This window comes from Arthrobacter nitrophenolicus, from assembly GCF_045833485.1.
Taxonomy (GTDB): domain Bacteria; phylum Actinomycetota; class Actinomycetes; order Actinomycetales; family Micrococcaceae; genus Arthrobacter; species Arthrobacter nitrophenolicus.
In genome coordinates this window covers 1,074,858-1,131,841 of the sequence record NZ_CP174504.1, presented here as the reverse complement: position 1 = coordinate 1,131,841, position 56,984 = coordinate 1,074,858, and the positions used below count along the sequence as shown (strand labels likewise).

The 56,984-nt window shown below is 67.5% G+C and carries 47 protein-coding genes and 4 pseudogenes (2 of these 51 cut by a window edge); 27 read left to right on the top strand and 24 right to left on the bottom strand.

Features of this window, described 5'->3' with window-relative positions:
- The 3 genes from ACJJV6_RS05320 to ACJJV6_RS05310 all read left to right on the top strand — a co-directional run.
- Positions 1–1,086, top strand: the 3' portion of a protein-coding gene (locus ACJJV6_RS05320; protein ID WP_009356772.1) for a TIR domain-containing protein. Its footprint begins 462 nt before the window's first position; only the last 1,086 of its 1,548 coding nucleotides appear in the window; its start codon lies off the left edge, out of view; its stop codon occupies positions 1,084–1,086.
- A gap of 346 nt (positions 1,087–1,432) precedes the next feature.
- Positions 1,433–5,074, top strand: a complete 3,642-nt coding sequence (gene metH, locus ACJJV6_RS05315) for a methionine synthase (protein WP_407710096.1) — start codon at positions 1,433–1,435, stop codon at positions 5,072–5,074.
- Between the two features lie 29 nt (positions 5,075–5,103).
- Positions 5,104–6,336, top strand: coding sequence for a trans-acting enoyl reductase family protein (locus ACJJV6_RS05310; protein WP_009356774.1), 1,233 nt, complete (start codon positions 5,104–5,106; stop codon positions 6,334–6,336).
- Between the two features lie 16 nt (positions 6,337–6,352).
- On the opposite strand, the gene ACJJV6_RS05305 is transcribed toward ACJJV6_RS05310, so the two are convergent.
- From ACJJV6_RS05305 to ACJJV6_RS05295, 3 genes are all read right to left on the bottom strand, one after another.
- Positions 6,353–7,177, bottom strand: coding sequence for an alpha/beta hydrolase (locus ACJJV6_RS05305; RefSeq protein ID WP_354175621.1), 825 nt, complete (start codon positions 7,175–7,177; stop codon positions 6,353–6,355).
- Between the two features lie 129 nt (positions 7,178–7,306).
- On the bottom strand, positions 7,307–10,174 hold the full coding sequence (locus ACJJV6_RS05300) for an ATP-binding cassette domain-containing protein (protein WP_354175619.1): 2,868 nt from the start codon (positions 10,172–10,174) through the stop codon (positions 7,307–7,309).
- Positions 10,171–10,719, bottom strand: coding sequence for a hypothetical protein (locus ACJJV6_RS05295; protein ID WP_009356775.1), 549 nt, complete (start codon positions 10,717–10,719; stop codon positions 10,171–10,173). The genes ACJJV6_RS05300 and ACJJV6_RS05295 overlap by 4 nt, the downstream gene beginning before the upstream one ends.
- 119 nt (positions 10,720–10,838) lie before the next feature.
- On the opposite strand from ACJJV6_RS05295, the gene ACJJV6_RS05290 reads away from it, so the two are divergent.
- Positions 10,839–12,134, top strand: a complete 1,296-nt coding sequence (locus ACJJV6_RS05290) for a wax ester/triacylglycerol synthase domain-containing protein (RefSeq protein ID WP_235046767.1) — start codon at positions 10,839–10,841, stop codon at positions 12,132–12,134.
- Positions 12,135–12,227: 93 nt separating this feature from the next.
- Here the strand turns inward: ACJJV6_RS05290 and ACJJV6_RS05285 are convergent, their stop codons facing one another.
- On the bottom strand, positions 12,228–13,823 hold the full coding sequence (locus ACJJV6_RS05285; protein ID WP_009356777.1) for a phospholipase D-like domain-containing protein: 1,596 nt from the start codon (positions 13,821–13,823) through the stop codon (positions 12,228–12,230).
- Positions 13,824–14,083: 260 nt separating this feature from the next.
- Here ACJJV6_RS05285 and ACJJV6_RS05280 point away from each other — a divergent pair, with 260 nt between their 5' ends.
- The 3 genes from ACJJV6_RS05280 (at position 14,084) to ACJJV6_RS05270 (ending at position 16,664) form a co-directional block, all read left to right on the top strand.
- A complete protein-coding gene (locus ACJJV6_RS05280; RefSeq protein WP_009356778.1) occupies positions 14,084–14,944 on the top strand; it encodes a phosphatidylinositol-specific phospholipase C/glycerophosphodiester phosphodiesterase family protein in 861 nt (286 codons plus the stop codon).
- A 27-nt stretch (positions 14,945–14,971) separates the two neighbouring features.
- Complete coding sequence (locus ACJJV6_RS05275) at positions 14,972–16,021, top strand: hypothetical protein (protein WP_009356779.1); 1,050 nt, start codon at positions 14,972–14,974, stop codon at positions 16,019–16,021.
- Between the two features lie 169 nt (positions 16,022–16,190).
- Positions 16,191–16,664, top strand: a complete 474-nt coding sequence (locus ACJJV6_RS05270; protein WP_009356780.1) for an SRPBCC family protein — start codon at positions 16,191–16,193, stop codon at positions 16,662–16,664.
- Positions 16,665–16,735: 71 nt separating this feature from the next.
- On the opposite strand, the gene ACJJV6_RS05265 is transcribed toward ACJJV6_RS05270, so the two are convergent.
- The gene (locus tag ACJJV6_RS05265; protein WP_035751966.1) at positions 16,736–17,722 is read right to left on the bottom strand and encodes an aldo/keto reductase; all 987 of its coding nucleotides are present in this window, start codon (positions 17,720–17,722) and stop codon (positions 16,736–16,738) included.
- Between the two features lie 338 nt (positions 17,723–18,060).
- Here ACJJV6_RS05265 and ACJJV6_RS05260 point away from each other — a divergent pair, with 338 nt between their 5' ends.
- Positions 18,061–18,855: a response regulator gene (locus ACJJV6_RS05260; RefSeq protein WP_407710095.1), complete on the top strand. Its 795-nt coding sequence runs from the start codon at positions 18,061–18,063 to the stop codon at positions 18,853–18,855.
- 12 nt (positions 18,856–18,867) lie between these two features.
- A pseudogene (locus ACJJV6_RS05255) lies at positions 18,868–19,149 on the top strand (ATP-binding protein); the annotation flags it as partial.
- 75 nt (positions 19,150–19,224) lie between these two features.
- On the opposite strand, the gene ACJJV6_RS05250 reads toward ACJJV6_RS05255, so the two are convergent.
- Both ACJJV6_RS05250 and ACJJV6_RS05245 read right to left on the bottom strand, forming a co-directional pair.
- Positions 19,225–21,117, bottom strand: a complete 1,893-nt coding sequence (locus tag ACJJV6_RS05250) for a pectinesterase family protein (protein WP_009356783.1) — start codon at positions 21,115–21,117, stop codon at positions 19,225–19,227.
- Complete coding sequence (locus tag ACJJV6_RS05245) at positions 21,117–22,484, bottom strand: polysaccharide lyase family 1 protein (RefSeq protein WP_009356784.1); 1,368 nt, start codon at positions 22,482–22,484, stop codon at positions 21,117–21,119. The genes ACJJV6_RS05250 and ACJJV6_RS05245 overlap by 1 nt, the downstream gene beginning before the upstream one ends.
- Positions 22,485–22,729: 245 nt before the next feature.
- Between ACJJV6_RS05245 and ACJJV6_RS05240 the strand changes: the two genes are divergently transcribed.
- Positions 22,730–22,927: a hypothetical protein gene (locus ACJJV6_RS05240; protein WP_009356785.1), complete on the top strand. Its 198-nt coding sequence runs from the start codon at positions 22,730–22,732 to the stop codon at positions 22,925–22,927.
- A 27-nt stretch (positions 22,928–22,954) separates the two neighbouring features.
- Here ACJJV6_RS05240 and ACJJV6_RS05235 read toward each other — a convergent pair whose 3' ends face one another.
- Together ACJJV6_RS05235 and ACJJV6_RS05230 are read right to left on the bottom strand one after the other, a co-directional pair.
- Positions 22,955–23,428 carry a GNAT family N-acetyltransferase gene (locus ACJJV6_RS05235; protein ID WP_009356786.1) on the bottom strand — a complete coding sequence of 158 codons (474 nt, stop codon included), beginning with the start codon at positions 23,426–23,428 and terminating at the stop codon, positions 22,955–22,957.
- A gap of 32 nt (positions 23,429–23,460) precedes the next feature.
- A complete protein-coding gene (locus tag ACJJV6_RS05230) occupies positions 23,461–23,820 on the bottom strand; it encodes a VOC family protein (RefSeq protein WP_009356787.1) in 360 nt (119 codons plus the stop codon).
- A gap of 77 nt (positions 23,821–23,897) precedes the next feature.
- Between ACJJV6_RS05230 and ACJJV6_RS05225 the strand changes: the two genes are divergently transcribed.
- Positions 23,898–24,647 (top strand): GPP34 family phosphoprotein, encoded by a 750-nt coding sequence (locus ACJJV6_RS05225; RefSeq protein WP_009356788.1) that lies wholly within the window; start codon positions 23,898–23,900, stop codon positions 24,645–24,647.
- 3 nt (positions 24,648–24,650) lie between these two features.
- Here the strand turns inward: ACJJV6_RS05225 and ACJJV6_RS05220 are convergent, their stop codons facing one another.
- The 3 genes from ACJJV6_RS05220 to ACJJV6_RS05210 form a co-directional block, all read right to left on the bottom strand.
- Positions 24,651–26,336, bottom strand: a complete 1,686-nt coding sequence (locus ACJJV6_RS05220) for a DUF5671 domain-containing protein (RefSeq protein ID WP_354175612.1) — start codon at positions 26,334–26,336, stop codon at positions 24,651–24,653.
- On the bottom strand, positions 26,333–26,797 hold the full coding sequence (locus tag ACJJV6_RS05215; RefSeq protein ID WP_354175610.1) for a hypothetical protein: 465 nt from the start codon (positions 26,795–26,797) through the stop codon (positions 26,333–26,335). Before ACJJV6_RS05215 ends, ACJJV6_RS05220 begins: the two co-directional genes overlap by 4 nt.
- A gap of 99 nt (positions 26,798–26,896) precedes the next feature.
- Positions 26,897–28,339: a hypothetical protein gene (locus ACJJV6_RS05210; RefSeq protein WP_235046769.1), complete on the bottom strand. Its 1,443-nt coding sequence runs from the start codon at positions 28,337–28,339 to the stop codon at positions 26,897–26,899.
- A gap of 279 nt (positions 28,340–28,618) precedes the next feature.
- On the opposite strand from ACJJV6_RS05210, the gene ACJJV6_RS05205 reads away from it, so the two are divergent.
- The 4 genes from ACJJV6_RS05205 to ACJJV6_RS05190 all read left to right on the top strand — a co-directional run bounded on the left by ACJJV6_RS05205 (position 28,619) and on the right by ACJJV6_RS05190 (position 32,879).
- Positions 28,619–29,974, top strand: a complete 1,356-nt coding sequence (locus ACJJV6_RS05205; RefSeq protein ID WP_009356791.1) for an MFS transporter — start codon at positions 28,619–28,621, stop codon at positions 29,972–29,974.
- A gap of 51 nt (positions 29,975–30,025) precedes the next feature.
- Positions 30,026–31,279, top strand: a complete 1,254-nt coding sequence (locus ACJJV6_RS05200; protein ID WP_009356792.1) for a M24 family metallopeptidase — start codon at positions 30,026–30,028, stop codon at positions 31,277–31,279.
- 83 nt (positions 31,280–31,362) lie between these two features.
- Positions 31,363–32,187, top strand: a complete 825-nt coding sequence (locus ACJJV6_RS05195; protein ID WP_009356793.1) for an IclR family transcriptional regulator — start codon at positions 31,363–31,365, stop codon at positions 32,185–32,187.
- Positions 32,188–32,420: 233 nt separating this feature from the next.
- Positions 32,421–32,879 (top strand): hypothetical protein, encoded by a 459-nt coding sequence (locus ACJJV6_RS05190; protein ID WP_009356794.1) that lies wholly within the window; start codon positions 32,421–32,423, stop codon positions 32,877–32,879.
- A gap of 12 nt (positions 32,880–32,891) precedes the next feature.
- Here ACJJV6_RS05190 and ACJJV6_RS05185 read toward each other — a convergent pair whose 3' ends face one another.
- The gene (locus ACJJV6_RS05185) at positions 32,892–34,463 is read right to left on the bottom strand and encodes a PucR family transcriptional regulator (protein ID WP_009356795.1); all 1,572 of its coding nucleotides are present in this window, start codon (positions 34,461–34,463) and stop codon (positions 32,892–32,894) included.
- Between the two features lie 106 nt (positions 34,464–34,569).
- Here ACJJV6_RS05185 and ACJJV6_RS05180 point away from each other — a divergent pair, with 106 nt between their 5' ends.
- The 4 genes from ACJJV6_RS05180 (at position 34,570) to ACJJV6_RS05165 (ending at position 37,601) form a co-directional block, all read left to right on the top strand.
- Positions 34,570–36,108: a cytosine permease gene (locus ACJJV6_RS05180; RefSeq protein ID WP_009356796.1), complete on the top strand. Its 1,539-nt coding sequence runs from the start codon at positions 34,570–34,572 to the stop codon at positions 36,106–36,108.
- Positions 36,109–36,164: 56 nt separating this feature from the next.
- Complete coding sequence (locus tag ACJJV6_RS05175; RefSeq protein WP_009356797.1) at positions 36,165–37,112, top strand: polysaccharide deacetylase; 948 nt, start codon at positions 36,165–36,167, stop codon at positions 37,110–37,112.
- A 97-nt stretch (positions 37,113–37,209) separates the two neighbouring features.
- The gene (locus tag ACJJV6_RS05170; RefSeq protein WP_009356798.1) at positions 37,210–37,404 is read left to right on the top strand and encodes a hypothetical protein; all 195 of its coding nucleotides are present in this window, start codon (positions 37,210–37,212) and stop codon (positions 37,402–37,404) included.
- A complete protein-coding gene (locus tag ACJJV6_RS05165) occupies positions 37,401–37,601 on the top strand; it encodes a hypothetical protein (RefSeq protein WP_009356799.1) in 201 nt (66 codons plus the stop codon). Before ACJJV6_RS05170 ends, ACJJV6_RS05165 begins: the two co-directional genes overlap by 4 nt.
- A 227-nt stretch (positions 37,602–37,828) precedes the next feature.
- Here the strand turns inward: ACJJV6_RS05165 and ACJJV6_RS05160 are convergent, their stop codons facing one another.
- Genes ACJJV6_RS05160 through ACJJV6_RS05140 form a run of 5 tightly spaced genes read right to left on the bottom strand, consistent with a single transcriptional unit; the run spans position 37,829 to position 43,885 of the window.
- Entirely contained in the window at positions 37,829–39,202 is a 1,374-nt protein-coding gene (locus tag ACJJV6_RS05160; protein ID WP_009356800.1) for a DUF3100 domain-containing protein, read from the bottom strand.
- Positions 39,199–40,425: a M20 family metallopeptidase gene (locus tag ACJJV6_RS05155; protein ID WP_009356801.1), complete on the bottom strand. Its 1,227-nt coding sequence runs from the start codon at positions 40,423–40,425 to the stop codon at positions 39,199–39,201. Before ACJJV6_RS05155 ends, ACJJV6_RS05160 begins: the two co-directional genes overlap by 4 nt.
- Positions 40,426–40,455: 30 nt before the next feature.
- Positions 40,456–42,003, bottom strand: coding sequence for an aldehyde dehydrogenase (locus tag ACJJV6_RS05150; protein WP_009356802.1), 1,548 nt, complete (start codon positions 42,001–42,003; stop codon positions 40,456–40,458).
- Positions 42,004–42,030: 27 nt separating this feature from the next.
- A complete protein-coding gene (locus ACJJV6_RS05145; RefSeq protein ID WP_354175604.1) occupies positions 42,031–42,948 on the bottom strand; it encodes an NAD(P)-dependent oxidoreductase in 918 nt (305 codons plus the stop codon).
- A 31-nt stretch (positions 42,949–42,979) separates the two neighbouring features.
- Positions 42,980–43,885: a MurR/RpiR family transcriptional regulator gene (locus ACJJV6_RS05140; RefSeq protein ID WP_009356804.1), complete on the bottom strand. Its 906-nt coding sequence runs from the start codon at positions 43,883–43,885 to the stop codon at positions 42,980–42,982.
- Positions 43,886–44,033: 148 nt separating this feature from the next.
- Between ACJJV6_RS05140 and ACJJV6_RS05135 the strand changes: the two genes are divergently transcribed.
- Positions 44,034–44,672 (top strand): GPP34 family phosphoprotein, encoded by a 639-nt coding sequence (locus ACJJV6_RS05135; protein WP_009356805.1) that lies wholly within the window; start codon positions 44,034–44,036, stop codon positions 44,670–44,672.
- A gap of 109 nt (positions 44,673–44,781) precedes the next feature.
- On the opposite strand, the gene ACJJV6_RS05130 is transcribed toward ACJJV6_RS05135, so the two are convergent.
- The 4 genes and pseudogenes from ACJJV6_RS05130 to ACJJV6_RS05115 all read right to left on the bottom strand — a co-directional run bounded on the left by ACJJV6_RS05130 (position 44,782) and on the right by ACJJV6_RS05115 (position 48,122).
- A complete protein-coding gene (locus tag ACJJV6_RS05130; protein WP_009356806.1) occupies positions 44,782–45,204 on the bottom strand; it encodes a universal stress protein in 423 nt (140 codons plus the stop codon).
- A gap of 116 nt (positions 45,205–45,320) precedes the next feature.
- Positions 45,321–46,319 (bottom strand): annotated as a pseudogene (locus ACJJV6_RS05125) (HNH endonuclease); the annotation flags it as partial.
- Positions 46,320–46,349: 30 nt separating this feature from the next.
- Positions 46,350–47,656, bottom strand: a pseudogene (locus ACJJV6_RS05120) (IS256 family transposase).
- Between the two features lie 82 nt (positions 47,657–47,738).
- A complete protein-coding gene (locus tag ACJJV6_RS05115; RefSeq protein WP_407710094.1) occupies positions 47,739–48,122 on the bottom strand; it encodes a hypothetical protein in 384 nt (127 codons plus the stop codon).
- A 197-nt stretch (positions 48,123–48,319) separates the two neighbouring features.
- Between ACJJV6_RS05115 and ACJJV6_RS05110 the strand changes: the two genes are divergently transcribed.
- The 4 genes and pseudogenes from ACJJV6_RS05110 (at position 48,320) to ACJJV6_RS05095 (ending at position 51,770) form a co-directional block, all read left to right on the top strand.
- Positions 48,320–49,138 carry an oxygenase MpaB family protein gene (locus tag ACJJV6_RS05110; protein WP_035753013.1) on the top strand — a complete coding sequence of 273 codons (819 nt, stop codon included), beginning with the start codon at positions 48,320–48,322 and terminating at the stop codon, positions 49,136–49,138.
- The gene (locus tag ACJJV6_RS05105) at positions 49,131–50,030 is read left to right on the top strand and encodes a DUF817 domain-containing protein (RefSeq protein WP_009358372.1); all 900 of its coding nucleotides are present in this window, start codon (positions 49,131–49,133) and stop codon (positions 50,028–50,030) included. Before ACJJV6_RS05110 ends, ACJJV6_RS05105 begins: the two co-directional genes overlap by 8 nt.
- 69 nt (positions 50,031–50,099) lie before the next feature.
- Entirely contained in the window at positions 50,100–51,329 is a 1,230-nt protein-coding gene (locus ACJJV6_RS05100; RefSeq protein ID WP_009358371.1) for an MFS transporter, read from the top strand.
- 46 nt (positions 51,330–51,375) lie between these two features.
- Positions 51,376–51,770, top strand: a pseudogene (locus ACJJV6_RS05095) (cupin domain-containing protein).
- A 22-nt stretch (positions 51,771–51,792) separates the two neighbouring features.
- On the opposite strand, the gene ACJJV6_RS05090 reads toward ACJJV6_RS05095, so the two are convergent.
- Complete coding sequence (locus ACJJV6_RS05090; protein ID WP_354177031.1) at positions 51,793–53,172, bottom strand: LLM class flavin-dependent oxidoreductase; 1,380 nt, start codon at positions 53,170–53,172, stop codon at positions 51,793–51,795.
- Positions 53,173–53,493: 321 nt separating this feature from the next.
- On the opposite strand from ACJJV6_RS05090, the gene ACJJV6_RS05085 reads away from it, so the two are divergent.
- Positions 53,494–54,639: a PQQ-dependent sugar dehydrogenase gene (locus tag ACJJV6_RS05085; protein WP_354177029.1), complete on the top strand. Its 1,146-nt coding sequence runs from the start codon at positions 53,494–53,496 to the stop codon at positions 54,637–54,639.
- A gap of 12 nt (positions 54,640–54,651) precedes the next feature.
- Here ACJJV6_RS05085 and ACJJV6_RS05080 read toward each other — a convergent pair whose 3' ends face one another.
- Complete coding sequence (locus ACJJV6_RS05080) at positions 54,652–55,536, bottom strand: helix-turn-helix transcriptional regulator (RefSeq protein ID WP_009358370.1); 885 nt, start codon at positions 55,534–55,536, stop codon at positions 54,652–54,654.
- Between the two features lie 151 nt (positions 55,537–55,687).
- Here ACJJV6_RS05080 and ACJJV6_RS05075 point away from each other — a divergent pair, with 151 nt between their 5' ends.
- A complete protein-coding gene (locus ACJJV6_RS05075; protein WP_354177027.1) occupies positions 55,688–56,728 on the top strand; it encodes an NAD(P)-dependent alcohol dehydrogenase in 1,041 nt (346 codons plus the stop codon).
- A gap of 181 nt (positions 56,729–56,909) precedes the next feature.
- Positions 56,910–56,984, top strand: the 5' end (the start) of a protein-coding gene (locus ACJJV6_RS05070; RefSeq protein ID WP_407710093.1) for a hypothetical protein. The gene runs 666 nt beyond the window's last position; only the first 75 of its 741 coding nucleotides appear in the window; the start codon lies at positions 56,910–56,912; its stop codon lies off the right edge, out of view.

The window sequence follows — 56,984 nt, the reverse complement described above, 5'->3', positions numbered from 1 at the left end:
CCTGAACTGGCGATACGGAACGACACGTGGCACTTGGAGTCTCAGTCGACCGAGTTTATGGAGAAACTGCTTAAGAAGGGCGAAGCAGCTTTGAATATTCGGCTGGACGACGAGAGTAGGAGCACCGCGATAGCGGCGGCACAAGGTTCTCCGTCCATTTTTCAAGCCATATGTCGAATCGCCTGTGTCGAAGCGGATGTCTTTTGGACAGGCGAAACCCTGGTGGATGTCCGAGTCGAGCTACCACTCATCAGGAACGCGGTGGTCAAACAGTATGATGGCCGCTATCTTACGAAGATCGTCAGTCTGGCTCGTGGGCGACGTCAAGCCCGCTCGGTTTATGACACCTACTACGAAATCGTTCACTTTGTAGCACGGAGTGGCAAGCAACAGATTTCGCAGGACGAGCTGTATCACAACGTTGTCGGCAGCGCTGAGGCTAGCGCTAAGGATGGTCTCAGGAACAGCTTTTATCGCGCGATGAAAGCACTGCCCGAAGTCATTCGAGAACATGAGCTCTCAGACATTCTTATTTTCGAGAACGGCACTCTCACTATTGATGACCCCGTCTTCAGGTTTTACCTCGACCACCTTGATTTTTCGAGGGTTCGTTCGCAGGTTAACATCCGGCGTCTTGGTTATGAGTACGACGTGGCCGTCTCATTCGCCGGAAGTGACCGCGCCACGGTGAAGAAGCTCGTTGACACTTTGAAGGAACGAGGCATGGAGGTGTTCTACGACTTCGACTCGCAGGCGATCCTCTGGGGCAAGGATCTGCGCGTCGAACTCGGACGCGTCTACAGTGAAGATGCTCAATTTATGGTGGTGTGTCTTTCGGATGCTTATCCCGAAAGCGACTGGCCTGCTTTTGAATTCGAAATTGGGAAGAACGCCGCCCACAAGCGCACAGGTGACTATCTCCTCCCCCTCATCGTCGGACCGACGCGACCAGCCATCATCGGTCTACCAGCTTCGACGGGCCATATAGACCTCGCCCACAGAAGCATTGAAGAAGTAGCAGACCTGCTGCAGGAAAAACTTGCCACTCTACCCCCGCTGCGGTCCGAGGTGTCGGCATCAGTCTGAGCTTTTCACAGACCCTGTAGTCCGCTGGCTAGAAAGTAAGGGAGCCCCTCCAGGCCTGCTGAGTATTTCTGGCTTCGGAGAGGGGCCTTTGCTAGTTTGCAATTACATTTCCGCGCTAACCCAAACTCCTGCCCCCAATACGGCGCACAGGGGCAGGAGTTTGGTGAGGAGGGATTCGCGATGATGCCGTGAGGCGGATTCGGTATTTGACCAGACATACGCTTACCCGTGCGCCAGATGCACTCTTCGGTTCGTGCCGTGAGGGCCTCTCGGACAGCCCCCCACCCCGCCGTAGTACACAGAAACACTAAGCAATGTACTTGGCCCCGCCGCGTAACCTTGTTTGATGCCCCGTTTTGCGCTCGACATCGAATCCGTGCCCCGCCCTGCCCGCGCGCAGGAGCTCCTTGACGCCGTGAACCACAGCGTGGTCATCGCCGACGGCGCCATGGGCACCATGCTGCAGGGCCGGGACCTCACCCTCGAAACAGACTTCCAAGGCCTCGAAGGCTGCAACGAGATCCTCAACGACACCCGGCCGGACGTCATCGCCGACATCCACGACGCCTACTTCGCCACCGGCATCGACGCCGTGGAAACCAACACCTTCGGCGCCAACTGGTCCAACCTCTCCGACTACGGCATCGATGACCGCATCGCCGAGCTCGCCCTGAAGGGCGCGAAGATCGCCCGCGAACGTGCCGAAGCGGCAGAAGCAACGGACGGCCGCATGCGCTGGGTCCTCGGTTCGATGGGCCCGGGCACCAAGCTCCCCAGCCTCGGCCACACCAGCTACGACTACCTCAAGCAGACCTTCGCCCTGCAGGCCGAGGGCCTCATCGACGGCGGCGCCGACGCGTTCCTCATCGAGACCAGCCAGGACCTCCTGCAGACCAAAGCCGCGGTCAACGGCTGCAAGCAGGCCATCGTCTCCAAGGGAGTCCGCCTTCCCATCTTCGTCGAGGTCACCGTCGAGACCACCGGCACCATGCTCATGGGCTCCGAAATCGGCGCCGCGCTCACCGCGCTGGAGCCGCTCGGCGTCGACGCCATCGGCCTGAACTGCGCCACCGGCCCGGACGAGATGAGCGAGCACCTCCGCCACCTCTCCAAGCAGTCCTCCGTCGCCATCGCCTGCATGCCCAACGCCGGCCTGCCCGTCCTCGGCGCCAACGGCGCGCACTACCCGCTCTCACCCACCGAGCTCGCCACCGCGCACGAGCAGTTCGTCCGCGAATTCGGCCTGGGCCTGGTGGGCGGCTGCTGCGGTACGACGCCGGAGCACATGGCCGCCGTCGTCGAACGCCTTGCCCCCTTCCGCGCCCAGGCGACGAAGGCCGACAAGACCCAGCCCGCCCGCGTCCCCACCGAGCGCGAAGCCGGCATCGCCTCCCTCTACCAGCACGTGAACTTCGACCAGGAGTCCGCCTACCTGGCCATCGGTGAGCGCACCAACGCCAACGGCTCCAAGGCCTTCCGCCAGGCCATGCTCGAAGAGCGCTGGGACGACTGCGTGGACATCGCCCGCGAACAGATCCGCGTCGGCGCGCACCTGCTGGACGTCTGCGTGGACTACGTGGGGCGCGACGGCGTCGCGGACGTCAAGGAGATCGTCTCCCGTTTCGCGTCGGCCTCCACCCTCCCGCTCGTCATCGACTCCACTGAGCCGCCCGTCCTGCAGGCCGGCCTGGAACTCATCGGCGGCCGCCCGGTGGTCAACTCCGTCAACTACGAGGACGGCGACGGCCCCAACAGCCGCTTCGCCCGCATCATGCCGCTGGTCAAGGAACACGGCACCGCCGTCATCGCCCTGACCATCGACGAGCAGGGCCAGGCCCGCACCACCGACGGCAAGGTGGCCATCGCCTCCCGCCTCGTCGACGCCCTGGTGGGCGAATGGGGCATGCGCGTCGAGGACATCATCGTTGACGCCCTGACCTTCCCCGTCGCCACCGGCCAGGAGGAGACCCGCCGGGACGGCATCGAAACCATTGAGGCCATCCGGCAGATCACCGCCAAATACCCCGGTATCAACACCACCCTTGGTGTCTCCAACGTCTCCTTCGGCCTGAACCCGGCCGCGCGCATCGTCCTGAACTCCGTCTTCCTCCACGAGGCTACCGAAGCGGGCCTGACCAGCGGCATCATCGACGCCGCCAAGATCGTCCCGCTCGCCTCGATCCCGGAAGACCAGCGCAAGGTGGCCCTGGACCTGGTCTGGGACCGCCGCGAATACGACGCCGACGGCAACACTACTTACGATCCGCTGGCCATCATGCTCGACATGTTCGCCGGCGTCGACACCGCAGCCCTCAAGGACCAGCGCGCCGCCGAACTCGCCGCGCTGCCCACGGGCGCGCGGCTGGAGCGGCGCATCATCGACGGCGAAGGCAAGGGCCTCGAGGAGGACCTGGACCTGGCCCGCAGCGAGGGGCTGACCCCGCTCGGCATCATCAACGACCACCTGCTCGAGGGCATGAAGGTGGTGGGCGAACGCTTCGGCGCCGGTGAGATGCAGCTGCCGTTCGTGCTGCAGTCCGCCGAGGTGATGAAGAACGCCGTCGCCCTGCTCGAGCCGCACATGGAGAAGTCCGACTCCTCCGGCAAGGGCACCACGGTGATCGCCACCGTCCGCGGCGACGTGCACGATATCGGCAAGAACCTGGTGGACATCATCCTCACCAACAACGGCTACAAGGTAGTCAACATCGGCATCAAGCAGGGCATCGCCGAGATCATCGCCGCGGCCGAGGAACACAACGCGGACGTGATCGGCATGTCCGGGCTGCTGGTGAAGTCCACCGTGGTGATGAAGGAGAACCTCGCCGAGCTGCAGTCCCGCGGCATGGCCAAGAAGTGGCCGGTGATCCTCGGCGGCGCCGCCCTGACCCGCGCCTACGTGGAGCAGGACCTGGCGGAGCAGTTCGACGGCGTGGTCCGGTACGCCAAGGACGCCTTCGAGGGCCTGGCCCTCATGGAGCCGCTGGTGCGCGTGGCCCGCGGCGAATCCCCGGACGACGTCGGCCTGCCGCCGCTGAAGAAGCGCATCCACAAGGGCGGCGCCAAGTTCACCGTCACCGAGCCGGAGGCAATGCCCGGCCGGTCCGACGTCGCCGCCGACAACCCCGTGCCCGCCCCGCCGTTCTGGGGCACCCGCATTGTGCGCGGCGTCGCCCTCCACGATTTCGCCGCGTTCCTTGACGAGCGCGCCACCTTCATGGGCCAGTGGGGCCTCAAGCCCGGCCGCGGCGAGGACGGCGCCTCCTACGAGGAACTGGTGGAACGCGAGGGCCGGCCGCGCCTGCGCTACTGGCTGGACCGCATCCTCGCCGAAGGCATGCTCGACGCGTCCGTCGCCTACGGCTACTTCCCCGTCGTCTCCGAAGGGGAGCAGGTGGTGGTCCTCCACCACGGTGAGGACCGCGACGGCGTCCTCGGCACCGCGGGCCTGCTCGCACCCGACGGCGGTTCAGGCGGCCCGATCGGCACCGACCGGCTCCGCTTCGACTTCCCGCGCCAGCGCCGCGACCGGCACCTGTGCCTCGCAGACTTCGTGAAGTCCCGCGAGTCCGGCCAGATCGACGTGCTGCCGGTGCAGCTGGTCACCGCCGGTTCGAAGATCGACGAGTTCACGGCCAAGATGTTCGAGGCCAACCAGTACCGCGACTACTACGAGCTCAACGGCCTGGTCATGCAGCTCACCGAGGCGCTGGCCGAGTTCTGGCATGCGCGTATCCGCAAGGAACTGGGCTTCGCCGCCGAGGAACCCAAGGACACGGCAGGGTACTTCAAGCTCGACTACCGCGGTGCCCGGTTCTCGCTCGGCTACCCCGCGTGCCCGGACATGGAGGACCGCCGCAAGGTCACCGAGCTCCTGAAGCCGGAGCGGATGGGCGTCATCCTCAGCGACGAACTGATGCTGCACCCCGAGCAGTCCACCGACGCGTTCGTGTTCCACCACCCGGAGGCGAAGTACTTCAAGGTGTGAGTGCCATGCCGCTGTGAAAGGCTGCAGTCATGGACACCACATCTCGGGAACATGACCTCGTTCTCTACGGAGCAACCGGTTTCGTTGGCCGACTGATCGCCGGCTACGTTGCGGAGCATGCACCGGCCGGGCTGCGGGTTGGACTCGCGGGCCGGTCCACGTCCAGGCTCGAGGCGGTTCGGTCGGAGTTGCCGGCCGCGGCGCGCGGATGGGCCCTCATCGAGGCCGACTCGGAGGACGCGGACTCAATCGCCGCCCTGGCTGCGGGCACACGCGTGCTCTTCTCCACCGTCGGCCCGTACGCGAAACACGGACTGCCCGTCGTCGAGGCCTGCGCACGGGCGGGTACCCACTACGCCGACCTCGCCGGTGAGGTGTCATTCATCCGGGAGGCGATCGACCGCTACGACGTTCTGGCCAGGACGAGCGGGGCCAGGATCGTGCACTCCTGCGGCTATGACTCCGTCCCGTCCGACCTTGCCGTACTGCTGCTTCATCAGGCTGCAGAGGCCGATGGCGCCGGCGGTTTGGCCGAGGTCCAACTCGTTGCCAGGGCCAAGGGCGGCATCAGCGGAGGCACGCTCGAATCGATGCGCGGACAGCTCGATGCGATGCGGTCGAGCACTGCCCTGAGGTCCTTAACCGCGGACCCCTATGCCCTAAGCCCCGACCGCACGCGGGAGCCGACAACGCCACAGCCTCCTGACGCCGGTCCTGTGCGCCGTTCCGCTGACGGCACCTGGACCGCGCCTTTCATCATGGCGCAGTTCAACACCCGGATAGTGCGCCGCAGCAACGCCTTGCAGGGCTGGGCTTACGGCCGCTCCCTTCAGTACGGCGAGGTGTTGGGGGTGGCCCCCGGAGCGGCAGGAGCGGTCGCCGCCAGGGCAATGGCAGCCGGGCTCCGGGCATTCACGGCCGCGATGGCATTCCCGCCAACCCGGAGGGTGCTCGACCGCTGTCTTCCGGCACCGGGTACGGGTCCGAGCATCAGCACGCAGCGCGCGGGCTGGTTCCACTCCCAGGTAACCGCCTGCACCGAGGACGGCCAGCGTTACCAGGCGATTGCTGCCGGCCCCGGTGATCCCGGCTATGCCGCCACCGCCGTGATGGCAGGGGAGACTGCACTCGCTCTTGCCCTCGACGGTGACCGGCTGCCGACCGCCAAAGGGTCACTGACACCGGCCACTGCACTGGGCAACGTGCTCATAGAGCGACTCCGTGCGGCCGGCCACACCTACCAGGTAACCAAAGTCGCCTGAACGATGCTGGCGCCCGTCACGAGCGGGTATCAAGGTAGTGCAGAATGGCCCGGGCCGTCTCCTCCGGGGCGCTGACGTGGGGGCAGTGGCCGGTGGCCTGAAGCTGCACCAGGGTGCTGTGTTCCAGATTCTTGTGCAGGTAGGCGCCCACTTCCGGCGGGGCAAGCCGATCGTCGGAACACTGCAGAATCAGGCAGCTGGTCCGCACCTTTTTCAGTTCAGGGCGGGTGTCGGAAAAGAACGTTACCCCGGCGAAGTGCCGTGCGATGGCCGGATTTGTCCGGCAGAAACTGGCACGCAGATCCTCTGCCAATTCCGGCTCCTGGGGGTTGCCCATAACCATGGGCGCCAAGGCCGCGGCCCAGGCGAAATAGTTGCTGTCCAGGGATGCGAGCAGGCCTTCGATGTCTTCCCGCGAAAACCCGCCCACGTAGCCGTCGTACGGGTCATCCGTATGGCGGGGTGAAGGAGCGAGCAGGACCAGCTGGGAGAAACGGTTGGGGTCCCGCACCGCGGCGATCACGCCGATCATCGTGCTGACGCTGTGGCCCACCAGGATGACGTCCTCAAGTTCAAGGGCGGCGCAAATCTCCAGCAGGTCTGAGGCGTAACCATTCAGGGACCCGTACTTCTCCCAGTCATACGCGCTGATATCGGAGTGTCCCGCACCAACATGGTCAAAAAGCACCAGCCGGTAATTATCAGCGAAGTAAGGCAGCAGCTTCCGCCACATTGCCTGGTCGCAGCCAAAACCGTGGGCAAACATCATCACGGGTCCGTCATCCCGGCCCGTTATGGTGACATTGTTCCGGCCGATGACGGCAGCAGCTGCTTCGATCACGTTCTCCCTGACCCTCCGTAGGGTGGCATCCTGTCCAAGACTATCCACGGGAAATAGCGAGTCCTAGGGAACAGCACACTATGACGTTCACCAGGGACTGTTCTTGCATACACAGCCCAGCTACTGTTTTCACGCCCCGAGTTGAAGCGGGTCCCTGTCCTGGACGTGTTGGGCCTTCACAGCCTGTGCGCCCAAGTTCGAGACCGGCTTCACCCGCCGGAACGCGGCCAGCACGGCCCGCCCGATCACGGTGATGCCGATGATCGTGGTGACCGCGCGCAGGGTGTCCCAGCCTGCCGTCGACGTCACTAGCGAGTACAGCAGGAAGCTGGAAAGGTTGGTGCTGAGCGGCGCCCCGGGCTGGTAGGAGATGCCGGTTCCGGCACCGACGGCGAACGGCCAGAACCACAGGTTGGTCAGCAGACCGAACAGGTAGGACGCCACTGCCCCGTAACCGCACAGCATCCACAACTCCGCCTTCCCGCGCACCCGGCGGGGGAGCAGGCCGGCCCCGGCACCCACCCACGCGCACGCGAAGATCTGGAACGGCGTCCACGGCCCGATCCCGCCCCACAGCACGCTTGAGACGGCGATGGTCGCGGCGCCCAGCAGCAGGCCGAACCGGGCACCGAACGCGCGCCCGGCCAGGATCAGCAGGATAAAGACCGCCTCCACGCCCCCGACACCGGTGCTCGCCACGCGCACCGCCGAGCCGACGGCAGCCAGGACGCCGAGCAGCGCAACCATGTGTGCCGACCGCACCGAGCCGTCCAGGGAAACGACGACGGCGACGGCGGCCAGGGGTGCGATCGCCAGCGCCGCGTACGGGACGGCCGCGGCGGCATCCTGCGGAAGGGCCGTGGCAAGCAGCGGCCAGCAGAAGGCGCCGAGCGCCAGCAGGTTGGCCGCAGCGAGGACCGGAAGCTCGACGGCGCGCGGCAGCCGGATGCGGCGCGGTTTCACGGCGCCGGGGAGATCGGTCCGCCGGTCTGTGAACTGTGGTGCCGCGATCGGTGCCGGGGCGGCGCTGGCTGCAACGGCCGGGGCCGCTTCGGCGGCGGGTACGACGCCGTCGCGCATTGGCAGGATCCGGGCGCCGAGACGCTGCGCGAAATCGTGGTCGTGGGTGGCAATCAGGACGGCTGCACCCGCGTCGGCTGCAGCCCGCAGTGCTGCGGCGACCGCCGTGCGCGCCGCAGGGTCCAGCCCGCGGGTGGGTTCGTCGATCAGGAGCACCTGCGGATCGTCCATTGTCTGCAGCGTGATGGCGAGGATCCGGCGTTCACCGGCGGAAAGGTCCCGGGGGTGCTCGTGCCCGATGGGGATGGTCACGTCGCCCCGCAGCCGGGCCAGGCGGGACGCCGCAAAGCCAGGCGCGGGCTTGCCGCCGTTCTTCCGGCGCGCAAGGCGGCGCTCAGCAGCGCGGAGCTCGCCGGCGACGGTGTCCCGGGTGAAAAGGTCGTCCGAGGCGTCCGGCACCAGGGCCACCCGGCCGCCGTCGGACGTGATGTTCCCGCTGATCCCGTCACCTGCCTTGCCGTCGCGCGCCTTGTTATAACGCAGGGCAAGCGCCACCAGCAGGGACGACTTTCCGGCACCGTTCGGCCCCACCAGGGCCACCACTTCGCCGCGGTGCAGGGTGAGGAATGCGTCGCGCACCAGCGGCTGGCCCTTGCGGTGCACCGCGAGGTCCGCCGCCGTCAGCACGGGTGCGTCCTGCGCCGGCTCGGCCGGGGACGGGCGGACATCAGCCGCCCGCGGCGAAGCGGACGGCGCGGCGCCGGGGACCCCTGCAGTTGGAACCAATGCGCCGTCGTCGATGGTCCACCACGAGTCGGCGACGGGGAGGAGCGGCTCCGCACGGTGCTCCGCGACGATGACGCAGACGCCGGCGTCACGGGCGAGGGCGTGGAGCACGGCGGTGACGCATGCGCGGGCTGTCGTGTCCAGGTCGGCCAGTGGCTCGTCCGCCAGGAGCAGGGCGGGATGTTCGACGACGGCGGCGGCAATGGCCACGAGCGTCGCCTCACCCGCCGAGAGGGTGCTGAGGTTCCGGTCCAGCAGCGCGGTCACCCCGACGCTCTCCGCGACCTCCCGCACCCGCGCCTTGGACGCGTCGGAGGGCACGCCGCGCAGTTCAAGGGCGAGGGAGATCTCGTCCCGGACCCGGGTGCTGGCGAACGCGGCGCGCGGGTTTTGCAGGACGACGCCGACCAGGCGTGCGGTATCGCGCGGGGGAGTGGCGGCGCGGTCGGCCCCGGCCACGCGCACGGTGCCGGCGACAGCGCCGCCGTCGGCATGGGAAAGGAGACCGGCGATGCCGCGGAGGATGGTCGACTTGCCGGAGCCCGTCGGCCCGGTGATGACATTGATGGACCCGGGCGCTGGCGCGAACCCGGCCACGTCCACCTGCGCGTCACCGATGCGGAAATGCGCGTCCCGGATCAGGACGGGTTCTGCGGTGCCGCGTGCGGGCTGGTGGGACGCCCGGCTGCCGAAGCCGCGCAGCTCCAGGGCGGCGGCGACCCGGCCGGCGTGCTCGAGGGTGCGTTCAAGGATGGGGACGAGGGCGCGGGGCCCGAAGCGTTCGCCCCGCAACCGGAAGGCCAGGCGGACGGAGTGCACGGCGTCGGCGAGGGCGGGGAGCGCAGCCCAGGCCACCACTAGCATCCGGGCGATGCCCTGCATCGGGCCGCCGCGGGCCAGGTGGACGAAGCCGCGGGCAACGTCCACGAAGGAGTTGAGGATGCCGAAGCCCAGGATGATGCCGGCGATCGGCAGGGCGGAGAGGACCGCCTCCCACAGGCCGGATCCGGTGACCGGGCCGAAGAGCACCACATGCGCGTACGGCGCGGGCAGCCGCACCGGCGGCAGGTCGAGCAGGACCGGAGTGCCCCTGCTGGCGCCGTTGAAGAGGACGCGGTAGATGACCCGCGCCGCGATGAAGATGGCGGCCAAGGCCACCCCAGCACGTAGCGGCGCGGGTCGGAAGGTCATGCCTTGGGTGCGGCCGGTTCGCCGTCCACCGTGTAGAGCAGTTCCAGGCTCTCGCCCGGGTTGAGCTTGAGGCTGTCCAGGCCTTCTTGCGCGTAACCCCACGTGCCGGCGGCGGGCTTCACCCAGAGGGCCCAATAAGAGACAGTGTTTTTGTCATCGCACGCTTCGCGGAGAGTGCCACCCTTGTGCTTGATGTCGAAGTCCTCAGCAGGCACACCGTTGACACGGCACGCGAAGCTCGTGGGGTACTTAGCGGTGCCCTCGGTCTTGATGTCGGCCTCGTCGAGAATCTCGGAAGCGACGGTGGGCTCGGTGACGTCCACGCAGGTGGAGGTGTTGGCGGCATCCTGCTTCAGGGCGCCGGAATCAACGATGACCTGCACGCCGTCGCAGTTCTCAGAGGCTGCGGCGGACGACGCTGCGGCCGTGGTGGCCGGTGCGGAGGCGGCGGGCTGCTCGGCGGCCGGCGCGGAACAGGCGGCGAGGGAAAACAGGAGACCTGCGGCGGCGAGGGAGCTCGCGGCGGCGGTGCGGATATTAGTCAAAGTCACCTGTCAAGGGTAGGCCGTTGCCCCACAGGATCCGGAGGCCGTCTCTTTGTGTGACGCCAGGTTTTCGCGGAAACCACCTGACAGGCCGGGTACTCCAACGTTAGCGTCGAGGCATGCATTCAGCGACGCAAAGACTGGCTCCTGCTGATGAGGCGAACCTGGTGCTCGACCACGCCGGCCAGGTCAACGTGTTCCTCGTCGCCGGCCTGCTTGCGCCGGGCGGGTTCTTGGCTCCGGACGGGACGCTGGATTTGGCGGGGCTCAGGGCGGTCCTTCGTGAACGGATCGCAGAGTTGCCGGCGCTCAGCAAGAAAGTAGCCAAGGTGGGCCGCCGGCACCACTGGGTCGATTGCACACCCGACGTCGAGCATCACGTCCGCCTTGTGGAGCCCGTGGACGGTCTTGCAGGGCTTCAGGACAGATGCGCCGAGCTCATGGGCCAGCCGCTCGCAGCGGACCGTCCGATGTGGGAGATCCTGGTGGTGCCCGGAGCTGCTGAGAGGGGACTCGGCGTCGTGCTGCGAATCCATCACGCCGTGGCTGACGGGATGACGGCGGCGGTCATCGTGCAGCGGCTCTTCGATCCCGGCGAACCGCGGGAGAGAGCAGGGAATGAGCAGCATAACAGCGGGCCAGCGGAGATACCGCGGGACCCTCTGCTGCGGGATCCACGCCGTGCACTGCGTCGGCTGAGGACGGGTCTGCGCCGAATCCGCAAGACCTTGTGGGGCAACGGCGTGGGCCGCACGGTGCTGCTCGGTGAGCGCAGCGCGCACCACGGCGTCGCTTTTCTGCAGGCAGACATCGAAGCTCTGGAGACGGCAGTGCGTCCACGGGGTGCCACGATAAACGACGCACTGCTCTCAGCGTCCGCTTCCGGCTTCCGAGCGCTCTTGATGGCTGCCGAAGAGCCGATTCCCGCGTGGCTGCCGGTGTCAGAGCCGGTGGCGCTGCGCCGCCGCGGGACTGCCGGGAACCAAGTGGGAATCATGCTTGTGCGGCTGCCGCTCGGCGAGCCCGACCCGGACGAACGCTTGCGACTCATCTCAGCGCAGACCCGCGAGGAGAAGCCGCGGGCAAGGGACCAAGGCACCCTGGAGTTCATGCGCGGTCCGGTGGGCGCTCGCATCATGGACCGCCTCGCGCGGCGGCAGCATCTGGTGGGCGGGTTCGTCACCAACGTGCCAGGTCCGGAAGGCACTTTCCGGCTCGCTGGCGCTCCGGTCGCAGCGCTCTGGCCGGTTGCGGTCCTCGCTGGCAACGTGCGGCTCGGCGTCGCGGCGGTCTCCTACGGCGGCAATCTCTGTTGTGGAATCCACTTCGACGCATCTAACGTGCCGGGCGACGTTTTTGTGTCTGCCATGGGCGAGGAGCTGGCGCGTCTTGGGAGGGCGCCGTCAGGTCCCTGATCGTTGAACCATGACAGATGGAAGATGAACGACGGCGGGAGGCCCGCCGTCGTTCATCTTTCCTCGCCGCGGACGAGCGAACGCCGACGGACCCTAGAACTTGGTGGTGCCGCGCAGTTTCCGGGGCCGGCCGTCCGGATCCACCAGGAAGCGGTTGGCAGGAGCTGCCCAGAGGCGCTGCAGGCTTGACACGGGATCTGTGGTGTGGTGCCGCGCATGTCCGGCGGGCCGCGGCGTCCGGCTGCCGGCCTGGTGCCAGCCGTCCAGGGCATCGGCGGCGGCCTTCCACAGGGCGAGTCCGTCCGCCGGGTCCTGGAACCGGGGGTCATCCTCGTCGAGGCCCAGGTGCTCGGCCCAGAGCTGGCGCCTTACCCTGTGGGCCAGCGAAGCGGATGCGTCCGGCGTTTCCTGCCGGCCGGCGCTGGTGTCGATGACCGCGCAGGTCAGCTCGCTGTCTGTGGTCCAGGACCGGCGGTTGAAGTTGTCCGAGCCGCAGGTGAACCAGGTGTCGTCGATGATGCAGATCTTGGCATGGACGTAAATGGGTGTCCCGGCCCTGTTTTCGAGGTTGAAGACGCCGAACCTGTCGGGGGCCGCGCGACGGATGGTTTCGATGGCATGCAGCTGCCCCAGCCGCTTGGGCGGACCTCCCAGCGGGCCGTCGGAGTCCGGGTAGCGCGGCACCACGGCGATCACGTTGAGCCCGGGGTTCTGCTTGAGGGCGCCTGCGATTCCCGCCGCGACCTCCGCCGACCACAGGTACTGGTCCTCGATATAGATCAGCGAACGGGCCAGGGAAAATGCCTTCGTGTAGGCCTGGGCCACGCTGCGCTCGCCGCCCGGGGCGAACGGGAACGGCGGATGCTTCACCCCGTAGGTGCGCAGCAGCTGCACGGCATGCGGGCCGGCCGGTGGCGGCGGCGGCGCGGTGTCCGGCAGCGGCTGCGGGTGCCGGGGCATGTCGGCCAGGCGCTGCAGCAGCATCCGGTACGGCGTGCGCCGGTCCAGGGGATGGGGGTCGTTCCACCGTTCCGCGAACAGTTCCAGCACATCAGCCACCACCGGGCCGCGGAGTTCGACGGCGGCGTCGTGCCAGGGCGGTTGCTTCCCGTACCGGGGGTCCATGTCCACCGCCTGCGGATCGCCCATGTGGTCGGCGTCGTCCCGGCGGCTGTGGGACAGGTCGATGCCGCCCACGAACGCCACGTCGCGTGAAGGGTCCGTCCGGCTGCGGATCACGAACAGTTTCTGGTGGTGGCAGCCGAAGACGCGGACCCGCTGGTCCAGCAGGACCTCGCCGCCGGCGTCGTTGATCTGGCGGCTGAGGAGCTCGTTGGACCGGTTGCTCATCGGGGCCTGGATACGTTCCCCATGGGACCGCCACACCAGGCCGCGCACTTCCACTCCGATCCGGGCCAGCCGGGTCAGCAGCTCACCGATGGCGGGCCCGTCCGCCTTGAGCCGCTCGTCGCCGTCCCCGCGCCAGTCGGTAAACCAGACACGGTCGCCCGCCTGGAGCGCGGACAGCTCCTCGTACAGCCGGGCGAAGTAGGTGGCCCCGTGAATCAGGGGCCGCACCAGGTTGCCCTCTGACCACGCCGGTGTCTCGGCAGGGCCGGCATGCACACCGGTGGCCGAATGCTCCCGCTCAGCGCCACTCAAGAACCAGTAACCGGCTGTACTGTCCACCCGATGCTCCCTCCGGGGCCCGAGGCGCCCCCGTTGTCCGCCCTCATTAGTAGCCTACGACGGTGCGGATCAATGTCACCGGGGCCGGGCGATTCTTCTGGGCCAGGCTGCCATGGGCACAGATAAGGACGCTTGGTGTTCACGGCGGCGAAACCCTTGCGACCCTGCCTGTTCTTTCACCAGCGGAATTCTCATAAGGCACCCCGGCGCCATCCCCTTGCCGGGCTGCGGACAATCCACGCTGCCACCAGGAGTACCCCGTGTTCGTGAAAAGCACCCTCGCCGCCGTCGCCTTCCTTGCCTCCCTGGCGGGAACCGCCGTGGCACCCGCCCAAGCCGAGGCAACCAAGCCCGCTCCCGTCGTCGTCGGCCAGCCCCTGGCCCAGGCGCACGCCCACAATGACTATGAGCATGACCGCCCGCTGATGGACGCTCTGGAGCATGGCTTCACCAGTGTCGAGGCGGACGTGTGGCTGGTGGACGGCGAACTGCTGGTGGCCCACGACCTGGAGGACGTGAAGCCCGGCGTCACGCTCGAGAGCCTCTACCTGGAACCGCTCCAGGACCTGGTCCGCAGCCAGCCCGGGCACAGCGTGTACCGGCACTGGGACGGCAGCCTGCAGCTCCTGATCGACATCAAGAGCGAGGGCGAGGCCACCTACGCCGCCATCGAGGAAGAGCTCGCCGAGCACCGCGACATCATGAGCCGCTACACGAACGGCACCACCAAGACCGGCCCGGTCACCGCGGTCATCAGCGGCAACCGCCCGCTGGCCACCATGCAGGCGCAGGACAAGCGCTTCAGCTTCTACGACGGCCGCTCCGCGGACCTCACGTCCGGCAAGCCCGCGGATCTGATGCCGCTCGTCAGCGACAACTGGACCCGGCTCTTCACCTGGCAGGGCGTCGGACCGATGCCCGAGGTTGAGCGCGCCAGGCTGCACGCCTACGTGGCCGAGGCGCACGCCAACGGTTACCGCGTCCGCTTCTGGGCCACCCCGGACCAGCCTGGCACTGCCCGCGAAGCGCTCTGGAGCGAGCTCGCCGACGCCGGCGTGGACCACATCAACACCGATGACCTCGCAGGGCTCCAGCAGTTCCTCACCGCCCGCGCCGCCTAACCCCACCCCAGAACCAGGACCATCCCCATGCCTTCAAAGACCATAAAAACCACGACGGCGGCACTCGCCCTGGCGTTCGGCCTCCTTGCCGCCCAGCCGGCCACTGCCGCGGACGACACCCCCACTGACAACAGCAAGGACGCCTTCACCTTCGGCGTCATCGGCGACATCCCCTACGGCGACGCCGAGATCGCCAAATTCCCCTCCCGTATCCAGGACATCAACGCCGACCGCGACCTGGGGTTCGTAGCACACGTGGGCGATATCAAGAACGGCTCATCCGTCTGCTCGGACGGGTACTTCTCCTACATCCGCGCCCAGTTCGACACGTTTGAGCACCCGCTGGTCTTCACCCCCGGCGACAACGAATGGGTGGACTGCCACCGCACCAACAACGGCGCCTACAACCCGCTGGAGCGGCTGGACAAGCTGCGGGAAGTCTTCTTCGACGAGCCCGGAAAGACCCTCGGCGCCACCATGCCGGTCAAGACCCAGGAGGACCTCGGGCTCCCCGAGAACGTCCGGTTTACCCAGAACCGCGTGGCCTTCTCGGTGCTCAACATCCAGGGCAGCAACAACTCCCTGCAGCCCTGGACCGGCCTGGGCGAAACCGCTGCCACGCCCGAGCAGCTGGCCGAGGTGGAGCACCGGACCGATGCCGTCCTGGTCCAGATCCGCGAAACGTTCGCCGACGCCGAGCGCCGCAATGACCGCGCCGTGGTCCTGATGACCCAGGCGGACATGTTCGATCCGTCGCTGCTCGCCGCGGCCACCGCCAGCCCGGAAATCATGTCCGGCTTCCGCGACATCGTGGCCGCCATCGTGGAGGAGACCAACAACTTCGACGCCCCGGTCTACCTGATCAACGGCGACAGCCACGTCTTCGCTGAGAACCAGCCGCTGGCCGGGGGCTCGCCCTGGCTGGAGGTGTATGGCCAGCCCGTCGCGGATGACCTGCAGCGGGTCACCGTGGACGGCTCCGCCAACGCCACCAACTACGTCCGGTTCAGCGTCGCCGGCAACAGCGCGGCCGGTTCCGGGGTCCTGAGCTGGGAAAAGATCCCCTTCAGCTCGTGAGGCCTGGCACCTAGGTAGGGTACGACGGCGGGTGCCCACCCGCCGTCGTCTGGGGTCTGGACACTGGCGGCGGCCGGATTTATGGTGCAAATGTGGCGGCTGCCTGACTGGCAGGAAGGCACATGCTGCCAGTCCGCTGTTGCTGCCGCCCGTCAAAAGGAGGAAGCAGATGGAACACGTCGAAGAGACAGTGGAAGTCGATGTCCCGGTGCGGACCGCGTACAACCAGTGGACCCAGTTCGAATCCTTTCCGCAGTTCATGTCCGGGGTGGAATCCGTAACCCAGCTGACCGACAGGACGAACCACTGGGTGACCAAGGTGGGTGGTGTCAAGCGGGAATTCGATACCGAAATCGTCGACCAGGAACCTGACGACCGCATCGCCTGGCGCAGCACGGACGGCAAGTCCCATGCCGGCATCATCAGGTTCACGCCGGTGGACGCCAACCACACGAAAGTCAGGGTCCACTTCGAATGGGCGCCGGAGACGGTCACTGAAAAAGCAGGCGCGGCGCTGAAGATCGACGAGATGCAGGTAAAGGCCGACATGCGCAAGTTCAAGGCCTTCATTGAATCGCGCGGCACCGAAACCGGCGGCTGGCGCGGCGAAGTCAAGGACACCGGGCCCATGGGGCAGCCCTAGAAGCCGGCAATCAACCCAAAGGAAGCGGACGACGGCGGGTGCCCACCCGCCGTCGTCCGCTTCCTGGAGCGTCACCGTCCGACGAGCCCCATGTGCAGGTCGTTGTAGCGGTTGCCCTGCACACCGATCCGGCTGGCGACGGCATCGAGATCTGCCACTTCATCGGCGGACAGCGCAACGGCGGTGGCCGCTGCGTTCTCCTCGACGCGTTCGCGGCGGCGCGTACCGGGGATCGGCACAATCCAGGGCTGCTGGGCCAGGAGCCACGCCAGCGCGATCTGTCCCGGCGTGGCGTTCTTGGCCGCCGCGAGGCCCGCGACATGCTCAACCAGTGCCAGGTTGGCGGCGCGGTTTTCAGCGGTGAAGCGGGGGATGGTGCTGCGGATGTCGCCGTCGGCAAACGGTGTGGACGTGTCCACGGTTCCGGTGAGGAAGCCCTTGCCAAGGGGGCTGAACGGAACGAACCCGATCCCGAGTTCGGCCAGGGTGGGCAGCACTTCCGGCTCCGGATCCCGCGTCCACAGCGAGTACTCGCTCTGCACGGCGGTCACCGGGAAGACGGCGTGGGCCGCCCGGATGGTCGCGGCCGATGCCTCGGACAGCCCGAAGTGGCGGACCTTGCCGGCCTGGACGAGTTCTCCCACCGTGCCGGCCACTTCCTCAATGGGCACGTTGGGGTCCACCCGGTGCTGGTAGAAGAGATCCAGGGTGTCCACCCGAAGCCGGCGGAGTGACTCGTCCGCCACCCGCCTGATCCGCTCGGGCGAACTGTCCAGCCCCACGGATTTCCCGTCCTCGATCCGCCACCCGAACTTGGTGGCAATGACCACCTCGTCGCGGACCGGGGCGAGCGCTTCGCCCACCAGTTCCTCATTGACGAAGGGCCCGTACACCTCGGCTGTGTCAAAGAAGTTGATGCCCATCGTGACGGCGTCGCGGAGTACGCCGATCATGGCCTGCCGGTCTGCGGGGTTCGGGCCGTAGCTCTGGGACATCCCCATGCAGCCCAAACCAATAGCGGAAACCTGCAGTCCTTGCCCCAGTGTCCGTGTATGCATGACTTCTCCCTTGCTGATGGCTGTCCGTGCCGGCACAGGCCTGCCCGGCCTTCTACCAGTCAACGGGTTCCGGCGCGGGTTAGGGAGTGTCTGTTGAAACCTGTTTTGGCAGGGCCACCCTTGGCAAGCAATCCGTGACCGCCGGATCCGTGGAAACCTGCCCGTCTTTGCCCGTCTTTGCCCGTCCGGGTAAGCCTTTCCCGTGGGACTATAGGTCCAGCGGGCCGCCGGGTGGCCCGTCATGACGATGTATGGCCGGGGGCATCATGGCGGTTAATTCGAGCTGGAGTGCGACGGGACGTCTGTCGCCCGACGCGGCAGCCGGGAAGAATCCCGGCGTGCCGGACGATTCCCGGGACGCCATGACGGTGCTGGTGGCCGACGACGACGCAGGATCGCTGCTGGTGGCGAAGGCCGCCGTCGAGAAATACGGGCACCAGTGCATCGTGGCCGCGGATGGCGAGACGGCGTGGCAGCTGTTCCAGGAGCGGCGCCCCCAGGTGGTAGTCAGCGACCTGGTGATGCCGGGGCTCAACGGGTTTGACCTGTGCCGCGCCATCCGGGCCTCGGAAGCAAGTTCCTACACGTACGTGGTGCTGCTGACCTCCCATGGCGCCCAGGAAGACGTGCTGGAAGGCATGCGGGCCGGAGCGGACGACTACATCAGCAAGCCGCTGGACCCCTTTGTCCTCCACACGCGCCTGCTGGCCGCCCGGCGTGTCACGGCAGTCCACCACGCCCTGGACGCGGCCAGGGGAAGCAACGAACGGCTCGCCGAATTCACCGGGCGGGTCAGCCACGACCTCCGGAATCCGCTCACATCCATCCTGGGCTACGTGGAGCTGGGTGCCACGGACGCGGAATCGGGCCACCCGGAGGAAGCAGCCGAGTACCTGGAAATCGTGGGCGGCAGCGCGCGGCGGATGCTGTCCATGGTGGAGGAGCTGCTGGGATACGCGTCCATCGGCGGTTCGCTGTCCAGGGAACGGCTTTCATTGGCAAACCTCGTGCAGAAGGTCACGCAGGACCTGCGGCTGGGCCTGGAGGACGCCGGCGCAGTGGTGCACTGTGAGGACTTCGTTTTCCACGCTGACGAAAACCAGTTGCGCGTGGCCCTGCAGAACCTGATCTAGAACGCCGTCGCCTACCGCCGTCCAGCGGTGCCCCCGGTCATCACCGTCTCCGGACAGGGTGCCGGAGCGGGCGCCGTCGTCCGGGTGCAGGACAACGGCAAGGGCATCGACGCCGGCGACCGGCGCAAGGTGGTTGAACCGCTGGTCCGCCTGCACCGCGACGGCGATCCCGCCGGCACGGGGCTTGGCTTGGCCACCTGCGCCCGGATCGCCGCCGCGCACGGGGGAAGGCTGGAGGTTGCACCCGGCCCCGGCGGCGGGACCACCGTCAGCATCTACCTCGGATCACCGTAGGGCGCACCTTTTCAGCCGGCCAGGCTCACGGGGGAACGGACGACGGCGGGAGGTCCCGCCGTCGTCCGCCCCGGCTTAGGCGGGTGCCCCGGACGGCACCCCGGTCGGCGCTGTTGTGGTGTCCGCCGCGGTGCCGGCGAGCTGCGGTGCCCAGCCGTCCGTGCCCTGCAGGTAGGCCCGGACCGTGTAGTTGTCCGCCTCCGCCGCGGGGAGCTGCGGGCGGTCCGCTGTCACCTGCGCGCCGGGGCCACGGTTGGTGAGTTCGTGGAACCGGGCCTCCCGCCAGGAGAAGCCGCTCATGTCCGTCCACGGCGTCCCCGAGACATGGGCCCCCAGCCAGGAGTCCCTGATCAGGACCTGCGCAACCGCCCGGGGGTCGCCGCCCGGGTGCCACGGCCTGCCCAGGTGGACGCTGCTGGCGGCGGCATCCGAGACGAGCCGGCACTGGTCAAAGAGGTAGCCGTACTTGATGGACAGGTCCTGGCTTCCGGCCGTGACATACCCGTTGTTCGTCGCCGAGCCGCGGTCCAGGGACTTGATCTCGCAACCGCTGAAAACGCCTGTGCCGCGTCCGAAGATGAAGTCCACGTCCCCTTCCACGTAGCACTTGTCGAAGTAGAAGCGCGCCGGGACGCCCGTGCCCGGCGAGTTGACCAGCAGGGTGTCCTGGTTGCCCAGCATCCTGACGTTGGACAGCACCGACCGGTCGGCCGTGATGTGCAGCGCCACCGCCTGCCGGTCCTTCATCCCCATGTTGGCGGCCTCGTCGAAGTCGTTGCTGATGGTCAGGTTCCTGGCCTCGAAGTCGGGGCCGTCGATCCGGACTGAGGCACTGCCGGAGGTGCCGTAGTTTCCGGTGCCGTCCGGCTTGGGGGTGCCGGAGGCGTTGTTGAAGACCAGCACCACGTCCTCCGGCCTGCCGCCCTGGCCGATGAACGAAATCCGCGGCTTGCTGCTGGGCACCCGGACCATCTCCCGGTAGTTGCCCGGCTGGATCCGGATCACCGTCCGCTGGGTGCTGTTGGACGGAACGGAGTCGACGGCGGCCTGTACGGTCGCGAACGTCCGGCCCCGCCCGACGTCGAGCATCACCGGGAGGTCAACCGGGCGTTCGGCGGGCCAGTACATGCCCAGCAGAGGATCGGTGCCGGCGTCGATGTTCAGGAAGTAGCCCGGCGGGACGATCTCCTTCGCCTGGAGTTCGCGGGCCACCAGCTTGGCCACGGCCAGGGCACCGGCGGCCTGGAAGTGCGTGTTGTCCTCCGAACCCTGCGGATACTGCGGGTGCTCGCCCGGCGCCAGGAAGAGGAAGTGTTCCTTGGTGCCCTCCGGTCCCAGCCGCTGCCACAGCTGCTTGGACGACGCCGTCAGGTCCACCAGCGGGGTGCCGGTGGAGGCCGCAAGGTCCCGCACCGCCTGCGGGTAGGCGCCGTGCGAATCCTGGGCGGTCCCGAAGGAATCGAACCGGCGGCGTTCCACGCTGGTGACCAGCACGGGCTTGCCTCCGCGCGCCCTGGCGCCGTCGACATACCGGGTCAGGTACTCCTTGTAGGTGCTGTCCGGGAGCGTGCCCCGGGCCGGGTCCGCCACCTTCTCGTCGTTGTGGCCGAAGGAAATCAGCAGGTAGTCGCCCGGCTGCATCAGCGCCAGCACCCGGTCCAGCAGGCCGGCGTCGGCAAAGCTCTTTGAGGAGGCGCCGGACCAGGCATAGTCGAAGACGGTGGCCTGCGGCCCCAGCAGAAGCGGCAGCGCCTGTCCCCAGCCCGCGCGGGGGCGCTCGGACTGCTGGTACGCCGACGACGTCGAGTCCCCGACGACGAAGATCACCGGCTGTGTCCGCGGCCTGGCAGGGTCGGGGCTGGTGCGGGGGATCGCGTTGGCTATGCCAGTGCCGGAGAGGGCCATGGCCCCCGCTGTCAGTGCCAGGGATGTGAGGATGGTGCGGCGGGTGGGCACAATGGCGGCCATCAGTGTCCGCCTCCTGCCGTGAAGACCGGTCCGGTGGAGTCTTGGAGCAGGGCCGGCACGGCCTGCGCCGGGTGGACCTGGGTGCGCAGCGTCGGGGTCCAGGACGTGTCCTCGGCCAGTTGGTCCACGGGTGCCGCAGCGGCGTTGTAGGCGGCGCGAAGGTCGGTGATCTTCCCGTTGACGGCGTTCCCGATAGTGGTGATCGCCGTGCCCTTGAAGCGGGTGATGATGTCCGCGGCGTCGATCCCGGCCGGCAGCGTGAAGGCGTTCGCCTCGGCGTGGAGGTGCGAATCGAAGCCTGCGCCCAGCGTGTAGCCGTAGGTCACGGTGCTGTCCGCGTTCACCTTGAAGTGGTTGTTGTACACGTCCACCTGGCCGAACCGGACCCGCGGGGCGCGCTGGCCCACGTTCTCGAAGACGTTGTGGTGGATGGTGACGCGCAGCTTGCCCGGGTCCCCGCGGCCCGGTGAATCGGTGGAGCCGATCAGGAGCAGCTTGTCATGGTCCGCGAAGCGGTTGAAGGACATGGTCACCAGGTCCGAGCCGTTGGTGACGTCCACGGCGCCGTCGTGCACCTGGTAAGGGCGGCCGAAGTAGAGCGGCTGGGAACTGTCCAGGTTGGGGGCATCGGTGAATTCGGAGTGGTCGATCCAGACGTTGGTGGCCCGGTTGATGACCTGGAGCATGTCGTACTCGCTGTTCCAGTTGCCGTCCGCCCCGTCGGTTGGATCCCAGGCCGGGAAGCAGTCGTGCGCATCCCGCACCGTGAGGTTGCGGACGATCACGTTGCTGGCACCGTTGATGCGGAGGGCGGCGCCGGTGATGGTGCTGTCCGGCGTGGCACCCACGATCGTGGTGTTGCTGGGAATGTCCACCCGGATGTTCAAGGCTTGCTTGCCGGCGGCTGCCCGCCTGGCACTCTCCTGCGTCCCTTCGGGTTCCTGGCTGCGGCCGTAGGTTGCCGGGTCGTAGTCCTGGAGGTACTGCTGCAGGCTGTAGCCGGTGCCTTCGGCGTAGTTTTCGCACGTCACCGCTGAACCATCCGCAGCGGTGTTGGCATCGATGGTTCCATGGATCCGCACAATCTTCGGCGCGGTTCCGGCCGCCGCGAAGGCCGCCAGCAGCTCAGCCTTGGTGGAAACGTCGTAGACGTGGGCGTCCGTTGCCGCGGAACCTCCGGTGGTGCCCGCCCCGGCCGAGGCCCAGCCGTTTCCCGCGGCAAGAACCTGGCGCTCCAGCGGCGTCTGGGCCGTCTGGGCTGCAGGATCCGCCAGGGGGTTGGGCGAAGCGCCTGCCGGCGCTGACACCAGCAGCGCTCCGGCCACTGCCACGGCTGCGGACATGGATAAGGTGGTGCGTTTTTGCATGTTCTCTCTTCCGTCATTGGAATGAACTTCGCGCCCCTGCCGGCGGCTGCTATGACGCCGGTGCTTGTTAGCGCTGACAAGGACCCTATCGAGAAACCGCTTTCTCGGCAATGGTCAACTTACCTTCTTGTGACGAAATGGGAAGATCGATGTCCGGATTCTCCGGGCGGTGCTCCATAATCGGGGCAGTGCCGGTCCGTCTGCCGGCTTCCCTACCCCCACCTCACAACGCAGGACACCGCCCTATGGACAGTTCAGGTTTCATCGCACTCTTCCTCGCCGGAAAGGACGGCACGGCCCAGAGCGCCCTGCCGCACGCCCCACGGCAGCGCCGGACGCCCAAGCCTGAATTGTCACGCTGGGAGGCCACCCGCGGTCACGCCGCCAGTGCACTCCACCGCCTTGCCTGGGCCATCGAGCCCGATACGGACCGCATCTCCTGACCGGTCCCCGGCCATCAGTGGGCTCCGCTAGAGCCGGAGCTCCATGAACACGCTGTTGGGATCCAGCGAGTAGTCCGCAAAAGGCGGGCATTCCGTGAAGCCGTGCCGCTCATACAGGCGCCGCGCGGGAGCGAAGTAGTCCTCGGTTCCGGTCTCGAGGCAGACGCGTCCAAGGTTCCGGTTCCGGGCGTCCTCGAGGATGTGCCGGAGCATCAGGGTGGCCACGCCCCGTCCGCGTGCGCCCGCGGCGGTGCGCATGGACTTGATCTCGCCGTGCCGGACCGCGCCGGGTGCGGCTCCCAGGAGCTTGAGGGCACCGCACCCCAGCAGGGTGCCGTCCTCGCGCGCTGTCCAGAACGTGATGGACGGGTCGGACAGCGCGGAGTGGTCCAGTGCGTGGACGCTCTCAGCCGGGGAGGTGGCGAACATGTCCGCCAGGTGCTCGCTCAGGAGCCGGTGGACATCAGGGCGTGCGGGATCGTCCCGGTCAATCGAAATCATCGCCTCCAATGTACCGGCAGCCGCCCGGGCGATTACCCCGCGCTCTTGTCGATCACGCAGAAGCGGTTCCCGTCGGGGTCCTCCAGGACAAGGAAGTCCGGGTCCTCCGGGTACAGGTCCCAGTCCACCCGCCGGGCTCCGAGCGAGACCAGCCGCTCCACCTCCGCAGTTTGGTCATCCGCGTAGAGGTCCAGGTGGACGCGCGGGTGCTCCTGGACCGGCGTCTCGCTGCGCATCAGCGAGAGCTGGGCTCCAGGGCCCGACGCCGGGGCAAGGGTCACCCACGTGTCGTCACCGGGTTCGCGGGGGACATAGCCGAGGGCAGCGTGCCAGAAATCCGTGGCGCGGGCGACGTCATTGACGCCGAGGACAAGGGTGCCGATGGTCAACATCTGCCCAGCCTAAACCCGCCGGACAGAACCTGTCTGCGGCCATTGTGGGAGCCGCCGGCCGGGAGCACCATGGTCATATGGACGCCCAAACACCCGGAACCGTAGAGCTGAACCTGCCCCAGGCCTTCCTCCTGCTGGCCACGAACGATCAAGACGGCAAACTCGAAGTGCCGGTGTTCGCGCTCCGGACCACCCTGGCCGGGGCCATCCTCGCCGAGCTGGACATGGTCGGCGCCATCCGGCTGCAGGGAAAGCATGTCCGTGCCACCGGCGCCACCCCCGCCACCGATTTCCAGCACGAGCTGGACCTCATCCGCCACAAGTCACGGCCGCACACGCCCAAGGCCTGGGTGTCCATGCTGGAGGGCCGGGCGGAAGTGCAGCGGGTCTACGAGGGAATGGTGTCCCGGGGCATCGTGGAGCACGTGGGGGAGAAGCACCTTGGCGTCTTCCAGACCGTGCGGTACCCGGAGAAGGACCACGCTCCTGAAGCGGCACTCGTGAAAAAGCTGGAAGCCGCGCTCAGCGATACGTCGGCGCCTCCCCAGGTGCCGGAGTCCCCGGAAGCTGTCGGCGCGTCCTCTGATGCCGGCGTTCCTGACGCTGGCGCTGCCGCTGCCGCTGCGAAGCCTGCAGCCAAGGCACACGAAGCCAGGACCCTGGCCCTGATCGCGCTGCTTGAGGCGGCCGGGCTGCTTCCCAAGCTCTTCCCGGCGGCGGACCGGGTATGGGCCGACGAACTGGCCAAGGACTACTGGCCGGCCCGCGCTGTGGAGGACGAGCTGCGCATGATCAGGCTCGCGGAGGAAGAAGCCGCAAACCTGTAACCCTCAGCCGCCCCTGCCCTCCAGCGGAATCACGTCCACGCGGGCATCGGCACCGAGGATCACCAGGACGTGCCGCGCCGTGACGCCCTTCAGGGCCTGTTCAAGCCGGCCCATGCCCTCTCCGGTGGCAGCAAAGGTGCCCTGGCCCGGCGGGGCCGCCCCGCCGTCGTCGGCCCGCCGCCACACCGTGACCCTCGCACCTCCGGTGAGCTCAGTGAGAGCCTTTTCGACCGCCTCGGAACCGGAACCAGCCACCAGGGTGACCTGGTCGATTACCCGCTTGCGGACGGAACCGGCTGCGGCGAGAAGGGCCCGGTCGTGCCGCCACAGTGCGAAGTGGTACCCGGCCACCAGCCCGGCGGCCACCAGGAGCCCGAGCGGTCCGCGGATCCGGTCAACCACGCTGCCGCCGGACACCCCGCCCAACAGGAACTCGAAGACCCGGTAGGCGATCACCAGGAGGGCGATCAGTGCCACCACGGCGCTCACGCCGAAGAACGCAATGAGGTAGATCCGCCTTCCTGGCGGAATCGCATCAGCGCTCCGCGGTTGTTTGTCCGGTTTCCACGCCAGCCACCACACCGGGCCACCCACTGCCAGTGAACTGATGCCGCCCAGGAGCAGGGTCCGCTCCGTGCCGCCGGCCAGCGGCGATACTGCTGCGGCCAGGAGCGCGTTGATGATCACGCCAACCCCTGAGGCTGCCGCGGCCAGGGCCACAGCCGAGGTGACCAGGAGGCTCGCGCGCCGGTTTTCAGCGGACCGCTGCACGGCCACCGCCCGGTGGTAGCGCCACACCACGGCCCCGATCAGGGCCGAAGCCAGGGCTGTTGCCAGGGGCTCCAGGATTTCGCCGGTCGAATCTGTGGGGTCAAACGCCAGCCTCAGGAGGACAAACAGCACAACAGCGCTTCCACCCAGCGCGGTGATTCCGGCCGCGAAGATTCCGACGACGATGGTGCTGACGTCAACCAGGCCGGTCCGCATCCTGCGTCCGTCCTCGTGAATCCAGTGCCACCACCAGACCGCGCCTCCGCCCGCTGCCCACACAACAGACCGGAGCACCGCATGCCACCACAGAGCTGTCCCGGTGAGCGAAAAGCTGCCGCGGATGGGGGCATCGAACAGGCCGCCCAGCGCGGTGATCGCTGCAATGGCGCCCACCACCAGGCCAAAAAAGGTTCCGATGGTGGTGCGGATGTCGGTCAGGTGCGGGGCCCCTTTGGCCGGATGCCGCCACATCCAGCGGTGCCACACCCAGACGGCGGTCCAGACCAGGCCATTGGCCAGCGGGGGCGCCCACTGGGCCCGTGCGGAACCGATCCAGGAGGCCGCAAATTCCAGCAGCGACGTGGTGGCGATGATCAGCGAGACTGCATACATTCCGGCCAGGTACAGGCCCCAGCCGGTTGCCGTGCGCTCCGCCTCGTCCAGCCTGCGCCACAGAAACCACCACAGGAGCAGGGCCAGCGGTCCGCCGATCAGGGTGAACGCAAGCCCGCTGGCGAGGCCCTGCGCATCGGTGGCGGCCAGAACGGACCCGGACTCGAACAGGCGTTCCAGCAGCCCGCTGGCGCCGGAGGCCGCGATCACCACCAGGGCAAACAGGAGGGCATATTGGATCAGCCGGCGCAATGTCACCTGGGCGTGGGACAGTGACGAGGTTCCCGGCTGCACCTGGAGGTTCATGGCCTTACCGGCGTTCCAGTGCAGGCAAGCAGGGTGTACGGGGCCGCAGCGATCTTCCACGCTCCGCCGGATTTCACCAGAGCGAAGGAATCCTCCGATTCGTATTCGGACGGGCCGAACGGTCCGCCGTCGGAAGACTGGACGATCGAGACCGTGACGGTGGCCGATTCCTGCCTTTCGTTGGTGTCCACCAGGACCACCCTCTCGGGACGGGGCATGCCGATGAACTTCTCGATGCACTGGTCCCGGGCTTCGTCTGTCAGGTAGGTGCCGGCAGCTGCGGTGTCACCGTCGATCACTGCCGCGCTGTACCGCTGGACCACGCCGGCGGGACTGTTCTCGTCCAGAGGCTTCGGATCACCCCGCAGGAACACCACAGCCAGCGCAACGGCCACCAGCACGCCGATGACACCGAGCAGAACCACGAGGATCCGGTCAGGTTTTCCCGCTGCACCATCCATGCCGCAAGTATGGGTCATGGAATGCGCATTGGATGGTGGCTTAAGGCCCCAATTTGGTCACCTTCTGACCCCGTCGGAGACGCTTTGGGGCAGCAGGTCTTAGACCCCGGCGCGGGAGAAGACGTTCCCGAAGAAAGCGGCAAGGCCGTCGGCTTTGGCCTGCGTCTCCGCCTGGCTGAGGGTCCTGCTCTCCGCCTCGACGGACAGCGTTCCCCTGCGTGCGCCGCTGCGGACGTGCCATTCGCCGGTGCCGTCCGGCAGTTGGTAGGCGAGGGCGTAGCTGGAGTCCGCGGCAGGGCCCGGGCTCAGTTGGATGACCGGGGACCACTGCCGGCTGGCGCCCCCGGGTACCTCTTCCTGGATGCCGGCACAGCTGCGAACCCCTTCAGCCCGGGCGTCGAAGGGGTAGGGCCGGGACGCCGCCCCGGGCATGCTGACGACGGCGAAATCGCTGTAGTCAATCTTGCCGGGACCCTGGATCTGCCCCTGCCCCATCACCGCGCCGGACAGGGACCCGAAGTACGCCTCGTCGCTGAAGGTGCACGGGGCCTCGGGCTCCCTGGATGAAGTGCCGGGAGTAATACCCGGGGGCGGCCCGAGGACGGAGGCCCCGCCCAGGGTGGCGGGCTCGCCGTTCGGGCCCGTGATGCCCTTGAACAACTCCACCAACTGTTCGGCCGTCAAGGAATTCGCCGGGACCGGTACAACAGACGGCGCGCCCTTGCCCGCCTCTGTGATGAGGTCCTTCGCCAGCGCTGCCATGGAGTGCAGTGCCGGCTGGGCGTCGGCGTCGGAGTCGAGCCCGGCGACGGCGAGGGTCAGTGTGATGGAGAGCGTTCCGGCCAGTGCCCGCAGCCCCACGGAGCCGTAGTCGCCTGGTCCTTTCGGCTCGGGGGACTGCCTGTAGCCGTACTGCCGTTCCGCCACCGGGGGAGCGGCCAGCAGTTGTACGGCGTAGGCCGAGGGCCGTCCGGACTCGGTCGTAACCAGGCCAAAGTGGCTGCACCGGGAAACAAGGTCTTCCGGATAGCCGAAGTCTGCCTTCGCGATGCCTTCTGCGCTTCGAAGCGTGATCATGATGGTGCTTGCCGGTCCCTGCTGCCCGCCGGCCACAGGGATGCCCCCTTCTGCGAAACTTACTGCCTTGTCCGCCCAGCGGACAAACGGGTTTTCGGGGACGAACGCCAGGCATTCCCCGGGGGTGGTCTCCGTGCTGACCGACGGAAACGAACCGCTCGCAGCGCCGCTGCGCAGGCGGGTGGGATCTTGGGCTGCGGCCATCGGCAGGTTGCGGGCCTGGGCAACACCGATGATGATGGCCGCCAGTTCGGCATCGGTGAACGGCTGAGACGGCCACCCGCCCGTGCCTGCAGGCGGGGGCGATGAGGACGCAGGCAGCGGGGTGTTCGAGGGGCTGGCCCCGGGAGCCGGGCCTCCGGCCGAGCATCCTGCCAGGACCATTGCGCCCGCGACGGCGGCCAGCACCAGCGGGAGGCGCTTCGGTTTTCGTGCTGTTGCGGGTTTTCGTGCTGTTGCGCCCATGCGGCAAGTGTGGGCCCGCCCGGGCCGGCCTGGCTTGTGCCTTTCGGCCCCTTTCCCGAACTCCACCGTCGAAGGGGCTGTGACGGCAACCTTGTTGCTTTTGCTGCAACGCCCAGTCCCAGGCTCGCGAGAGGCGCATAGGCCCCCTCCTCGCCGCTGGTGACACGGAAATCGAGAAATTAAAAGCTGTTGCTACCTCTTGACTGTGCTTCACGTCACCATCTATGTTGAAACAACCAAGTTGCAATGAATGCAACTCCAACTCTTCCTGGTGGTTCCATGAGTAACGAATCAACCCCAACCGGGTCGGGGATCCTTGCCGCTGACGCCAAGGACCCTTCCCGCAACCTGGATTCCCCGGTGAGCAGGGACACGCGCCGCCGGGTCATCACAGCCAGCTTCATCGGCAATTTCGTCGAGTGGTTCGACTACGCCGTCTATGGCTATCTCGCAGTGACCATCGCGACGGTCTTCTTCCCTGAGTCTGATCCGCAGACCGGCCTCCTGCTGACCTTCGCACTGTTCGCGATTTCATTCCTGGTCCGCCCGCTGGGCGGGTTTGTCTGGGGGCATATTGGCGACAAGGTGGGGCGGCGGACAGCCCTCTCACTGTCCATCCTGATCATGTCCGGAGCGACGTTCTGCATTGCCCTGATCCCCGGCTACGACACAATCGGCATCTGGGCGCCCGTCCTGCTCCTGATCATCAGGGTTGTCCAAGGCTTCTCCGCGTCCGGTGAATACGCCGGAGCATCAGCCTTCCTGGTGGAGTACGCGCCGGCAGGCAAACGCGGCCTCTACGCTGCGGTAGTACCGGGCAGCACCGCCGCCGGCTTGCTCCTCGGGTCACTGATCGCCGGGCTGCTCACAACCCTGCTGTCCGCCGAAGCACTGCAGAGCTGGGGCTGGCGGCTGCCGTTCCTGCTGGCAGCCCCGATGGGCCTCATCGGCCGGTACATCCGGACCAAGCTTGAGGACACCCCCGCATTCCGCGAGCTGGCCGCCGAGGACCATGCCGACAAGACGCCCGTCTCCAGCCTCTTCCGCAACCACTGGCGGCAGCTGCTGCAGGCCGTCGGCGCGGTGCTGCTCAACGCGGTCGGCTTCTACGTGATCCTCAGCTACATGCCCACGTACCTGTCCTCGGAGCTGGGCCTGGGTGAAACCGAATCCTTCCTGGCAACAACCATCGCGCTGGTCACCTACATCGGCTTCATCTTCCTCACGGGCATGCTCTCGGACCGGTACGGACGCAAGAAGGTGCTCATCAGCGCATCAATCACCTTCATCGTCCTCACCGTCCCCGCCTTCGCGCTGCTGGGCACCGGAAACTTCCTGGTCATCGTCCTGGTCCAGGTCCTCCTCGGCGCCATGCTCACCCTGAACGACGGCACCCTGCCCAGCTTCCTGGCGGAAATGTTCCCCACCCGCGTCCGCTACAGCGGCTTCGCCGTGAGCTTCAACCTGTCCAACGCCCTCTTCGGCGGCACTGCACCCTTCATGGCAACGCTGCTCATTGCGGCCACCGCCAGCGACCTGGCTCCCGCCTGGTATCTCGTTGCAGCCGCCGTCGTCTCCCTGGTGGCCGTGGCCCTCTCCAGGGAAACCGGCAAAGAGCCCCTGCGGCACGAATAGCTTTCCTCCAAACCAACACGCACCAAACGCACGATAGAAAGGCAACACCCCATGACCATCACCACCGACAACGCCTCCTCCATCGCCGAACTCGAGCGGCTCAAGGTCCTCCACAACGGCACCAAGGGCAAGCTCACGTTCTCTGATGCAGAGTTCGAACGCCGCCTGGGCGGCCTCCGCCAGATCATGGCCGCCAAGGACCTGGACGCGGTCATCCTCACCAGCTACCACGGCATCAAGTACTACTCCGACTTCCTCTACACCACGTTCGGCCGCAACTACGCCCTGGTGGTCACCGCCAACGACTCGGTGACGGTCACGGCCAACATCGACGCCGGCATGCCGTGGCGCACCTCGTACGGCGAGAACATCGTGTACACCGACTGGCGCCGCGACAACTTCTACTTCGGCCTGCAGGAGGCGCTGCGCCAGCGCGGCGTCAAGGCAAACCGGCTCGGCGTCGAGGACGACTTCCTGCCGGGCCTGACCCGCGAGAAGATCGCCGCCGCCTTCCCGGGCGCCGAACTCCTGGACGTCTCCCAGGACGCCATGCGCCAGCGCATGTTCAAGTCCGCCGAGGAGATCGAGGTCATCAAGCACGGCGCCCGCATCGGCGACCTCGGCGGCGAGGCCATCCGCGCCGCGATCCGCGAGGGCGTCACCGAGTACGAGGTGGCCCTCATCGGCACCGAGGCCATGGTGCACGAGATCGCCAGGACCTTCCCGGACCGGGAAGTCCGCGACACCTGGGTCTGGTTCCAGTCCGGCATCAACACCGACGGTGCCCACAACTGGGCCACCACCCGGAAGCTGCAGCAGGGCGACATCCTCTCCCTGAACTGCTTCCCGATGACCTCCGGCTACTACACGGCCCTGGAGCGCACGCTCTTCCTCGGCCAGCCGGACGAGCGCTCACTGGAGCTGTGGAACATCAACGTCGAGGTCCACAAGCGCGGCCTGGAACTCATCAAGCCCGGCGCCGTGTGCAAGGACATCGCCGCCGAACTGAACGAGATCTACATCAGCCACGGCCTGCTGGCCAACCGCACCTTCGGCTACGGCCACTCCTTCGGCGTCCTCAGCCACTACTACGGCCGCGAAGCAGGACTCGAGCTCCGCGAGGATATCGATACTGTCCTGGAGCCCGGCATGGTGGTTTCCATGGAACCGATGATCACGGTCCTGGACGGCCAGCCCGGCGCCGGCGGCTACCGCGAGCACGACATCCTGGTGGTGGGCGAGGACAGCGTGGAGAACATCACCAAGTTCCCGTTCGGCCCCGAGCACAACATCATCGGCGCATAGGCGCCCAGCACCCAGGCGGCGCCGCGGTCATCGCGGCGCCGCTTTCGGCGTCCCGGCGAAGATAAGGAAAGATGATGCCTACCATGACTCCAGCAGCAGCCAAAGAAACCGACGTCAACGGCACCAACGGTAGTGCGGACACCAAAGGCGCGTCCGTCGTCGTCAATGCCATCGCCGTGCTGCGCACCTTCACCGCGGACGAGCCGCTGCTGGGCGTCACCGAAATCGCCAACCGCGTGGGCATGCACAAGAGTTCTGTCTCCCGGATCCTGGCCACCCTTGAACAGGAAAACCTGGTGGAACGCGACCCGGAAACCCGGCGCTTCCGCCTGGGCCTTGGGCTGATCGCGGTGGCCGGGCCGCTGCTGGCGGAGATGGAGGAACGCCGCGTGGCCTACCCGGTCCTCCGCCGGCTCACCGAGCAGACCGGCGAAACCAGCGCGCTCATGCTCTGGAACGGCGACGAAGCCATCTGCGTGGAACAAATCGCCAGCCACCACCAGATCAAGCACACCACGCCCCTGGGCGCACGCTACCGGGACGCGATGAGCGCCTCCGTGCAGGTCTTCCTCTCCACCCTGCCCGCCGAACGCGTCCGCGAACTGCTCCGCAGCGGCACCATCACCTTCCCCGGAATGGACGACGCCGGCCTGGCCGCCTACGAGGCCCGGCTCCAGGAAGTCGCCGGCCGCGGATGGGCCGAAAACTACGGCGAATCCTCCATGGACGAGGTGGGCGTTGCCGCTCCCGTCTTCGACCACCGCGGCGACGTGGTGGCTGTCGTCCTGATCCCCGCGCCGCGCTTCCGCGTCTCCCGCGAGCGGCTGGAGGGCCTGGCCGAGTCATGCGTTGCGGCCGCTGCGCAGGTGACCAGCCGCCTGGGCGGGCGCGCAGTTCCCGCCAGCTGAGGAGCCACCCGTGCTCTCTGGACAGTGCACCTGTGCAGGCGGATACTGTGCCCAAGGGCCCAGGCCCTGACGTTTGACGCGACTGTTCCCCTATATGGGACCCGGCTTCTGTCCCGACATCCGGGCAGATGCATCACATGGATTTCTTCCATTAAGCAATCACACGACGGGCTCCGGCAGTTGGATCGTGAGCCGCGCAAGGGCCCGCCCAAGGTCTGAAAGGTCGTGGAGCAATGGCCGCCCTCAAGAATTTGGCCGTTCCAGTACTAACCATCGGGGCTCTCGCCCTCGGCGCCGGACCCGCGGGGGCCGATGTTCCGGAACCCTTCACAATAACGGAGACGATTGACTTCGAGGCGGAGGAGTTTTCGTTCATCGCGACGGGAAGCCTGTGCCCGTCGGGAACCTTTGAAGACGAGGTAAAAACTTTTGCCGCCGATAAGGGTAACTCGGGCAGGCTTGTGCTTCTGATCAGGACGGAATACATCTGCGACGACGGAAGCGGCTCGTTCGATGCCCTGAAGCACGTCATTATTACCTTCACCGGCGAAGACTCGTCCACGAGCTCCGGACCCATCAGCCTGAAGGGCGGCACAGGGGATTACGTAGGCCTGGCAGGACACGGAGTCGATGTCGGTCAAGCTGAGGGTGGACTTGGACTCGGTGAAATCTCGGGTGTTCTGGTTCGCTAAGGGAGGGTTTGACTAGGGCAGGCCGGCCATCCGCACCGCCAGGTGGAGTGCCGCCAGCCTGCCCGTGCCGCGCGGATCGCCGCCGCACAGCTCGAAGATCCGCTGCAGCCGGTGGTGCATCGACTGCCGTTCCAGGTGCAGCTCGCGTGCGGACTGCGCAGTGTTGCAGCCGGAGTCCAGCCACACCTGCAGGGTCTCCAGCAGCTGCGACTGGCGCTGTGCATCATGGTCCAGGATGGCGCGCAGCTGCCGGTTCACGAACGCGTCCCGCGCGGATGCGTTGATCCCCTTCAACGCGAGGCTCTCCACGGCGGTGTCCTCGGCATCCAGCACCACCAGGCCGTGGGACGGGTGGCGCCTGCGTGCTGAGGCGTTCCGGCGCCGGATCTGGCGGACATCCAGGGCGCGGCGGGCTTCTGCCAGCGACCAGGCAGCTTCGGCCACCCCGGCCGCCGGCGGGCCCACGGCAATCGTGGCATCGTGGTCGCCGTCCAGCCCCTGCAGGGACTCCAGGAGCTTCCGCCGTTCGCCCGCGGTATCGGTTCCGGGCAGGGCCATCATCACCACCAGCTCCGCGTCATCCTGGTAGGCGGCACTGGGAATCCGGCTGGAGCTCAGGAACGATTCGATGGCGCGGCGGAGCTTCTGCGGCGCCGCCGCGTGGATGGCGGCCACCACGGCAGGGGAATCCGGCGGGAACCCGGCCCCCGGAGCCAGCTGCTCCAGCCGCCAGGCCGGCGCTGCGGTCAGGACGGCCCGCATGAGTTCCGCCCCGGCCTGGGCGTGGAGCCCGGGAGGGGTGTGCTGCAGCAGTGCCAGGCCCAGGATGTCCACGGCGCGGTCACCGGCCACCCGGGCCAGCCCGGCATCCACACCGGCCGGGATCTCGATCTCGAGCCGGCCCATCAGCACGCCGCGCACGGGGATGTCCACGTTGATCTTCGTCCTTGCGGCCGTGTCCGTCACGGGGTCCTGCCCGCCCGGGCTGCCGCCGCCGTCGTCGTCCTGTTTCTGCCAGCCGGCGGGGACGGCGCTGCCCAGCGCGACGCCCCACGGCGAGACGAGGCTGACGGACGAACCGATGATGCCCGCCAGCACGCCCAGGATCTGGTCCAGCGACGCACCATGGGCCAGTTCGGCAGCCATGGCGCGGGTGGCGGCGTCGGCCTGCTGCAGGTGGCCCGCGGACTCGCTCACCAGGATGGAGTTGATGGCCTGCATGACGCCGACGAACGGCACCACTTTCCGCAGCTCCACCACGGCCAGGCCGTGCTCCTGCGCCGCCTCCAGCATGGCCGGCGGGATCTCCGGCAGGACGCCGCCGGTCTCCACCGCCAGCGCGGCGATGCCGCGCTGGGCCAGGTCGCGCACGTAGGCGGCCTGCTTCTCCGGCGTTGCGGACGCCAGCGTGATGCCGCCGCACAGGAGCAGTTCGCCGCCGCGCAGCAGGGGAGCGATGTCCAGCACCTCGCTGGAGTGGACCCAGCGGACGGGCAGGTCCTCCGAAAGGCCGGCGGCGTGCACCACCGGGTCGGCGGCGGCAAGGACAGGGTGGGCGAGGATATCGCCAAGGGAGACTGACATGACATTCCGTACGGTACTAGAAGCATCTGTTAGACACATCGTATCTTGTTGCTTGTGATGGGGGCCACATAGCCTTGAAGTACTCAATCACCTCATGGAGGCTCCCATGCAAGACAAGCTTTCTTCAGCAGCGCAAAGGCGCACTGCTGCCGCAGAAACCCAGAGCACGCAAAGCCACTCCGCCGAAGACCACGAAGCCTGGCTCCAGCCCATCCCCGAGTCCGCCCGCACCCACAAGGTCTCCGGCCAGTTCTGGATCTGGGCGGGCGCCAACCTGGCACCCATCAACTGGGTGCTCGGCGCCCTCGGAATCCACCTGGGACTCGGCTTCGCGGACACCGTGACGGTCCTGGTGCTCGGCAACCTGATCGGCATGCTCCTGTTCGGCTGCTTCGTCCTCCTCGGCCAGAAGACCGGCGCCACCGGCATGGTCCTGGCCCGCGCAGCCTTCGGCCGGAGGGGGAACTACCTCCCCGCCGCCATCCAGGCCCTGCTGGTCATCGGATGGTGCGCCGTCAACACCTGGATCATCCTGGACCTGGTGATGGCCCTCTTCGGAACGCTCGGATGGGTGGACCCGGAGGCACAGAACTACGCCTGGAAGATCGCGGTTGCCACCGGCATCATGGCGGCCCAGGTGGCCATCGCCTGGTTCGGCTACAAGGCCATCGCCGCGTTCGAAAAGTGGACCGTGCCGCCCACCATCATCATCCTGGCCGTCATGTCCGCCGTTGCCTGGTTCGGCATGGAGATCAACTGGGGCTACGCCGGACCCGCCGGTGCCATCCTCGAGGGCTCCGAGCGCATCGCAGCCATGAGCGCCGTGATGACGGCCATCGGCATCGGCTGGGGCATCACCTGGTTCACCTACGCCGCCGATTACTCCCGCTTCGTCAGCACCGAAGTACCCAAGAAGAAGGTCTACCTGGCCTCGGTCCTGGGGCAGTTCATCCCGGTGGTCTGGCTCGGCATCCTGGGCGCCAGCCTGGCAACGAACAGCGGCGAGGTTGACCCCGGCAAGCTCATTGTGCAGAACTTCGGCGTTTTGGCACTGCCGGTGCTGCTGATGGTGCTCCACGGCCCCATTGCCACGAACATCCTGAACATCTACACGTTCTCCGTGGCCACGCAGGCGCTGGACATCTCCATCAGCCGGCGCAAGCTGAACCTGTTCGTCGGCGTCTTCTCGCTCATCGCCGTCATCTTCTTCATCTTCCAGGAGGACTTCGCAGCGGTCCTGGACGCCTGGCTGATCGGCCTGGTGGCCTGGGTGGCCGCCTGGGGCGGGGTCATGCTGGTGCACTACTTCTGGCTGGACAAGCGCTGGCCGGGCGATCCCGAGCGGCTGTTCGACGGCGTGGGCACCCACCGGCTCCCCGGCGTCAACTGGGCGGGCGTCACCTCCCTCCTGGCCGGCATCTTCGCCACCTGGCTGTTCATGTACGGGCTCATCCCCGTCATGCAGGGCCCCATCGCCGTTGCCCTGGGCGGCTGGGACCTGTCCTGGCTGGCAGGCGGCCTGACCAGCGCCGCCGTCTACGCGGTCCTCGGCCCCCGGGCACACGTCCGCTACATCGGCCTCAAGAGCCCGGCCGCTTCCAAGTCCGAGGGCAGCGGCACCACCGCCGTCCTTCCCGTCCCCTAACTTCCTCCGCTACTTCCGGGCGGGCGCGGCTGCCGCGCCCGCCGAAAGGATCCATCGTGAACCAGCCCGCCATCGCGGACCTCCTGCATCCCGTCACCTGGCCTGAAGGTTTCAAGGCTGCCGCATCCTTCACCTTCGACGTCGATGCCGAGTCCTGCACCATCGCCCACGACCCCACCAGCACCCGGCGGATGTCGCTGATGACCCACCAGTCCTACGGGCCCAAGGTGGCGGTGCCGCGGCTCCTGCAGATCCTGGAGCGGCAGGACATCCGGGCCACGTTCTTCATCCCCGGCTTCACCGCCGAGTCCTACCCGGATGTGGTCCGCGCGATCGTGGACGGCGGGCACGAGGTGGCGCACCACGGATACCTGCACGAGCCGATGCAGGGGATCGACGCCGCTACCGAGGCCAGGTACCTTGACCGGGGCCTGGAGGCGCTCGCCAAGGTGGCGGGAATCCGTCCGGTGGGATATCGGGCGCCGTGGTGGGAACTGAACTGGCACTCACCGGGGCTGCTGGCGGACCGCGGCTTCCTCTACGATTCGAGCCTGCTCGACGGCGATGCCCCCTACCGCATGGCCGTCGCCGCGGATGATCCCCGGGACATCGTGGAGATCCCGGTGGACTGGGCCCTGGACGACTGGGAGCAGTACGCCTTCTACCCCGGGGTGACCGGCAGCGGCGTGATTGAAAGCCCGGCCAAGGTGCTGGAGATGTGGACGCTTGAGGCCGAGGCGCACCATTCCCAGGGCAGCTGCTTCGTCCTGACCAACCACCCGTTCATCTCCGGCCGGCCGTCCAAGGCCGTTGCGCTGGAGCAGCTGATCGAGCGGGTCAAGGGCATGGAGGGCATGTGGGTGACCACCATGGAGGACATTGCGCTTCACACGAAGGCAACCATTGACGCGATCCACACACACGGCCGGATCGAGGTGCCCACCTACCCGGGCGCCGGCGCCCGGCTGGAACCCGCGACAGTGCGGGAGGGCGTACTCAAGTAGGACCGCAGGAAGGTGGGCGGACGACGGCGGGTATGTCCCGGCGTCGTCCGCCTTCCTGCACCTTCCCGCCGCCCCTGCCCGGTGGGACGATGTCCCTATGCAAGAGAAACGGATTGACAGCCCGAACGACGCCGGACCGCACCTGCATGCGCACACGGCGCCCACCACGGACCAGGTACGCACTGTGGGCCAGCGCCGCCGGGAGGCGGAGGAGAAGCTGGAACAGCACCTCGAAGAGGCGCGCCATAAGGACCATCGGCACCAGGACCGGCCGGAAGGGGATCCTCAGTGAACGACCAGCCTGAAAGCACGCATGCCGAAACCCCGGAAACCATCGCGGAGGAGATTCGCGACGAAATCCGCCTGGGCCACGTCCAGGACGACGTCAGCCACGTGCTGGAGGAGCGTCTGGAGGAGGAAGGCATCGACATGCGTCCCGAGGACGTGGACGAGCTGGCCGAGGACATCGAACGGGATGCCTCAACCTGAGTACGCCCTCCTAGTATTTAAGGGCGGGCACGAAACGGCAGGGAACAACCTGGGCTAGTGCGCTGGCCGTGTTGGGCGCATGGCTCCGCGAGGAGTCATACCGGTGGTCCAGGTGGCCCGCACCCCCGCCCTTTAAACCGATGCGGACGGTGGCGGGATTTCCCGCCGCCGTCCGCATGCTTTGCCGCCGCCGAAGCGGCGCGCCATGCCCTACTGCGCGCTGTGCCCTACTGCCAGAGCCCCAGCGCAAACTCGGCGATCACCGTGGAGAGCAGGAACGATGCCGTGATGGCCACCAGGCCCACGGGGATGATCTTCCAGCCGATGTTCTTCAGCAGCGGGATGTCCTTGCCGAGGGACAGGCCCGCGAGCGTCAGCATCACCGTGGCGATGGACAGGAAATCAACGGTCTTGACCGCGGCGTTAAGCGGCCCGGCCGCGAAGAACCACGGGCTGGAGATGTACGCGCCGATGGTGGTGATGAACACGATGGCCGAGATTTTCCGGGTGGCCTTGGCCAGCGCGATGCTGAGCAGCACCAGGCCCAGCATGACGGCGTATCCGGCCACGATATCCAGGCTGAAGCCCTTGGCAGCCACCGAAGCTGTGCCGATTCCGAGGACCGCCAGCACGGACAGGGACAGCCACAGCGGCAGCCGGATCGCGGCGGAAGATTCGGCGACGCGCTCGCGGAAGCGCCGGTTCTCCTCCGCCTGCGCGGCCTCGCGGTCCAGGTCCGCGGCGGTGCGTTCCGCCGGTGCGCCGGCGGTCACGGCAGCAGCCTGGCGTGCTTCCTGCTTGCGGGTCAGCGCCTTGTAGAACTTGTCGGCCAGCGGCAGGGCGATGTAGATGCCCACGTACACGCCCAGCACGGTGGTGATCAGGTTGGACACCGCGGCCATGCCCAGGATGGCCTCCTGGTCCGCCGGGTAGGCGGCCACGATGCTCGCCGCGGACGCCGCCATCATGGAACCGGAGCCCACGCCGGCGCCCATTGCCAGGGCCAGCGGATCGAAGATCTTCCAGTTGGCCACGAGGGACGTCAGCAGCGTGATGAACACGGCCCCGAAGAGCGTGCCGAACACGTACATCGCCAGCACGCCGCGATACTGGTCGGAGTCCGGCCCGTACTTCTCCGACACCATGGCGAAGGACGGCTCACGGTCCAGCGAGAAGGTGGCGCCAACCGTCGCCTTGCCCATCCGCAGCAGCACGGCCAGGGGAAGGGCCAGCGCGATGGTGCCCAGCAGGTGGCCCACCTCCTGGAGCAGCAGGGCAGGGCCCGCCTTCAGCAGGGTGGGCAGGCTCGGACCGATATTGAACGCGAGCCGCGCCACCAGCAGCAGCACGGCGACGCCCACCAGGGCAGCCGCGACGCGCTGCAGGTCAAGGCCCAGCGGCTTGAACTTCTGCACCGAGACCAGCAGACCCAGGATGAGGCCCCACACCATGGGGAAAATGATGATGGCGCCGATGCCCACGTCGATCTTTGCCTGGCCGATGAACTGGACGGCGAGGGCGATCACGAACGCCAGGGCGGCAATCGGGACCGTCAGCTTGGTACCGGCCTTGTCAATCCTGGCCGCTTTGGTGGTGCTCATGATGTGCCTTCCTGGGTGAAAGAACGACGGCGGTACGCCGCTTGGGTGAAGCGTTCACGTTGGGTGGGGGTTGAGGCGGCTCCGGCGACCGTCCAGGCCAGCGCGGTGGCTGCCTCGAACATCACGCCGTATGCCTCGGGGGTGTCTGCAAGCGCGGCAAACGCATGCGAATGGATGGGCACGTCCGCACCGGGAATGCTCAGCCAGGGGTGCAAGGAGGGGATGACCTGGGAGATGTTGCCCATGTCCGTGGATCCGCCGCCCAGTCCAGCCGACGGCGAGGTGTCTTTGCCAAACGAGGCCATTGCGCCGGTCCAGTGCGCCGCCAAGTCGTCGTCCTGCAGCAGCGGCTCGTAGAGCGGCTCGGTATCCTCGAAGACCAGCGTGGTGCCGGTGGCCAGCGCGGCGCCCTCGAAGCAGCGGCGGACGCGCTCCAGCAGGGCCCGGAACTCCGGCAGGGTGAAAGCCCGGCACTCAAACTCCACCACGGCCCGTTCGGGGATGATGTTGGTGACGTGCCCGGCTTCGGCAACGTAGCAGGCAATCCGGTGGTCACCGGGGATCTGCTGGCGGAGCAGGCCGATGGCCACCTGGCTCAGCACGGCGGCATCCGCGGCGTTCACACCCAGGTGCGGGGCCGCCGCGGCATGGGCAGCCTTGCCGGTGAACGTCGCCTTGTACCGGCCAACCGCCTGCGCGCTGGTGCCGGCCGGGTTGTAGGTGACCCCGTCCTGGACGGGGTGGACCATCAAAGCCAGCCCGACGCCGTCGAACACCCCGCGTTCCAGCATCAGCGCTTTGCCGCCGCCGTGTTCCTCGGCGGGCGTGCCGATGGCCTTCAGCGTGATGCCGAGTTCATCCACGAACGGCCGCAGCGCAAGGGCTGCGCCCACCGACGCGCCGGCAATCAGGTTGTGCCCGCAGGCATGCCCGATGTTCGGCAGTGCGTCGTACTCCACGCACAGCGCCACGATGAGGCCGCCGGTCCCGGCGCTCGCCGTGAAGGCCGTGGGCAGCCCGCCGGTGCCGCGTTCCACCTCGAAGCCGCCCTCTTCCAGGAGGGAGGCGATGGCAGCGGAGGAGCGGACCTCCTCGAACGAGATTTCCTTCAGCGCGTGGATTTCCCTCGCCACCGCCTGCACCCGCGGTTTCCAGCGTTCGACGCCGTCCGCCAGGGCGGTCCGCAGGGCGCCCAGTGCGGGGGTTGTGTCAGTCAGTTCCATAAAAGCGCCTGCCTGTTCTGTTCGGGGGCTCTAGTAGGACAGCGACGGGAACGGGGAACCTGCCGCGCGGGTGGGCACCCAGATGGCCTTGGTCTGGGTGTATTCATCCAGCACGCCGGGCCCGGAGGAGCGGCCGTGGCCGGAATCGCCGAAGCCGCCGAACGGGACCGCCACGTGGATGGTCTTGTACGAGTTGATCCAGAACGTGCCGGCCTTTACCTCGCGGGCCACGTGGTGGGCGCGGGAAACGTCTGAGGTCCATACCGCGCCGGCAAGGCCGAAATTGGTGTTGTTGGCCCGGGCGATCGCCTCGGCTTCGGTGTCGAAGGCGTCCGCCCCCACCACGGGACCGAACACCTCAGTGGTTTCGAGCCGGTTCGCGGGCGTCACGCCGTCCAGCAGCGTGGGCATCACCCAGTGCCCGCCGGCCAGACCGGACCCGGCCAGCTCCTTCGGCAGCGTCGCCCCGGTGACCCGGCGGCCGCCGTCCGTCATTCCTGCCTGGATGAGCGAGGTGACGGTGGCGAACTGCTGGGCGGTGATGATGGGTCCCACCTCGGTGTCGGCGTGGAGCGGGTCGCCCACGCGCAGCCGGGCTGCCTTGGCGGCCACCATGTCGACGAACTGGGCGTGCACGCTCCGCTCCACCAGCAGGCGCGACCCCGCCACGCAGGACTGCCCCGCCCCGGAGAAGATGGCCGAGATGGCACCGTCGGCCGCCCGGTCCAGGTCCGCGTCTGCGAAGACGATGTTGGCGCTCTTGCCGCCGAGTTCCAGCAGTGCGGGGATCCCTGCCTGTGCGGCGGCGACCGCCACGCGGCGTCCTGTGGGAACGGAGCCGATGAAGCTGACCTTGCCCACACGCCGGTCCGTGGTCAGGGTTGCGCCCACCGTATGGCCAAGCCCGGCCGCAACGTTGAATACACCGGCGGGCAGACCGGCGCCGTGCGCGATCTGGGCGAGCCGGACAGAGGAGGCAGGGGTGAATTCGCTGGGCTTGATGATGACCGCGTTGCCGGCGGCCAGCGGCGCGGCGGAGTTCCACCCGGCCGTGAACATCGGGGCGTTCCACGGTGTGATGGCAACGACGACGCCCCACGGCACCCGCTCCGTGTAGGTGTGCCAGTTGCCGGGGACGGGGATGGTCTGGCCGGTGAGCTTGTCCGCCCAGCCCGAGTAGTAGCCGAACATTTCGGCGACCTTCGCTGCTTCCACGCGGGCGTCGCGGATGGGTTTGCCGGTGGTGGCCGATTCCAGGATGGCCAGTTCCTCCGCGTGGTCCTCGACGGCGCGGCTGACATTGCGCAGGATGGCCGCCCGCTCGAAGCCGCTCATCGCGCCCCAGGTGGCGGCGCCCGCCGTCGCGCTTTCCAGGATGGCTTCGGCGCCCTCGGCGCCGGCATCCGCGAAGGTGGCGAAGGCTTCGCCGGTAGCTGCGGCGGTGAGGGTGATGTTGTCGCCGCTGCCAGCCAGGACCCGGCCGTCGACGAATGAACCGAGGCCGGCGGGGAACGCGGCGTCCAGGACCGCCTTGGCGGTGGCTGCCGAGGACGACGTGGGTGCTGTGGTGATGGTCAAGATGGGGGTTCCTTAGGTGGTGTGCGCCTAGGTCAGGCGGCGGGGGGTGGTGTCCGGGGCCCCCGCGGGCGTGACGGCAGGGGCAACGGTGCGGGCGATTTCGGTGAAGTCGGCGCGCGGGCCGAGGATGGCCAGGGCTTCCTGCCATTGGTTGGCGACGGCGGCCAGCAGCGACGGTGTTTCGCCGATCTGCGCGGCGACGTCCACCGCGAGGGCCGCGTCCCGGGCCATCAGGCCCATCGAGAAGCCGGAATCATGGGTGCCGGTGAGGACCCAGTTGGGGTACATGGCGGCGGAGACCTTGCTGCCGCCGGAGGCTTCGCTGATGCTGGCCGCGGCTTTGACCGGATCGATGCCGTAGGCCTTGGCCACGCCCAGGGCCTCACCCACGGAGACCAGGTTGGCCGCCGCCAGGACGTTGTTAAGGAGTTTGACCACGTTGCCGCTGCCAGGGCCGCCGATGTGGCTGTACTTGCCGCCGGTGAGGGCGAGCAGGACCGGTTCCGCGGCGGTGAGCGCAGCGTCGGTGGCCCCGACGAAGGCGCTCAGGGATCCGGTGGCCGCGCCGTCCCGGCCGCCCGACACGGGGGCGTCAACGAAGGCCGCCCCCTGTGCCTCGGCGAGTTCTGCCATCTTCTTGCTGGTGCCGGGTTCGGAGGTGGTGGTGTCCACGATGGCCATGGTTCCGGGTGCCGCCAGGAGCTGCGGAACGGTGGTTTCCACCATGCTGGCAGCGGGGAGGGAGAGCACCGCGTAGGGGGTTCCGGCCACGTCACCGAGGTTGGCGGTGGTGGCGATGCCGGCTGCTTCCGCTGCGGCGCGGGCGGCGTCGAAGGGATCGAACCCGGTGACCTCCCAGCCTGCCTTGTGCAGGGTCGAGGCCATCGCTCCGCCCATGGCGCCGAGGCCGATGACGGCGATCCGCCGGGTGTTCGAGTGGTTCATGAAGGTACTCCTGGAAGTCTTGGTAGCGGTGTCAGTCGAGGTAGATGTCAAGGTCTTTCCACAGCTGCTGGGTGCGCCGGATGGCTGCGCGGCTCCGCTCCGGATGCGCCGCCTCCATCCCGGCGAGCAGGCCGTAGACCAGGGAGTTCGCGGCGGTGACGGACTGGAAGAAGGAGATCCCTTCGGAAGCGACCACCAGGAGGTGGTCCGCCGCCGCCGCCAGCCGGCCGCGGCGCATGTCGCTGATGGCGATGACCGTGGCACCGGCCTGCTTGGCGGCTTCGGCGGCCAGGATGATCTGCTTGACGGAGCGCCACATGTTGATGACCACCAGCACGTCGCCCTTGCCCAGCGTGTTGGTGCTGGACGCCAGGTGCACGCCGCCGCGGTTTTCGAGGGAGATGGGGTAGCCCATGGTGGCGCCGAGGTGGGCCATCACGCTGGCGGGGCCGGCAAACGAGCCAATTCCGACGACGGTGATGGACCGGGCGGCGGCCATCGCCGCAATGGCGGCCTCGGCGTCGCCCGCGGTATTGGAGTCGAGCGTCAGGCGGAGGTTTTCGATGTCGTGGTTCAGGGCATCATGGAGCGGGCTGCGGTGCTCGCCGTGTTCGGTGAGCGTGTCCTCGGTGGAGATCATCACCAGGTACCGGGAACGCAGCTCCCGCTGCAAGTCCGGCCAGCCGCGGTAGCCCAGGTGCTGGGCGGCCCGGACCACGGTGGAGCTGTTGACGTCCGCGCGCTTCGCGATCTCGGCGATGTCAGCGTACGAGGAGAGCTGGGGATTGCGGGCGATCACCTCCACCACCCGGCTTTGGGATTTGGTCAGCGGAACGTCCGGAAGCGCGTCGCCAAGCCAGGCCTGGGAGCTGTCGCCGGAACCGGAAGTTCCTGCGTCGGCTTCGGCGGCTTCCACTGCTGCGGCATTCGAGTTCAAGGACAGAACCTGTTTCTTGTAACGCAGATCACTCTGCAAGCTGAATTGCATTAAATGTACTCTGCAATTCTTATTGCGGCTAGTGGTATTGGTTTCGGCGTTGTAAAACTTCGTTGTGGGAAGCGTCCGGCAGCGGGACCATGGACGTATGGATGCTCAAACTCCAAAGGCCTGGGACCTGAGCCTTCCCCAGGCGTTCCTTCTCTTGGCTACCAACGACACCGACGGTGAGCCCGAGGTGCCGCAGCCCGTCCTCCAGGCCGGCGTGGCCGGGGCGATCCTGGCCGAGCTCGAACTGCTCGGCGCCATCGAACTGCGGGGCAAGCACGTCTGGACCACCGGCGTGGACGTGGACTCCGACTACCGGGAGCAGTTGGAACTCATCCGCCACAAGGCACGGCCGCACACGCCCAAGCGCTGGGTGTCCATCCTGGAGAGCCGTGCCGAGGTGCACCGGATCTATGAGGGTATGGCCGTGCGCGGCATCGTGGACCACGTGGGCGAAAAGCACCTTGGCCTGTTCCGCACCACCCGGTACCCGGAGAAGGACCACGCCCCGGAGGCGGCTTTGCTCAAAAACATCAGCGAGGCCCTGCACGGCGGCGGGGCCGATGCCCGCACCAACGCCCTGACTGCACTGGCATCAGTGACCGGGCTCCTGGACAGGCTGTTCCCGGACGCCGATCGCAGCCGGGCCAGGGAACTGGCCGCCGATCATTGGCCCTCCCATGCCGTAGCTGAGGAAATCCGCATGATCAGGGTGGTGGAAGCGGAAGCCGCAAGCTAGGGGCTGACGGATTTCCCCAAAGCAAAGGCGGACGGCGGCGGAAGATTTCCGCGGCCGTCCGCCTTTTACGTGTAGCTAAGGCTCTGGCCCCAAATGTGGGGCACCGTGCCTAGTCGTCGTAGGTGTTGGCGATATAGACGTCGCACGGGGCGTTGTGCGCCACGCTGTTGGCCACGCTGCCCAGGAGCCGGCCGATGCCGCGCATCCTCCGGTTGCCCACCACGATCAACCTGGCGTCCAGCCGGATGGCTTCCTTGATCAGCGAGTCGGCAGGCTTGCCGCGCGCCGCGAAGTGGGTGACCTGGACGTTCGGCCTGGACGCGGCCAGCGACTCGGCGACGTGCTGGGCGCTGTCTCCGCTGTAGACGGTCACCCGGTCCGACCCCGCACCGAAGGTCTCGGCATTCTCGGATTCAAACCCGGTCACGACGTGGAGCGATGCACCCAGCGATTCAGCCAGGTCCAGCGCCACTTCCGCCGCTTTCCGCGCCGACGCGCTGGCGTCCACGCCTACAACTACTACTCCACTCATACAGTTGCCTCTTTTGCTCGCTCGTTGTGTTGGCTGGCGTTCGTCCCCGTGCCCGACCTTACTAGAGGACGGCCACCAGGCAACGGATCACAGAGGTATGGCCTGCGGCCCGAAGGTCAGGCCAGGGCCGGGCCTGGTTGGGCCGCGGGCGTCTGTTTTCGTTGCCGCCTGGACGTTGCAGCCGCAGTCCGCCGTAGCGCCCCGGGCAGCGGGGGTGCGGTTGAGTGGTAGGTGTGGCCGGTGGGGGTGCGGGTCTGTACGGTGTGCCCGAGGCCGGGAAGCCTGAGTGGTTTTGCCGACCAGCCGGGGGTTTCCTTGGTGTGGTTGCAGGCTTCGCAAAGCCCTTGGCCGTTGCCTGCGGTAGTGGTGCCTCCGTGGGCCCAGCCGAGAATGTGGTCGTGGTGGCGGATTGGCGCGTCGCAGTAGGGCGTGCGGCAGGTGTCGTCCCGGACCTGGAGGAACCGTTTGAGCCCGGCCGGGAAGAGCCGCGCCCGGGAGTCCATCGCGACAAGCTCGCCCGTTCCGGGTGCGGTGTAGAGCCGGCGGATCCAGAGGGCCAGGTCCTGCCTGTCATGGACTTCGGTACCGGTGCGTTCGGGATCAAGGAGGAGGGTGCGGGCGGTTTCGGCGGGGATGATGCCGTAGCCGGGGATCCTGGCCGGTTCGCTGTCGCCCTGGAACAGGGCCCGGTCCGTCATCACGACCTGGAGGTCGATACCCGTGATCCCGGCCCGGGTGCCGGTGACGCGTTCGACCAGGGTGTCGGCCATGACCTGCCCCCGGGACCGTTCATCCCCTCCCGCCCGGGCGCCATCGGCCTCCCGGACCAGCACGGCGTAGGCGGCCACACCCTGGGCGACGGGCATCAGCGCGGTCAGGTACGTCATCGCATCCGGCGCCGGCCGCAACGACACCGTCCGCTCCGTCACCGCATGCGCCGCCCTGCGTGCGACAGACCGGGGGTCACGCCGGTACGCTGCCGCGCGGACGGCGGTGATGATGGCGCGGTCCCCGGCACCGTCCAGGGCGGCGGTGTCCGCGGCGAGTTCCTCGTCCACCGCCATTCGGTCCTCCACGGTCAGGCAGGCTGTCTCCTTCACGACCAAAGGAGCCTGTCAAGTTGTTTGTGTAAGTGAGGTTGAGTCTTATCGGTTGAGGTAGGGTCCGAGTCTGTCGGGGTAGTTCAGGACGAGGACGCCAAGGGCCTCGCTCCATCCTTGCGTGGCGGTTCCTTCGATGAGTTTGTTGACCGTCTTGGAACGGTTCTCCCGGGCCTTGCCTTCGAGCTTGGCGCGGTCGCTGGCGCGTTTGTCTTCGATGTTGCAAATGGCCAGCCAGAGCAGCTTCACGGCCGCCTGATCGTTGGGAAAATGCCCTCGGTTCTTGATGATCTTGCGCAGCTGGTAGTTCAGCGACTCGATCGCGTTCGTGGTGTAGATGATGCGCCGCACCGGCGGCGGAAAGGCCAGAAAAGGGATGAATTTCTCCCAGCCGTTGCGCCAGGTCCGGACAGTCGCAGGATATTTCCTGCCAAGGTCCGAGGCCTCGAACGCGTCCAGGGCGTCCTGCGCGGCCTCGGCCGTCGGTGCGGTGTAAACCGGCCGCAGCGCGGACGCGACCTTCCTGCGGTCCTGATAGCCGATGAAGCGCTCGAGGCCCGGATCAGGTGCACGACGCAGGTCTGGACGGTCGCGGCCGGCCACGTTACGGCTATGGCCTCGGGGAAACCGGTGAGACCGTCACAGCAGACAATCAGCACGTCCTTCACTCCGCGGTTGGCCAGTTCGGCGCAGACCCCCGCCCAGAACTTCGCACCCTCGGTCGCCTCGACCCAGATGCCCAGGACGTGCTTGATGCCCTCCATGTCCACGCCCACGGCGATGTGCGCGGCACGGTTCTGCACCTGGTGGCCGTCCCGGACCTTGATGACGATCGCGTCCAGATACAGGATCGGATACAGCGGCTCCAGAGGCCGCTTCTGCCATTCCATGACCTCATCCAGAACCGCGTCGGTGATCTTGGAGATCGTCTCGTGTGAAAGCTCGGTCCCAAGCGTCGATTCCAGGTGATGGGCAATATCCCGCACCGTCATTCCGCCGGCGTAAAGGCTGATGATCATGTCATCCAGGCCTCCGGTGCGGCGGGCGCCTTTCGGGACCAGTCGCGGGGTGAACGACCCGTCGCGGTCCCTCGGGACGGCCAGATCCACATCCCCGGCGGAAGTCCCAAGCGTCTTCGGGTATGACCCGTTACGGGAGTTGGGCAGGAAGCGGCCGACCGGATCGCCCTTGTCATAGCCCAGATGCCCGGAGAGCTCGGCCTGCAATCCGCGTTCCAGAGAAACCTTGATCAGCTGTTGGATGAAGCCATCCTTGCCATCGAGCTCCAGCTGGCCTGAATCGATCTGCGCCATCAGCTCATCGAACGCACCAGAAGCCTTCAACGCGTCCATGCTGCCGGCCTCGGCGGCACGACGGGCCAGATCCTCCGCGAGCTCTTCACGGGGTTTCGTCATAGCCACAATGATTCTCCAATCATCCAGCGACTACAGCTCTCCTACACAAACAATCTGACACCCCCTTCGCCAGGCCAAAAAGCCGTCCGCCCTTGGCGGGGGATTCCCGCCGCGCCAGGGCAATTTGGGCAGCCACGCCGGCGCCCTGCTCGTCGGCCGGGACGCCGGCCGCGGCCTGGACCCGCCGCTGGAACCCATCAAAGGCGACAGTGATGTCGGCCTGCCGGGCACCGGCCAGGGACTTCACATCCTCCAGCTGCCGCAACTGGTCAATCATCCCCGCACCAGCGGAGGCAACAGGCACGCGGGCGAGCAGGGCAAGCACGTCCGAAACAGTCGGGACACCATAAAGCCCCGCAACCGTTCCGTCCCCTGGCTCTGCCGCCGCCCCAACCACTTCCATAAACAAAGTCTTCCAGCACGGTCTGACAATTCCCGCCACGACCAGCGCCTATGTGGAAAACCGCGGCCAGTGGGTTCCGGAAGATGTCCGGGCTGCAACCGGCACCGCAGAGTCAGCAGCCCCCATCACCGCGGCGGGTTTCCACATGCCGGCCGCCCGGCGTCGTCGGTTCATGCGCCCTCCGGTAGCCTGTTGAAATGGTGCGAGGAATGGCCGACTACGGTGCAGAAACCATCCTGCTCGTGGGAGCGGGACGGGCTCTGCTGCTGCAGCTCGCAGACCCAGCCGTCGGGCGCGGCGTGGACGAGCACAGCTCCTTTGTCGGCCGCCCGGTCAACAGGCTCAAAGGCACCCTGACCTACGTCTACGCCATCGTCTATGGCACGGACGAGCAGGTGAAAGAGGTCCGGCGCAGGGTGAACCGCGCCCACGTTCCCGTGCGGAAAGCCGGCACCGAGGCTTCGCCGGGCTACAACGCCTACGATCCGGAACTCCAGCTCTGGGTGGTTGCCACGCTCTATGACACCGCGGTGACCATCATCGAAAAGATCTACGGCCCGCTCGACGACGAGTCAGCCGACGCCATGTACCAGGACTACGCACGGATCGGGACGGCCCTGCAGCTGCCCCGGGAGCTGTGGCCGGCAGACCGTGCCGCCTTCCGCCGCTACTGGGACGGACGCATCTCCACGCTGCGCGCGGAAGCGGGCGGCGTGCGGGTGGGCCGAGGCCTGCTTTACCCCAAGCACACCGCACTCTGGTACCGCGCCATCATCCCGCCCGCAAGGTTCCTCACCGCCGGGCTCCTGCCGCCGCAGCTGCGGGAGGACTTCGGCCTGCCGTGGAACCACCGCCGGCAGCGCCGCTTCGACCGCACCATGGCGGTCCTGGCCGTGGTGTACCCCCGGCTTCCGCGGCGGATCCGGCACTGGTTCAAGGACTACTGCCTGGCCGAACTCGATAAAGACCTTCGCAAGAACCGCCAGCCCATACAGCGTCAGGGAGCCAGTGCGTAGTTCCACTTCAGTTGAGCAGCGGATCGATGAACGGGCCCGCCGCTTCCTGGCCACCGCCCCGGCCGGCGGCTACAAAGCAAAAGTCACCGAGTTCGTGGTGTTCGGCCTCAAACAGGGCTGGGCGTGCATCTTCGGTGCCACGCTCCTCGCCGTCCTGATGGCCGCGCGGCTCTGGTACCCGGACACCGCTGCCCTGGCCCGGAACGATTTCCTGACCATCGCCGCCGTCGCCATCCAGGTCCTCATGGTGCTGTTCAAGCTGGAGACGCTCCGCGAACTGCGGGTGATCATCCTGTTCCACATCGTGGGCACCGTGATGGAGCTGTTCAAGACCGACGCCGGCTCCTGGTCCTACGAGGCCGAGGGCTTCCTGCGCATCGGCGCGGTGCCCCTGTTCAGCGGCTTCATGTACGCAGCAGTGGGTTCCTACATGGTGCGGGTCTACCGGCTTTTCGACCTCCGTTTCGCTGCCTACCCGCGGCGCTGGATCACGGCGCTCCTGGGCGCGGCCATCTACGCGAATTTCTTCACGCATCACTACATCTGGGACCTGCGCTGGGTGCTGCTGGCCGCCGTCGTCATCATCTACGGGCGGTGCGTGATGCACTTCCGGGTGTTCCGCAGGCAGTTCCGCATGCCGCTGGTGGCCGCATTCCTGCTGGTGGCGCTGTTCATCTGGATTGCCGAAAACATCGCCACCTGGTCCGGCGCCTGGCTGTACCCGAGCCAGGTGGCCGGCTGGCATCCCGTGGGGCTGGAAAAGCTCGTGGCGTGGTTCCTGCTGATGATCATCTCCGTGGTGCTGGTGGCGTGGGTCTACAAACCCCAGCCGCCGGAAGGCGAAAACGGACGACGGCGGGAAGTCCCGGCGTCGTCCGCGGTGCGGCAGTAAGGGGTACTGCCATAACCCGTTCCAGCAGGGCCCTCGCTGGAACTTTGGCCCCGGGGTTTGATGAAGGCTATGGACTCCACTACCGCCGTCACCAGCAGCAAGAAGGCCCCGGCACCGGACGTCCGCGAACACCACCGGGCGCACTGGGGAGGCGTCTTCGCAATGTCGCTGTGCGTCTTCGCCCTGATCGCCTCCGAATTCATGCCGGTCAGCCTCCTCACACCCATGGCATCCGACCTCCAGGTCTCCGAGGGCATGGTGGGGCAGGGCATAGCAATCTCCGGCCTCTTCGCCGTCCTGGCCAGCCTGTCGGTGTCCAGCCTGGCCGGAACCATGGACCGCAAGACCCTCCTGCTGGGCCTGACCGCGGTTATGGCTGTCTCGGGAGCGGTGGTTGCCCTGGCGCCGGGGTACCTGCCCTTTATGATCGGCCGCGCGCTGATCGGCGTGGTCATCGGCGGGTTCTGGTCCATCTCGGCAGCCACCGCCATGCGCCTGGTCCCCGCGCACAAGGTGCCCCAGGCACTGGCGATCTTCAATGGCGGCAACGCGCTGGCAACGGTTGTCGCCGCGCCGCTGGGCAGCTACCTCGGCTCCATTGTGGGCTGGCGGGGCGCGTTCTTGTGCCTGGTGCCGGTGGCCGTGCTCGCCCTGGTGTGGCAGTGGTTCAGCCTCCCTTCGATGAAAATCACGGCAGGCGCGTCCGCGGCGAAGAACCCGTTCGGAGTCTTCTCAGGACTGAAAAGCCGGCCCGTCGCCTGGGGAATGGCCGCCTGCGGGTCGTTCTTCATGGGACAGTTCATCCTCTTCACCTACATCCGCCCGTTCCTGGAAACCGTGACGCGGGCGGACGTGGCCACAGTCTCCCTGGTCCTGCTGGTGATCGGTGTCGCCGGCTTTGCGGGCACCATGCTGATCGGCCGCTTCCTCGGGAAAGGCCTGTACCGGACGCTGGTCATTCTTCCGGTGCTCATGGCGGTCCTGGCCGCGGCGCTCGTTCCCGCCGGCGGCTGGCTCGCCGCCGTCGTGGTCCTCCTGGGCCTGTGGGGCCTGATGTCCACGGCCGCGCCCGTGGGTTGGTGGAGCTGGCTGGCGAAGGCCATGCCAAACAATGCTGAGGCGGGCGGCGGCCTCATGGTCGCCGTTGTCCAGACGTCGATAGCCATCGGGTCGACACTGGGTGGAGTGCTGTTCGACTCCACCGGCCACCGCGGTACGTTCCTGGTGAGCGCGGGCGTCCTGTTGGCCGCGGCCGTCCTGGCATTCCAGGCCGCACGTGCCGCCAGGCAGGCAGCATGACCATTTGGAAAGACTTCCCTTTAAGCCGAAACCTTAGGAGGACGACATGAAGTACACCCCAAGCGGCGGCCAGACGGCAGCCGGGCCGGAGGAGTGGTTCACCGGATCAGTGCACATCGACAGCATCCGCAACCCGGATGAGCAGTCAGCCATCGGCTGTGCCCACGTCCGGTTCGCCCCCGGCGCACGGACCGCCGGCACCACCACCCCAAGGGGCAGACCCTGTACGTCACGGACGGCATCGGACTGGTGGCACGGCGCGGCGGGGAGGTCCAGGAGATCCGGCCCGGCGACGTCGTGTACATCGAGCCTGGCGAGGAGCATTGGCACGGGGCTGCTCCGGACCGGTTCATGGCGCATGTTGCCATGCACGAAGCTGACGGTAACGGGCAGGTGGTCACCTGGCTGGAGCACGTGACCGACGAGGAGTACCGGGCCTAGTGCTCCCCGCCGGCGGCGCATGTCAGAACGCCGCGCCGATCGAGGCCAGCTGTGCCGCCCCGGCGTCCGCGTACTGGTTCCCGGGCCGTGCCAGGCCGTAGTGGTCCCGAAGGGTACGGCCGGTGTAGTCGGTGCGGAACAGTCCGCGTTCCTGCAGGATGGGCACCACCCGGTCCACGAAGGCGTCCAGCCCGGAGGGCAGCACCGGCGGCATGATGTTGAAGCCGTCGGCCGCCCCGCCGTCGAACCATTCCTGGATGGCGTCCGCCACCTGCACCGGGGTGCCGGTGAAGGTCCGGTGCCCGCGGCCGCCGCCCAGCCGGCCGATCAGCTGCCGCACGGTGAGCTGCTCGCGGCGGGCCAGCTGCACGATCAGGGTGTAGCGGCTCTTGGCGCCCTCGATCTCATCCTCGCTGGGCAGGTCGGCGGGCAGCTGGCGGTCCAGCGGGAGGTCTTCGGGATTGACGCGGAGGGTCTTGGCCAGCTGGATCCGGGCGTACTCGGGCTTGATCAGCCGGTCCAGTTCGCGTTCGAGTTCCAGGGCTTGCTTTTCCGTCGCGCCGATCACGGGCACGATGCCGGGCAGGATCTTGATGCTCTCCGGGTTGCGGCCGGCGGCGGCGGTGCGGGCTTTCAGGTCGCGGTAAAACTCCTGCGCGTCGGCCAGGGTCTGGTGCGCGGTGAACACGGCATCCGCGTACCGGGCGGCCAGCTCCTTGCCGTTCTCGGACGAGCCAGCCTGGACGATCAGCGGGTGCCCCTGCGGGGAGCGGGGGACGTTGAGCGGACCGCGGACCCTGAAGTGCCTGCCCTCATGGTCAATGGTGCGGATCTTTTCGGCGTCGCCCCAGACGCCGTCGGCCTTATCCGCGAGGATGGCGTCGTCCTGCCAGCTGTCCCAGAGTTTCCGGGCCACCTCGATGAACTCGGCCGCCCGCTCGTACCGTACGGCGTGGGCGGGCTGGTCGTCGACGCCGAAGTTCCGGGCGGCGTCGGGCCCGGCCGTGGTCACCACGTTCCAGCCGGCCCGGCCACCGCTGACCCAGTCCACGGAGGCGAACCGGCGGGCCAGGTTGAACGGCTCGTTGTAGGTGGTGGAGGCGGTGGCGATGAGCCCGATCCGCTTGGTGGCGCCGGCGATGGCGGTCAGCAGGACGGTGGGTTCCAGCTTGCCGGCCGGACGGCGTCCCACTTCGCCGAACAGGACGGGGGAGTCGGCGAAGAAGATGGAGTCCAGCTTGCCCCGTTCGGCGGTGCGGGCCAGCTGCTGGTAATGCTCCACGCGGCTGCCGGCGTGGGGGTCGCTTTCCGGCAGCCGCCACGAGGCCTCGTGGTGTCCGGTGCTCATGAGGAAGGCGTTGAGGTGCAGCTGGCGCTGCGGGGACGGGGTCTGGGAAGCCATGCGGGTACTCCTTCGAGTGTGGGAAGAGGTGGCGGGTACGACGCCGGACGCCGGCCAGGAAGGACGGCGCGGGAAGGCGCGGAAAAGGGATGCAGGGGAGTGCCGGCGTCGGACGATTGTGCCCGACGCGCCGGGGTGTTGAAACACCTAAACACGGCCGCTGCGGCCTTGGCCAGCACCGTGAAACGGAAGCTCAACGGGAGGAAACGGCACTACTTATTGCGCCATTCCGGGGTCAAAACAGGCAACGCGGCGCCATGATCCGCAACGCGGGTTAATGTGGCTGGAAAGGGTAGGGACATGGGTCGAGGGGAGAAGCGCATGCGTCACCGGGTCCTGGCTGCTGTGGCCGTTTTCGGGGCAAGCCTTCTAGTGGCCGGCTGCACTGCCGCCCCTGCTCCCGCGCCGGCCACCACATCCGCTGCCCCCGCGACATCCGCCGCGCCGCCGTCCGCCCCGGCTCCCACCACACCCGCGCCCGGGGCTCCCGCCGCAGCTGCCACCATCGCCGGCGCGCCGCAGCAGGTGGCGGCGGACCTTGACGCTCCCTGGTCGGTGGTCTTCCGGGATGGGACGCCGCTGGTGAGCGAACGCAACAGCGGGCAGATCCTTGAACTCGCTCCTGACGGCTCCTCCCGGTCCATCGGAACCGTGGAGGGGGTGGCGGCCCGCGGCGAGTCCGGCTTGCTGGGCCTCGCCGTGGGCAGCCAGGGCGACCTTTACGTCTATTCGACGGCGGAGGACGGCAACCGGGTCCAGCGCTTCCCCGTCAGCGGTGAACCCGGGTCCCTCTCGCTGGGGCGCCCGGACACGCTCCTTGACCGCATCCCGTCGGCAAACATCCACGACGGCGGCCGGATCGCTTTTGGCCCCGACGGCATGCTCTACGTGACGGCAGGTGACGCGAGCCGGCGCGACAGCGCCCAGGACCGCGGCTCACTGGCCGGCAAGATCCTGCGGATGACCCCCGACGGCGACGCTCCCGCAGACAACCCCTTCCCCGGTTCGCTGGTCTACAGCTACGGCCACCGGAACCCGCAGGGCATGGCCTGGGCGGAGGACGGAACCATGTTCGCCACCGAGTTCGGCCAGAACACCTGGGATGAACTGAACATCATCACCCCCGGCGCCAACTACGGCTGGCCCACCGTTGAAGGGATCGCGGGCCGGGATGGCTTCGTGGACCCGGTCCAGCAGTGGCGGCCCGGCGCGGCGAGCCCCAGCGGCATGGCCCATGCGGGCGGTACCTTGTTCGTGGCCAACCTGCGCGGCCAGGTCCTGCGGTCTGTCCCCGTCTCGGATCCCGGCACCTCCGCGGAGCATTTCAGCCGCGAGTTCGGCAGGATCCGGGACGTGACAGTGGCGCCGGACGGCCGGCTGTGGTTCCTGACCAACAACACCGACGGCCGCGGCCGCCCGCAACCCGGGGATGACCGGATCCTCGCCGTCGACCTGGCGGAGGGGTGAGCCGGAGCTCCGTCAGCTCCGCGCGCCGGCCTGCGCCAGTTCCACGATCTTCTCGGTGGCGGCCCAGGAAGCGAGGAGCTTGAGCGCCTCGTCGGAGGGGCTGCCGGGGGTGGCCGGATAAACGGTGAGGGAGTGCCCGGGGTCCTCCTCCAGTCCCAACACCTGGTAATTCAGTTCCAGCAGTCCCACCGCCGGATGCCGGAAGAATTTGGTCCCGGCGTAATGGCGGCGGACATTGTGCGCAGCCCACAGCGTCCGGAATTCCTCGCTGCGCATGGACAGCTCGCCAACCAGTTCGGCGATGCCCTTGTCGTGCGGGTTCCGGCCCGCCTCGCGGCGCAGGATGGCAACGTTGGTGTTGGCTGCCCGGTCCCAATCGACGTAGAAATCGCGGGACCGCGAATCCAGGAAGATGAAGCGGGAATGGTTTCCCGGCCTGGCGGTGCTGCGGTACATATCGGAGTAGAGCGCGTAGCCCAGCGTGTTGGCCGCCACGATGTCCAGCCGGTCGTTGCCTATGAAGGCGGGCGCTTCGGTGATGGCGTCCAGGAGGTACTGCAGCTCCGGCCGCACCCCGGACGGGACGGGAGCCGCAACGCGTTTCCGGCCCGAGGTGTTGGCCGCCCGGGCAAGATCGTAGAGGTGGTCGTGCTCTGCCCGGTCCAGTTCCAGGGCCCGCGCAATCGCATCCAGCACACTGTCGGACACACCCGAAAGGTTCCCGCGCTCCAGCCGGGTGTAGTAGTCCACGCTGACCCCGGCCAGCCGGGCCACTTCCTCACGCCGCAGCCCGGGCACGCGCCGGCGGCCCCCGTAGGGCTCGAGTCCCGCCTGCTCGGGCGTGATGCGTCCACGGCGGGTGGAAAGGAACTGCCGGACTTCGGCTCGGTTATCCATAGGGGACACGTTACGACGGATCCGGAAAGCCAAGGGTGGGTCTGCCAGAACCAGTTACAGCAGGGCCCTCCTTACGGATCCCAACTGCCGGTTTGATGTCCATGTAGCCCTGTAGCATTTCGATAACCCCCAAAGACATCACAGGAGACCCATGACTACCGTCAAGGCCTATGCCTCACCGTCCTCCTCCGAGGACCTCATCCCCACCACCATCGAACGCCGCGCCGTTGGCCCGCACGATGTCCTGATCGAGATCAAGTTCGCCGGCATCTGCCACTCGGACATCCACACCGTCCGCGGCGACTGGGGCCCGCAGCAGTACCCGCTGGTCCCCGGCCACGAGATTGCCGGCGTCGTCACCGAAGTGGGCTCCGCCGTGACCAAGCACAAGGTGGGCGACCGCGTGGGCGTCGGCTGCATGGTTAACTCGTGCCGTGAATGCGCCAACTGCCTGAACGGCGACGAGCAGTACTGCCTCAAGGGCATGGTGGGCACCTACGGCGCGGAGGACCGCGACGGCACCATCACCCAGGGCGGCTACTCCACCCACGTTGTGGTCACCGAGCACTTCGTGGTGAGCATTCCGGACGGCTTGGAGCTGGACGTCGCAGCCCCGCTGCTGTGCGCAGGAATCACCACCTACTCGCCGCTGCACCGCTGGGGCGCCGGCCCCGGCAAGAAGGTGGCCGTGGTGGGCCTTGGCGGACTGGGCCACATGGCCGTCAAGCTCGCCGCCGCCATGGGCGCCGAGGTCACCGTCCTGTCCCAGTCGCTCAAGAAGCAGGAGGACGGCCTGCGCCTGGGCGCAACCAGCTACTTCGCCACCAGCGACCCCGGCACGTTCGAGCAGCTGGCCGGTAGCTTCGACCTGATCATCAACACCGTCAGCGCCTCCATCGACATCAGCGCCTACCTGCAGCTGCTGACGCTCGACGGCGCCCTGGTCAACGTGGGTGCCCCCGCGGAACCGCTCCCTGTCAACGCCTTCGCGCTGATCGGCGGCCGCCGGTCCTTCGCCGGATCGATGATCGGAGGCATCCCCGAAACCCAGGAGATGCTCAACTTCTGCGCCGAGCACGGCATCGGCGCGGACATCGAGGTCATCCCGGCAGGGAAGATCAATGACGCATACGAACGTGTCCTTGCCTCGGACGTCCGCTACCGCTTCGTGATCGACACCGCCACGCTGTAGCAGGGACCCGCGTAACGGCGGGCCGGCCCCGGAAGGTGCCGACCCGCCGTCGTGCGTGGGGCGCCGGGTCCTTTTGTTATGCCCCGCAACGGTTGGGCGGCAATCAGTCCGCTCCCGGATCCCGAATCCAGCCCCGGTTCCACAATGGAAGGACCAGTTTTCCAAGCCCCGGGAGGGTGTGATGAGAAGGTCCGCCGGGCTGGTTCCCGCGTTGATCCTCGTTGGTGCGGCGGTGGCCGGCTGCGGCCCGCAGGTA

Bases quoted from the DNA above. Each gene is read 5' to 3' on its own strand.
- metH (WP_407710096.1), top strand. From the start codon at position 1,433: ATGCCCCGTTTTGCGCTCGACATCGAATCCGTGCCCCGCCCTGCCCGC.
- ACJJV6_RS05310 (WP_009356774.1), top strand. From the start codon at position 5,104: ATGGACACCACATCTCGGGAACATGACCTCGTTCTCTACGGAGCAACC.
- ACJJV6_RS05300 (WP_354175619.1), bottom strand. From the start codon at position 10,174: ATGACCTTCCGACCCGCGCCGCTACGTGCTGGGGTGGCCTTGGCCGCC.
- ACJJV6_RS05290 (WP_235046767.1), top strand. From the start codon at position 10,839: ATGCATTCAGCGACGCAAAGACTGGCTCCTGCTGATGAGGCGAACCTG.
- ACJJV6_RS05275 (WP_009356779.1), top strand. From the start codon at position 14,972: ATGCCTTCAAAGACCATAAAAACCACGACGGCGGCACTCGCCCTGGCG.
- ACJJV6_RS05270 (WP_009356780.1), top strand. From the start codon at position 16,191: ATGGAACACGTCGAAGAGACAGTGGAAGTCGATGTCCCGGTGCGGACC.
- ACJJV6_RS05265 (WP_035751966.1), bottom strand. From the start codon at position 17,722: ATGCATACACGGACACTGGGGCAAGGACTGCAGGTTTCCGCTATTGGT.
- ACJJV6_RS05250 (WP_009356783.1), bottom strand. From the start codon at position 21,117: ATGGCCGCCATTGTGCCCACCCGCCGCACCATCCTCACATCCCTGGCA.
- ACJJV6_RS05245 (WP_009356784.1), bottom strand. From the start codon at position 22,484: ATGCAAAAACGCACCACCTTATCCATGTCCGCAGCCGTGGCAGTGGCC.
- ACJJV6_RS05240 (WP_009356785.1), top strand. From the start codon at position 22,730: ATGGACAGTTCAGGTTTCATCGCACTCTTCCTCGCCGGAAAGGACGGC.
- ACJJV6_RS05235 (WP_009356786.1), bottom strand. From the start codon at position 23,428: ATGATTTCGATTGACCGGGACGATCCCGCACGCCCTGATGTCCACCGG.
- ACJJV6_RS05230 (WP_009356787.1), bottom strand. From the start codon at position 23,820: ATGTTGACCATCGGCACCCTTGTCCTCGGCGTCAATGACGTCGCCCGC.
- ACJJV6_RS05225 (WP_009356788.1), top strand. From the start codon at position 23,898: ATGGACGCCCAAACACCCGGAACCGTAGAGCTGAACCTGCCCCAGGCC.
- ACJJV6_RS05220 (WP_354175612.1), bottom strand. From the start codon at position 26,336: ATGAACCTCCAGGTGCAGCCGGGAACCTCGTCACTGTCCCACGCCCAG.
- ACJJV6_RS05215 (WP_354175610.1), bottom strand. From the start codon at position 26,797: ATGGATGGTGCAGCGGGAAAACCTGACCGGATCCTCGTGGTTCTGCTC.
- ACJJV6_RS05210 (WP_235046769.1), bottom strand. From the start codon at position 28,339: ATGGGCGCAACAGCACGAAAACCCGCAACAGCACGAAAACCGAAGCGC.
- ACJJV6_RS05205 (WP_009356791.1), top strand. From the start codon at position 28,619: ATGAGTAACGAATCAACCCCAACCGGGTCGGGGATCCTTGCCGCTGAC.
- ACJJV6_RS05200 (WP_009356792.1), top strand. From the start codon at position 30,026: ATGACCATCACCACCGACAACGCCTCCTCCATCGCCGAACTCGAGCGG.
- ACJJV6_RS05195 (WP_009356793.1), top strand. From the start codon at position 31,363: ATGACTCCAGCAGCAGCCAAAGAAACCGACGTCAACGGCACCAACGGT.
- ACJJV6_RS05190 (WP_009356794.1), top strand. From the start codon at position 32,421: ATGGCCGCCCTCAAGAATTTGGCCGTTCCAGTACTAACCATCGGGGCT.
- ACJJV6_RS05185 (WP_009356795.1), bottom strand. From the start codon at position 34,463: ATGTCAGTCTCCCTTGGCGATATCCTCGCCCACCCTGTCCTTGCCGCC.
- ACJJV6_RS05180 (WP_009356796.1), top strand. From the start codon at position 34,570: ATGCAAGACAAGCTTTCTTCAGCAGCGCAAAGGCGCACTGCTGCCGCA.
- ACJJV6_RS05170 (WP_009356798.1), top strand. From the start codon at position 37,210: ATGCAAGAGAAACGGATTGACAGCCCGAACGACGCCGGACCGCACCTG.
- ACJJV6_RS05160 (WP_009356800.1), bottom strand. From the start codon at position 39,202: ATGAGCACCACCAAAGCGGCCAGGATTGACAAGGCCGGTACCAAGCTG.
- ACJJV6_RS05155 (WP_009356801.1), bottom strand. From the start codon at position 40,425: ATGGAACTGACTGACACAACCCCCGCACTGGGCGCCCTGCGGACCGCC.
- ACJJV6_RS05145 (WP_354175604.1), bottom strand. From the start codon at position 42,948: ATGAACCACTCGAACACCCGGCGGATCGCCGTCATCGGCCTCGGCGCC.
- ACJJV6_RS05135 (WP_009356805.1), top strand. From the start codon at position 44,034: ATGGATGCTCAAACTCCAAAGGCCTGGGACCTGAGCCTTCCCCAGGCG.
- ACJJV6_RS05130 (WP_009356806.1), bottom strand. From the start codon at position 45,204: ATGAGTGGAGTAGTAGTTGTAGGCGTGGACGCCAGCGCGTCGGCGCGG.
- ACJJV6_RS05115 (WP_407710094.1), bottom strand. From the start codon at position 48,122: ATGGAAGTGGTTGGGGCGGCGGCAGAGCCAGGGGACGGAACGGTTGCG.
- ACJJV6_RS05110 (WP_035753013.1), top strand. From the start codon at position 48,320: ATGGTGCGAGGAATGGCCGACTACGGTGCAGAAACCATCCTGCTCGTG.
- ACJJV6_RS05100 (WP_009358371.1), top strand. From the start codon at position 50,100: ATGGACTCCACTACCGCCGTCACCAGCAGCAAGAAGGCCCCGGCACCG.
- ACJJV6_RS05090 (WP_354177031.1), bottom strand. From the start codon at position 53,172: ATGGCTTCCCAGACCCCGTCCCCGCAGCGCCAGCTGCACCTCAACGCC.
- ACJJV6_RS05085 (WP_354177029.1), top strand. From the start codon at position 53,494: ATGCGTCACCGGGTCCTGGCTGCTGTGGCCGTTTTCGGGGCAAGCCTT.
- ACJJV6_RS05080 (WP_009358370.1), bottom strand. From the start codon at position 55,536: ATGGATAACCGAGCCGAAGTCCGGCAGTTCCTTTCCACCCGCCGTGGA.
- ACJJV6_RS05075 (WP_354177027.1), top strand. From the start codon at position 55,688: ATGACTACCGTCAAGGCCTATGCCTCACCGTCCTCCTCCGAGGACCTC.